The organism is Slackia equolifaciens, assembly GCF_003725995.1.
GTDB lineage: Bacteria > Actinomycetota > Coriobacteriia > Coriobacteriales > Eggerthellaceae > Slackia > Slackia equolifaciens.
In genome coordinates this window covers 1-56937 of sequence record NZ_QIBX01000018.1, presented here as the reverse complement: position 1 = coordinate 56937, position 56937 = coordinate 1, and the positions used below count along the sequence as shown (strand labels likewise).

The 56937-nt window shown below is 61.2% G+C and carries 53 protein-coding genes, 1 tRNA gene and 1 riboswitch (1 of these 55 only partly in view); of the genes, 42 read left to right on the top strand and 12 right to left on the bottom strand.

Annotated features, from left to right (window positions below; genetic code table 11):
- From rplL to DMP06_RS09200, 4 genes are all read left to right on the top strand, one after another.
- Positions 1-253, top strand: the 3' portion of a protein-coding gene (gene rplL, locus DMP06_RS09215; protein WP_123209450.1) for a 50S ribosomal protein L7/L12. Its footprint begins 122 nt before the window's first position; the window shows 253 of its 375 coding nt (coding positions 123-375); the start codon falls outside the window, past its left edge; it ends in the stop codon at positions 251-253.
- Positions 254-369: 116 nt separating this feature from the next.
- Positions 370-1287 (top strand): DUF4013 domain-containing protein, encoded by a 918-nt coding sequence (locus DMP06_RS09210; protein ID WP_123209449.1) that lies wholly within the window; start codon positions 370-372, stop codon positions 1285-1287.
- A gap of 10 nt (positions 1288-1297) precedes the next feature.
- Complete coding sequence (gene ybaK / locus DMP06_RS09205; protein ID WP_338056820.1) at positions 1298-1747, top strand: Cys-tRNA(Pro) deacylase; 450 nt, start codon at positions 1298-1300, stop codon at positions 1745-1747.
- A 194-nt stretch (positions 1748-1941) separates the two neighbouring features.
- A tRNA-Glu gene (locus DMP06_RS09200) sits at positions 1942-2016 on the top strand.
- 269 nt (positions 2017-2285) lie between these two features.
- Here the strand turns inward: DMP06_RS09200 and DMP06_RS09195 are convergent.
- Together DMP06_RS09195 and DMP06_RS09190 are read right to left on the bottom strand one after the other, a co-directional pair.
- Positions 2286-2690, bottom strand: coding sequence for a YolD-like family protein (locus tag DMP06_RS09195; RefSeq protein WP_123209447.1), 405 nt, complete (start codon positions 2688-2690; stop codon positions 2286-2288).
- A 49-nt stretch (positions 2691-2739) separates the two neighbouring features.
- The gene (locus tag DMP06_RS09190) at positions 2740-4038 is read right to left on the bottom strand and encodes a Y-family DNA polymerase (RefSeq protein WP_338056821.1); all 1299 of its coding nucleotides are present in this window, start codon (positions 4036-4038) and stop codon (positions 2740-2742) included.
- 277 nt (positions 4039-4315) lie between these two features.
- Here DMP06_RS09190 and DMP06_RS09185 point away from each other — a divergent pair, with 277 nt between their 5' ends.
- The gene (locus tag DMP06_RS09185; protein ID WP_123209446.1) at positions 4316-4738 is read left to right on the top strand and encodes a peptide deformylase; all 423 of its coding nucleotides are present in this window, start codon (positions 4316-4318) and stop codon (positions 4736-4738) included.
- Between the two features lie 145 nt (positions 4739-4883).
- Entirely contained in the window at positions 4884-6227 is a 1344-nt protein-coding gene (locus tag DMP06_RS09180; RefSeq protein ID WP_181443048.1) for a M18 family aminopeptidase, read from the top strand.
- Positions 6228-6245: 18 nt separating this feature from the next.
- Here the strand turns inward: DMP06_RS09180 and DMP06_RS11450 are convergent, their stop codons facing one another.
- Positions 6246-6836 (bottom strand): 5-formyltetrahydrofolate cyclo-ligase, encoded by a 591-nt coding sequence (locus DMP06_RS11450; RefSeq protein ID WP_161957879.1) that lies wholly within the window; start codon positions 6834-6836, stop codon positions 6246-6248.
- 228 nt (positions 6837-7064) lie between these two features.
- Between DMP06_RS11450 and DMP06_RS09170 the strand changes: the two genes are divergently transcribed.
- The 18 genes from DMP06_RS09170 (at position 7065) to DMP06_RS09085 (ending at position 25117) form a co-directional block, all read left to right on the top strand.
- On the top strand, positions 7065-8060 hold the full coding sequence (locus tag DMP06_RS09170; RefSeq protein WP_148042523.1) for a CorA family divalent cation transporter: 996 nt from the start codon (positions 7065-7067) through the stop codon (positions 8058-8060).
- A 337-nt stretch (positions 8061-8397) separates the two neighbouring features.
- Positions 8398-9555: an inorganic phosphate transporter gene (locus DMP06_RS09165; RefSeq protein WP_123209444.1), complete on the top strand. Its 1158-nt coding sequence runs from the start codon at positions 8398-8400 to the stop codon at positions 9553-9555.
- Between the two features lie 15 nt (positions 9556-9570).
- Positions 9571-9795, top strand: a complete 225-nt coding sequence (locus DMP06_RS09160; protein WP_123209443.1) for a hypothetical protein — start codon at positions 9571-9573, stop codon at positions 9793-9795.
- Between the two features lie 132 nt (positions 9796-9927).
- The gene (locus DMP06_RS09155) at positions 9928-10782 is read left to right on the top strand and encodes a universal stress protein (protein WP_123209442.1); all 855 of its coding nucleotides are present in this window, start codon (positions 9928-9930) and stop codon (positions 10780-10782) included.
- A 382-nt stretch (positions 10783-11164) separates the two neighbouring features.
- Complete coding sequence (rpsL, locus tag DMP06_RS09150; protein ID WP_123209441.1) at positions 11165-11536, top strand: 30S ribosomal protein S12; 372 nt, start codon at positions 11165-11167, stop codon at positions 11534-11536.
- A 147-nt stretch (positions 11537-11683) separates the two neighbouring features.
- The gene (rpsG, locus tag DMP06_RS09145; RefSeq protein ID WP_123209440.1) at positions 11684-12154 is read left to right on the top strand and encodes a 30S ribosomal protein S7; all 471 of its coding nucleotides are present in this window, start codon (positions 11684-11686) and stop codon (positions 12152-12154) included.
- Between the two features lie 18 nt (positions 12155-12172).
- A complete protein-coding gene (gene fusA, locus DMP06_RS09140; RefSeq protein ID WP_123209439.1) occupies positions 12173-14299 on the top strand; it encodes an elongation factor G in 2127 nt (708 codons plus the stop codon).
- A 27-nt stretch (positions 14300-14326) separates the two neighbouring features.
- On the top strand, positions 14327-14641 hold the full coding sequence (gene rpsJ / locus DMP06_RS09135) for a 30S ribosomal protein S10 (protein ID WP_452586248.1): 315 nt from the start codon (positions 14327-14329) through the stop codon (positions 14639-14641).
- Between the two features lie 12 nt (positions 14642-14653).
- Entirely contained in the window at positions 14654-15274 is a 621-nt protein-coding gene (rplC, locus tag DMP06_RS09130) for a 50S ribosomal protein L3 (RefSeq protein ID WP_123209438.1), read from the top strand.
- Between the two features lie 32 nt (positions 15275-15306).
- A complete protein-coding gene (gene rplD, locus DMP06_RS09125) occupies positions 15307-15930 on the top strand; it encodes a 50S ribosomal protein L4 (RefSeq protein ID WP_123209437.1) in 624 nt (207 codons plus the stop codon).
- Complete coding sequence (rplW, locus tag DMP06_RS09120) at positions 15930-16214, top strand: 50S ribosomal protein L23 (RefSeq protein ID WP_123209436.1); 285 nt, start codon at positions 15930-15932, stop codon at positions 16212-16214. Before rplD ends, rplW begins: the two co-directional genes overlap by 1 nt.
- 409 nt (positions 16215-16623) lie before the next feature.
- Complete coding sequence (locus tag DMP06_RS09115) at positions 16624-18216, top strand: ABC transporter substrate-binding protein (RefSeq protein ID WP_123209435.1); 1593 nt, start codon at positions 16624-16626, stop codon at positions 18214-18216.
- 261 nt (positions 18217-18477) lie between these two features.
- Positions 18478-19434 carry an ABC transporter permease gene (locus DMP06_RS09110; RefSeq protein WP_123209434.1) on the top strand — a complete coding sequence of 319 codons (957 nt, stop codon included), beginning with the start codon at positions 18478-18480 and terminating at the stop codon, positions 19432-19434.
- A 1-nt stretch (position 19435) separates the two neighbouring features.
- Positions 19436-21460, top strand: a complete 2025-nt coding sequence (locus tag DMP06_RS09105; RefSeq protein ID WP_123209433.1) for a dipeptide/oligopeptide/nickel ABC transporter permease/ATP-binding protein — start codon at positions 19436-19438, stop codon at positions 21458-21460.
- Complete coding sequence (locus DMP06_RS09100; protein ID WP_123209432.1) at positions 21460-22308, top strand: ABC transporter ATP-binding protein; 849 nt, start codon at positions 21460-21462, stop codon at positions 22306-22308. Before DMP06_RS09105 ends, DMP06_RS09100 begins: the two co-directional genes overlap by 1 nt.
- A gap of 240 nt (positions 22309-22548) precedes the next feature.
- Positions 22549-23469: a dihydrodipicolinate synthase family protein gene (locus DMP06_RS09095; RefSeq protein ID WP_123209431.1), complete on the top strand. Its 921-nt coding sequence runs from the start codon at positions 22549-22551 to the stop codon at positions 23467-23469.
- A 3-nt stretch (positions 23470-23472) separates the two neighbouring features.
- Positions 23473-24447, top strand: a complete 975-nt coding sequence (locus DMP06_RS09090) for an ROK family protein (protein WP_123209430.1) — start codon at positions 23473-23475, stop codon at positions 24445-24447.
- A gap of 1 nt (position 24448) precedes the next feature.
- On the top strand, positions 24449-25117 hold the full coding sequence (locus DMP06_RS09085) for an N-acetylmannosamine-6-phosphate 2-epimerase (protein WP_123209429.1): 669 nt from the start codon (positions 24449-24451) through the stop codon (positions 25115-25117).
- A 196-nt stretch (positions 25118-25313) separates the two neighbouring features.
- Here the strand turns inward: DMP06_RS09085 and DMP06_RS09080 are convergent, their stop codons facing one another.
- Together DMP06_RS09080 and DMP06_RS09075 are read right to left on the bottom strand one after the other, a co-directional pair.
- Complete coding sequence (locus tag DMP06_RS09080) at positions 25314-25637, bottom strand: DMT family transporter (RefSeq protein WP_123209428.1); 324 nt, start codon at positions 25635-25637, stop codon at positions 25314-25316.
- Positions 25638-25745: 108 nt separating this feature from the next.
- A riboswitch (guanidine-III (ykkC-III) riboswitch) is annotated at positions 25746-25808 on the bottom strand.
- A gap of 73 nt (positions 25809-25881) precedes the next feature.
- Positions 25882-26748: a MerR family transcriptional regulator gene (locus tag DMP06_RS09075; RefSeq protein WP_123209427.1), complete on the bottom strand. Its 867-nt coding sequence runs from the start codon at positions 26746-26748 to the stop codon at positions 25882-25884.
- A gap of 394 nt (positions 26749-27142) precedes the next feature.
- Here DMP06_RS09075 and DMP06_RS09070 point away from each other — a divergent pair, with 394 nt between their 5' ends.
- The 7 genes from DMP06_RS09070 (at position 27143) to DMP06_RS09040 (ending at position 38643) form a co-directional block, all read left to right on the top strand.
- Positions 27143-28879: an FAD-dependent oxidoreductase gene (locus DMP06_RS09070; protein WP_123209426.1), complete on the top strand. Its 1737-nt coding sequence runs from the start codon at positions 27143-27145 to the stop codon at positions 28877-28879.
- A gap of 134 nt (positions 28880-29013) precedes the next feature.
- On the top strand, positions 29014-29454 hold the full coding sequence (locus DMP06_RS09065) for a helix-turn-helix domain-containing protein (RefSeq protein WP_123209425.1): 441 nt from the start codon (positions 29014-29016) through the stop codon (positions 29452-29454).
- A 308-nt stretch (positions 29455-29762) separates the two neighbouring features.
- Complete coding sequence (locus DMP06_RS09060) at positions 29763-31634, top strand: serine/threonine protein kinase (RefSeq protein ID WP_123209424.1); 1872 nt, start codon at positions 29763-29765, stop codon at positions 31632-31634.
- Positions 31635-31885: 251 nt separating this feature from the next.
- Positions 31886-33751 carry a hypothetical protein gene (locus tag DMP06_RS09055; protein WP_148042522.1) on the top strand — a complete coding sequence of 622 codons (1866 nt, stop codon included), beginning with the start codon at positions 31886-31888 and terminating at the stop codon, positions 33749-33751.
- A 244-nt stretch (positions 33752-33995) separates the two neighbouring features.
- Positions 33996-35858, top strand: coding sequence for an ABC-ATPase domain-containing protein (locus DMP06_RS09050; RefSeq protein WP_123209422.1), 1863 nt, complete (start codon positions 33996-33998; stop codon positions 35856-35858).
- A gap of 273 nt (positions 35859-36131) precedes the next feature.
- Complete coding sequence (gene ahpC, locus DMP06_RS09045) at positions 36132-36695, top strand: alkyl hydroperoxide reductase subunit C (RefSeq protein WP_123209421.1); 564 nt, start codon at positions 36132-36134, stop codon at positions 36693-36695.
- 211 nt (positions 36696-36906) lie between these two features.
- Positions 36907-38643, top strand: coding sequence for an FAD-dependent oxidoreductase (locus DMP06_RS09040; RefSeq protein ID WP_123209420.1), 1737 nt, complete (start codon positions 36907-36909; stop codon positions 38641-38643).
- A 167-nt stretch (positions 38644-38810) separates the two neighbouring features.
- On the opposite strand, the gene sufU is transcribed toward DMP06_RS09040, so the two are convergent.
- The 5 genes from sufU to sufC are packed head-to-tail and all read right to left on the bottom strand — an operon-like array spanning position 38811 to position 44240.
- Positions 38811-39227, bottom strand: a complete 417-nt coding sequence (gene sufU, locus DMP06_RS09035) for a Fe-S cluster assembly sulfur transfer protein SufU (protein ID WP_123209419.1) — start codon at positions 39225-39227, stop codon at positions 38811-38813.
- A 13-nt stretch (positions 39228-39240) separates the two neighbouring features.
- Positions 39241-40554: a SufS family cysteine desulfurase gene (locus DMP06_RS09030; protein ID WP_245962458.1), complete on the bottom strand. Its 1314-nt coding sequence runs from the start codon at positions 40552-40554 to the stop codon at positions 39241-39243.
- Positions 40551-41870, bottom strand: coding sequence for a SufB/SufD family protein (locus DMP06_RS09025; RefSeq protein ID WP_245962457.1), 1320 nt, complete (start codon positions 41868-41870; stop codon positions 40551-40553). The genes DMP06_RS09030 and DMP06_RS09025 overlap by 4 nt, the downstream gene beginning before the upstream one ends.
- Positions 41870-43282 (bottom strand): Fe-S cluster assembly protein SufB, encoded by a 1413-nt coding sequence (gene sufB, locus DMP06_RS09020; RefSeq protein WP_123209418.1) that lies wholly within the window; start codon positions 43280-43282, stop codon positions 41870-41872. Before sufB ends, DMP06_RS09025 begins: the two co-directional genes overlap by 1 nt.
- A 10-nt stretch (positions 43283-43292) precedes the next feature.
- A complete protein-coding gene (gene sufC, locus DMP06_RS09015; RefSeq protein WP_123209417.1) occupies positions 43293-44240 on the bottom strand; it encodes a Fe-S cluster assembly ATPase SufC in 948 nt (315 codons plus the stop codon).
- Between the two features lie 220 nt (positions 44241-44460).
- Between sufC and DMP06_RS09010 the strand changes: the two genes are divergently transcribed.
- Positions 44461-44916, top strand: coding sequence for an RrF2 family transcriptional regulator (locus DMP06_RS09010; RefSeq protein ID WP_123209416.1), 456 nt, complete (start codon positions 44461-44463; stop codon positions 44914-44916).
- Between the two features lie 47 nt (positions 44917-44963).
- Here the strand turns inward: DMP06_RS09010 and DMP06_RS09005 are convergent, their stop codons facing one another.
- On the bottom strand, positions 44964-45815 hold the full coding sequence (locus DMP06_RS09005; RefSeq protein ID WP_123209415.1) for a LysR family transcriptional regulator: 852 nt from the start codon (positions 45813-45815) through the stop codon (positions 44964-44966).
- Positions 45816-45945: 130 nt separating this feature from the next.
- On the opposite strand from DMP06_RS09005, the gene DMP06_RS09000 reads away from it, so the two are divergent.
- The 10 genes from DMP06_RS09000 to DMP06_RS08955 all read left to right on the top strand — a co-directional run bounded on the left by DMP06_RS09000 (position 45946) and on the right by DMP06_RS08955 (position 55478).
- Complete coding sequence (locus DMP06_RS09000) at positions 45946-46794, top strand: aldo/keto reductase (protein WP_123209414.1); 849 nt, start codon at positions 45946-45948, stop codon at positions 46792-46794.
- A 21-nt stretch (positions 46795-46815) separates the two neighbouring features.
- Positions 46816-47694 carry an aldo/keto reductase gene (locus DMP06_RS08995; protein WP_123209413.1) on the top strand — a complete coding sequence of 293 codons (879 nt, stop codon included), beginning with the start codon at positions 46816-46818 and terminating at the stop codon, positions 47692-47694.
- A 127-nt stretch (positions 47695-47821) separates the two neighbouring features.
- On the top strand, positions 47822-48511 hold the full coding sequence (locus tag DMP06_RS08990) for a hypothetical protein (protein ID WP_123209412.1): 690 nt from the start codon (positions 47822-47824) through the stop codon (positions 48509-48511).
- A gap of 66 nt (positions 48512-48577) precedes the next feature.
- Positions 48578-49498 carry a ketopantoate reductase family protein gene (locus tag DMP06_RS08985; protein WP_123209411.1) on the top strand — a complete coding sequence of 307 codons (921 nt, stop codon included), beginning with the start codon at positions 48578-48580 and terminating at the stop codon, positions 49496-49498.
- Positions 49499-49753: 255 nt separating this feature from the next.
- Positions 49754-50584, top strand: a complete 831-nt coding sequence (locus tag DMP06_RS08980; RefSeq protein ID WP_123209410.1) for a class II fructose-bisphosphate aldolase — start codon at positions 49754-49756, stop codon at positions 50582-50584.
- Between the two features lie 197 nt (positions 50585-50781).
- Positions 50782-51390, top strand: coding sequence for a DAK2 domain-containing protein (locus DMP06_RS08975; RefSeq protein ID WP_123209409.1), 609 nt, complete (start codon positions 50782-50784; stop codon positions 51388-51390).
- 132 nt (positions 51391-51522) lie between these two features.
- Entirely contained in the window at positions 51523-52518 is a 996-nt protein-coding gene (locus DMP06_RS08970; RefSeq protein WP_245962456.1) for a dihydroxyacetone kinase subunit DhaK, read from the top strand.
- Between the two features lie 137 nt (positions 52519-52655).
- Entirely contained in the window at positions 52656-52985 is a 330-nt protein-coding gene (locus DMP06_RS08965) for a hypothetical protein (protein WP_123209408.1), read from the top strand.
- Between the two features lie 311 nt (positions 52986-53296).
- Complete coding sequence (locus DMP06_RS08960; protein WP_123209407.1) at positions 53297-53974, top strand: TetR/AcrR family transcriptional regulator; 678 nt, start codon at positions 53297-53299, stop codon at positions 53972-53974.
- 178 nt (positions 53975-54152) lie between these two features.
- A complete protein-coding gene (locus tag DMP06_RS08955; RefSeq protein WP_245962455.1) occupies positions 54153-55478 on the top strand; it encodes an MFS transporter in 1326 nt (441 codons plus the stop codon).
- Between the two features lie 116 nt (positions 55479-55594).
- On the opposite strand, the gene DMP06_RS08950 is transcribed toward DMP06_RS08955, so the two are convergent.
- Entirely contained in the window at positions 55595-56347 is a 753-nt protein-coding gene (locus DMP06_RS08950) for a nucleotidyltransferase domain-containing protein (protein ID WP_161957877.1), read from the bottom strand.
- Between the last annotated feature and the right edge of the window lie 590 nt (positions 56348-56937).

The window sequence follows — 56937 nt, the reverse complement described above, 5'->3', positions numbered from 1 at the left end:
TGTGGCTGTTGCTGCTGCTCCGGCTGAGGCCGCCGAGGAGAAGACCGAGTTCGACGTCGTGCTCGAGGGCTTCGGCGACAACAAGATCGCCGTCATCAAGGTTGTCCGCGAGATCACCGGCCTGGGCCTGAAGGAGGCCAAGGAGCTGGTCGAGGGCGCTCCCAAGCCCGTCCAGGAGGGCGTTGCCAAGGACAAGGCCGAGGAGATCAAGACCAAGCTGGAAGAGGCCGGTGCTGCTGTTACCCTGAAGTAACACAAACCCAACGTGCTTCTTACCGTTGCGTAACGCAGGAAGGGTCGAGGCGTGTGCCTCGGCCCTTCCTCGCGTATAGTGGCAGAAAGCATGCCCTCTGCTGACAGGTGGTTGATATGGAGCGAGGATATCTGGCGCGCACATGGCGCTGCATAAAGGCAACGAAGAACTGGTTCGGCAAGCTTCTGCTGCTGGGCCTTATCGCGATGATTCCCATATTCGGCATCATCGTGGTGTCGGGCTATCTGTATGGCTGGGCGCGCGATGCGGCGTGGCGCATGGATAACCCGCTTCCTTCGCGCGTCTTGGGCAACGAAGACGGCATGCTGTACAAGCGCGGCTTGTTCGCCGTGATCATATCGGTCGGGCTTACCCTGGTGGTCTCGGTGGCCTCGATTGCGTTCTTCTGGGCGTTCGGGCTCGCGTCAGTAGGGGTTTCTTCGGTATTTGCGCAGATTCTGCCCGATCAGGCGGTGTCGGTTCTTGCGTCGCTGGCGATTCCCTCCCTCGTGGGCACATTCGGGCTGCTTCTTGCGTGCATGGCCTTGATATTCGGCGTGCAGTTTTTTATCTGGGTCGGCACGATGCGCATGAGCATCTACGGCACGCTTTCCTCGGGGTTCCAGTTTTCTCGCTCATGGGCGATGATCCGAAAGAATCTCTCCGGTCTTTTCAAGATTTTTCTCGGCCAACTCATTGCTTCGGCCGTTGTCGGATTCATCGTCGCCATTGTCTGGTGCGTTGTTTTGTTCGTGGGCGTTTTCGTATCCATGCTCGTAATGGGCGCGATTGATTATTCGGGGTCGTACGGGTCTGCTTTTGGGGGCGTAACTGCGATTGGCAGCATCGCGGCGGTTTTCTTGGCCCTCTGCGTTGTGTACCTGACGTTTTTCTCGTCGGTGCTCATCCAGATGTTCGTGTGCAGATCGCTAGGCTATTGGGTTGCTGATTTCGACGTTGCGCAATGGGGCTCTCAGGACGATCCGCTGCCCTGCGAGAAGATGAGCGGGGGCGCAGTCGATGCGGGAAGATAAGACGAACGCCATGCGTATTCTCGACGCTCACGGAGTGGCGTATGCATGTCGATTCTACGACGACAATCTGGCTCTTTCGGGTGTCGAGGTGGCTCGTACTTTGGGGCAAGATCCCGATCGGGTGTTCAAGACGCTTGTCACTGTGGGCAAGAGCGGGGAGCATTACGTGTTCGTGATCCCTGTTGTTTTTGAGCTCGACTTGAAGAAGGCGGCCTCGGCCGTGGGCGAGAAGAGCGTTGCCATGGTGAAGTCGAAGGAGCTTTTGCCGCTTACGGGGTATGTGCACGGCGGTTGCAGCCCCATTGGAATGAAAAAGAGATTTGTGACCGTGATTGACGAGACGGCGACGCTGTTCGATTCGATTATGTGCTCGGGCGGCAGAATAGGATGCCAGCTCGAGCTTTCCGTGGACGATTTGAGGCGGGCGGCTGATGCGCGCATCGCCGATGTGACGGTGTAGAGGCTACGTGCACCGGGTGGGTTCGAGCAGCGATTCGTTTGGTGCACCCAACAAGAATCATCGAACTTTCCGCCGCTCCAACTCTTCCGTTCGACTTCGATTGGCTTGCCGGGTTCGGTCGAGGATGAGAAATAAGAAAAAACTTCTTGCAATGTTAGCCGTGCTTTGCCATAATATCCAGGCTGCTTTTATACGTCCCCATAGTCTAGAGGTCAGGACGCGGCCCTTTCAAGGCTGAGACACGGGTTCGATTCCCGTTGGGGGCACCACAAATTTTCTACGAGCCTTTCCGGCTCGTTTTTTTATTTTCAGCTTGATATGGGCCAAAATCAGGGGTCGAGCGATCGGCGCCGGTTTCGCGGTTTCGAGATTCGGCCAAAAGCATGAGCTATAGCCCAAGTGCGCCTCCCTGTTGGTTGCCCGCTGCCCACGACTTGCGGGAGCGCGGGCCAAGACTCCTCGAGAGAAGCCCTGGGGCCGTGCATGTGCCGCAATTTACGGGAATGAGGATCGAGGGGCTTCCGTCATGCGGGTCGGTTCATGAGCTCGTGGGCTCGATATCGAGGATGCTGGCGAGAGGAATGCGTTTTACCCCTATAGACACCGAATGCGCTACCTCGTCCACTTTGGAAAGCGGCCCTCTCAGCGTGATGCGCTGTCCTCCTTCGTAGAACGAAACGCGAACGTCATCCCCTGGGTTGAGCGATTGCAGGGCCTCCGATAATTCTGCCAGGCGCTCTTCTGGAAGTTCGGGCCGAGGGATGCGCGTCGCCTCTTGGCTATGGGCGAGCTCGTGGTAGCCCTTGAGGGCGGCGAACGGCATGAACTGACGTGCCCGATCGGCATGGGGGCGTGCGACATGCCGACCATATTTGGCTACGCTTCTCTTGATGTCGCGCATCACCGCTTCTCTATAGGCGCGTTCTTGCGGGTCAATGCGCATACCGATTGCGCTCCTTCCTCTGCGTCAAGGGCTTTAAGCTTGGGTCTTGTTATGCCCGATGCCCGCCTATCTGGTTATTGCGCTCGCGGGCGGTTGCCTTTTCATGCAGGCTGGTGCCCTTCAGCATGGCGTTCTTGCCGAATTTGCCGCGAATGTTAACTACCGCCTCCTGCAGGTGGCGTTCGCGCGCCGCATCCTCCGCGTTGTCGAAGAGCGTGAGGGGCATCGATGCCTCGGGCGCAAGCCCCGCGATGCCTATGTTGATGCGTCGGATGGGGGTATCGCGGTGTGTGGTTTCGTCGAAAAGCGCGAGGAAATTTGTGGCCATGATGCGCTGTGAGTTGCTTTTTTGCCCCAGCGAGCGCATGCCGCCGGTATGCGCGCCGCCCCAGCCGTGCGCGGGCCGTGCGCCGTGGCCCCCTTCGAACATGTCTTCATCGCGGGACGCGTTCTTGTCGCGCGCGTATCCAACGTAGAGCGAGATGCGGTCCGCCACCTGCCGCGATTCTACGAGTTCGAGCACGCTGGCATCTATCATCTCGCGCAGCACCATGCGGGCTTCGTCGAACGAGTAATCGCTCGGAAGCACCTGGCCGTTGGTCATCGATCGGCCCTCGGGCACGTATGCTTGGATTTCTGCGATGGTGCACGGCTCCTGACCCCAGGCGTGGTCTATCAGAAACTCCGCGTTTACACCGAATTCGCGGTAGAGCGTTTCTTCGCGCATGGCGGCCACGCTGGCCAAATCGCGTGCGCCATATTTCTCCAGGCGGCGGGCGATGCCTGGGCCGATGCCCCAGATGTCGGTAATGGGACGATGGAACCAGATGTCGCGCTTGAAGCTCTCTTCGTCGAGCTGACCGATACCGTCGGGCGCATGCTTGGCGCATACGTCGAGCGCGACCTTGGCGAGAAAGAGATTGGTCCCGATGCCCGCCGTTGCGGGAATGCCCGTCTCGCGGCGTACATCGCTCATGAGCGTGCGGGCGAACGAGCGCGCGTCGGTGCGATAGAGGCGCAGATAGGGAGTGGCATCGATGAAGCATTCGTCGATGGAATACACGTGCACGTCTTGGGCGCTCACGCGCTTGAGATAGAGCGCGTAGATGGCCGCTGAAACCTCCATGTAGCGGCGCATGCGGGGGCGCGCCATTTCGTACTCTATTCCTTCGGGGATTTCGAACACGCGGCAGCGGTTTTTCACGCCGAGCGCCTTGAGGGCGGGCGACACCGCCAGGCAGATGGTGGTGCGAGAGCGCTCAGGGTCGGCCACGACGAGGCGGGCGCTCATGGGATCGAGCCCTCGATCAACGCATTCGACGCTTGCGTAGAACGATTTGAAATCGATGCATATGTAGGACCTCGCGCTCGTAAAATCTCCTTAATCTCGAACAGATGTTCTTATAATAGCATGAAAGTCGCGCGATGGATTGAATTCGCATGATGAACGGGGGAGAAGATATGCGGAAAACCGGTCGGCATTTCGCAGCGCTGCACCAAGGCCCCTTCGTGGTATGATGAATTGTCTAGTTCGAGCGCAGAGCGCGCATCAGGCGAGGCCCGCATTCATCGGGCGGGGCGCATGCGAACAACGTCGAAGCCACATGCGAGAAACGAGAGGCGCCATGATCAAGGAAATCGTCAAAGACCGCGAATTTTTGAGCCAGCCCGCAGAGCCCGCCACTGCAGCTGACGCGCAGGTAGCGCAGGACCTCAAGGACACGATGGAGTCGATGGGCGGAGACTGCGCATGTCTGGCCGCCAACCAAATCGGCTCGCGCAAGGCCATCATCGCCTACGAGGACGAGAAGGGTCGCATCAATGTGCTGTTCAATCCGCGCTTGGTGGCCTTCATGAAGCCCTACGATGCGGCCGAAGGGTGCCTGAGCCTGGAGGAGGCCAGCCAGGTCAAGCGCTTCGAGATCTGCACGGTGGCCTATGACGTGCTTGCGGGCGACACGCTGATTTCCCGCAGCAAGAAGCTCACCGGCTGGACGGCCGAGATCGTGCAGCATGGCATTGACCACTGCGCGGGCAAGCTGGTGTAGCGCCCGGTTGGCCGTCGGATGGTTTTGGGCAGTCGTTCTCGAGGAACGGCTGCCTTTTTTCATCCGCGGTGTTAAGCTGTGCGAAAACGAAGACATCCGTCGCGTCGGCTCCTGCGGGCGTTGACGCGCGAGAAAGCGAGCAGCCATGCAACTGATCACCCAAGAAGAGCGTCTGTGCGCCCAGGAACTGGTGGACTTCATCGCGGAATGCCCCAGCATGTTTCATACCGTTTATGCCGCCTGCACCCGCCTCGATGAGGCGGGATTTACCTATGTGCCCGAATCGCATGCCTGGGAAGTGGTGCCCGGCGGGCGCTATTACACCACGCGCAACGGTTCGAGCGTCATCGCGTTCGCGGTGGGGGAGCATGCGCTCGATGATCGTGACGCATTTCATTTCCAGCTGGCGGCCGCGCATGCCGATTCGCCGGCGTTCAAAATCAAATCCGCTCCCGAACTGGAGGGGCCTGAGGGATATTTGCGCCTTAACGCAGAGGCATACGGCGGCATGATCGACTACACCTGGTTCGATCGACCTCTCTCGCTGGCGGGCCGCGTGCTGGTTCGCAACGGCGCCAAAGTCGAGAGCCGCCTGGTGGCGCTTGACGAGGATGTGGCGCTCATCCCCAGCTTGGCCGTTCATCTGGATCGCGCCGTGAACGATGGCTTTGCGCCCAACCGCGCAATCGATCTGTGCCCGCTGTTCTCGGCGGGCGAGCTCGATGCGGGCGCGTTCGATCGGATGCTCGCGCAAAAACTGGGAGTCGAGTCAAAACAGATTCTCGCACGCGATTTGTTCCTCTATAGCCGCCAGAAGGGATGCGTGTGGGGCGCGGCGGGCGAGTTCGTTTCGTCGCCCAAGCTAGACGACCTCATGTGCGCATTCGCTTCGCTCAAAGCGTTCCTCGCATCGGGCAACGATGCCTGCGTGAGGGTGTGGTGCTGCTTCGATAACGAAGAGGTGGGGTCCAATACCAAGCAGGGGGCCATGTCTACCATCTTGCGCGATGTGCTCGAGCGTGCCTGTGAGGGTCTGGGCCTCGCGCGCGAGGATTATCATCGCGCCGTGGCGCGGTCCATGATGGTGAGCTGCGACAATGCCCATGCTGTTCATCCCAATCGCACCGAGAAATACGACGCGGGAAATCGTTGCCGTCTCAACGGCGGTATCGTCATCAAAGAGGCCGCCAACCAGCATTACTGCACCGATGCGTTCAGCCGCGCGGTGTTCGCGGCCGTATGCGACGACGCGGGCGTGCCATATCAGACGTTTGCCAACAAAAGCGACCAGGCGGGTGGCTCCACCTTGGGCAACCTGTCGAACACCCAGGTGAGCATGCATGGCGTTGACGTGGGATGCCCGCAGCTGGCCATGCATTCGTCCTATGAGACCTCCGGCGTGCGCGACGTGAGCCTGGCCATCGCGGCACTTACGGCGTTCTATGGGGCGGACATCCGCATCGATGGGGCGTCCGGCGCAACCGTCTAGAGCGATGTCGAGATCGCGTTATGCGGGTTCGATCGTGCGCGTGGGCGTGACCACGACGCTCATGCGTCGATCGTGAATGTCGGCGGGAATCTGCTCGCATAGCTGCTCGTCAAACGCGATGCCTGCCACAAGGCAGCCTTTGCGCACCTGCGGGAGGAAGGCGTCGTAGCATCCGGCTCCGAGCCCGAGCCTCATGCCGCTTTCGTCAAACGCCGCACCGGGCACCACGATAGCGTCGAGCGCTTCGGGGTCGACGGCGGTCAGGCCTGGAAAGTCCTGGTCGGGGAAAAAACGTCCCGGACGGGCGAGGAAGTCGATCGCTGCCGCGCGCCAAGTGGCCTCGTTCACCTCCATGAATTCCATTCGGAGCGGCCCTCGTGTGCAAGGGAAGGCCACATGCGCGCCGCGGGCATAGAGGCGCTCGATCAGATGGGTTGTGTCGAGCTCGTTTTTCATGGCGCAATAGGTCGCAACGAGGGGAGCCCGCTCGCCGCTGAAATCGAGGTGCGCATCGAGCAGATCGAGCGTCCGCGCGCATGCTGCCCGCGAGAGGGAGGCACGCGCGTCGTTGGGCAGCGTGCGTCGCGTCTTCAGGACGTGTTCTCGCATGATGGCTTTTTGGGTTGCGATATCCATGGCTCCTCGATTCGCGTCTCGATTGGCGGAGGCTTCGGCGGCCTGTCGAATGCGTGGCCGCCGGCTCGATTTTCGCATGATACGCGAGCCGTCTTCGCTCTCTTTTGGGCTTCCAAGGTGCGCGCCGTTGTCTTCCGCGAGCGGGCATGGCTTTACCTCGATTTTGCGTTCCTGCGCGCTTCTGCGATTTTCCAATCTGCTATGGTTGAAAGACAGCGCGTTCGCGCCTTCGCTGCAAAGCCGTGCGAGAGGGGACCGATGATTGAGTATTTCCGCGCCACCGGGGACACGCGTTCCCTCGTGAAGCTCGATGCCGAAGAGCATGGCTGTTGGATTGCATTGTTCGAGCCCACGTTCGAGGAGCTTCGCGCAGTTTCCGAGCGATTCTCAATCGACCAGGACGACCTGATGGCGCCGCTGGATCCCGAAGAGGTGTCCCGCGTAGAGCGCAACGAGAACTACACCATGTTCATCGTGGACACGCCCGTACGCGATGAGACGCCGGGTGCTTACGGCTACAAGACCATCCCCATCGGCGTGTTCGAAACGCCGCACCACGTCATCTCGGTATGCTCGATGTACCGCATTCCCATCATCGCTTTGCTCAAGCGACAGCGAAACCTGCACGATACGGCCGAGGTGCGCAAGTTCACGAGCGACATGCTGCTGGCGTCATCCTCGGCGTACTTCACATCGCTGCAGGTGCTCAACAGGCGGCGTATGCGCCTTGAGCAGGATATGGAACACCCTACGCGCAAGGATCTCGAAGAGCTGTTCGACCTGGACGAATCGTTCGTGTACCTCACCACGTCGCTTGCCACCAACGACATGATGCTCGAGCGCTATCGGCGCTACGTGCTGCTTTCGGCCGACGAGGAGGTGCGCGAGCTGTTCGACGATGTGATCATCGAGAACCGTCAGGCGCTCGAAACCACGCGCATCTATTCCCAGATTCTCGACTCCACCATCCAGCATTTCAGTATGACTATCGACCAGGATCTGAATCGCACGATGCAGCTGGTGGCTACCATCACGCTCGTGCTGTGCGTGCCCACCATCGTGGGCGGTTTTTTCGGCATGAACCTGGAGGGCATCCCCCTCGCCGACTCGCCTTACGGTTTCGCCATTGTGACGGGCGTGACCGCCGTGCTGCTGGTGGCCTTGCTCGCGCTGCTCAAGAAGTTGAAATGGTTCTAGGGGCCGCGTTGCTTCGCGCACGGAGGCGGTTCGATGCCGCATTGGCCTCGGGCGGTCGCCAGATAATCGTTTGTTGTGCACGATGTGCCCCGCGCATCGCCGTCCTGCCGGCAAGATGCCGCTTTGTGGGCTTTGGGCGAATCCGCGAGAATGCCGTTCGCCGATTGATGGTTGCAATGCCTGCCGTTCGCCGCAAGAGACTTTACACAGATTTGAACTTTATCTGACGCGCGGTTTTACGTTGCCCCGCTACACTATGAAAGGTTGCGCAAATGCTGTTGCATTGCGTGCTTGTCCTGCCCAAGCCACAGTCCAAAGAAGGGAACCGGAACAAGAAATGGAGCTAGGAACTCTCATAGTCGTCGGGCTCGTCATCATCGTCGCGCTCATCTTCGACTTTACGAACGGCTTTCACGATACGGCCAACGCCATGGCAACGTCTATCGCCACCGGCGCGCTGAAGCCTAGGACTGCCGTTCTCGCCGCCGGCACGCTCAACCTGATCGGCGCATTTCTGTCTGTCGAGGTGGCAAAGACCATCTCGGGCGGCCTCATCAACGAGGACGCCGTGACAATAGCGCCGGAGTTTATTCTTGCCGGCCTGATCGGTGCCATTCTGTGGAATCTGCTTACGTGGCTTGTGGGCCTGCCGTCCAGCTCCTCCCATGCCCTGTTCGGCGGCCTGGTTGGCGCCGTTATTGTGGGCGCGGGTGCCGCCGGTGTGAACTTTGGCGCGGTGCTTACCAAGATTCTTCTCCCGTCCATTCTTGCCGTCATCGTGGCCGGCCTGGCTTCGTTCACGGCGACAAAGATAATAACGGCGATTACCAAGCGCATGAACCAGGATAAGGTCGAATCTGGTTTCCGCCATGGCCAGACGGTCACCGCCTGCCTGGTGGCGCTCTCGCACGGCACCAATGACGCCCAGAAGACCATGGGCATCATCACGCTGACGCTTGTTGCGGTGGGCGCCCAGGCCCCCGACACCAATCCCCAGATGTGGGTTGTGGCCGTGTGCGGCCTCGCCATCGCCTTGGGCACCTACATGGGTGGCTGGCGCGTCATCCGTACGCTGGGCAAGGGTCTGACCGAAATCAACACGCCGCAGGGCTTTGCCGCCGAGGCGAGCTCCGCCACCGTCATTCTCACGTCCTCCCACCTGGGCTTCGCCCTTTCCACCACGCAGGTGTGCTCCGGTTCCATTATCGGCACCGGCCTTGGCACCAAGGGTAACGAGGTCAACTGGGGCGTTGCCGGCCGCATGGTCATCGCCTGGTTGGTTACGTTCCCGGCCGCTGGCCTGATCGGCGCCTTCACTTGCCTGTTTACCAAATTCGGTACCGCGGGCACCGTCTTCATCGTGCTGGCCGCCCTGGTCGCCGGCTTCGTTATCTTCCGTCTGTCGCGTCGCAACCCCGTTAACGCCATGAACGTCAACGACCGTTCCGACGTCAAGCTGAACGCCGATTCCGACACTACCGCCCAGGCTGCCTAAAGGAGGGGAGCATCAATGCAGGAACTCATCATGCAGGAAGTCACCGGCTTCGCCACGGTGCTCATCACCGCCGTAGTTGTTGCGGCCGCCATCGCGACGCTGTATTCTTGTGGACTCCGTTTGTGGGAAAAGGGCGCCGAAGGTGCCGTTGTGGCGCGTGCCATTTCCATCGTATGCTTCGCCGCATGCGTCGTGATCGTGCTGTTCGCCCTGTGGCTGATCGTGCCCATCTTCCACTAAGCGTTTCGTTTTCGTCGAGCGATTCGTCTTGTCGGCCAATCGGTCTCAAGGCGCCCGCGCACGCTGCGCGGCGCAGGGGGTACGGCGTGGTTTTGACAGACGTTTCGCATGGCTATAGAGAGGTTATGACCTATGACTAAGATTCTTGTAGGCGTTGACGGCACCGCTCGCGGCGATCGCGCCGTGGAGTGGGCCGCCCGCCGCGCTCACCGCACCTCGTCTCAGCTCACTCTGATCACGGCGGTTGGCCTGGATTCCGCCAAGGCTTTCGGCGCCGACACCGATGCGGTGCGCGATACCGTGGAGGCCGCTCTGAAGGGCCTTGCCGAGAAGATCGTGCAGGAGTGCGAAGGTGTTCAGGTTGATTGGCTGATTCACGACGAGGGCATTCTCGAGGCTCTGGCAGATGCATCCGAGGGCTATGACATGGTGGTTCTGGGCTCGCATCATAACGCCAAGATCGGCGAGATGCTGGGCGGCACCAAGGGCTTGAGGCTTTCCATCACGGCATCCGTTCCCACGGTGGTCGTGCCCGAGAGCTGGAGCTTCGACGACCAGGGCAGGGGCATCGTTGTGGGCGTGGGTCCCGACGACTTTGACGAGGGCGCCATTTCCTTCGGCGTGCGCGAGGCCATCGCCACCGGTGAAACCCTGGAGCTCGTTTCCGCGTGGGGTCTGCCCGCCGGCTTGTCGCGTCCCGCTGAGGCCATGGGCGGCGGCCTGGGTCCTGTAGGCGATCAGTTCCAGGCGAAGATCGACGCGCATATCGAGCGCATCAAGGCCGAGCACCCCGATCTTGAGGTATCCGGGCGCACCATCGAGGGTTCCTCGCCGTCTAAGGTGCTGATCGCGCACGGCGGCAAGCGCCGTCTGCTGGTCATGGGCACGCATGCCCGCTCCGCGTTCGGCCGCGCCATCTTCGGCTCGGTCACGCACGACGTGCTGCTGAGCCCCAACATCCCTACCGTGGTGGTTCCCAAGCCGTAAGCGTCTGAGCACGTATTTGTTTCATGGCGTCGTCCGAAAGGGCGGCGCTTTTTTGCGTTGCCGCACAAATTGACGGGCATTTCAAGAAATTTCTTCACATTCGGTGCAAAAATGCGTTAAAGAATGGCGAAAAGTACTAACTGAACTGGGATAATAATAAATACACGCAATGGATACGCCCGGACGCGTGGCGTTTGACAGCCCATGTCAGCGGTGTTAAAGTACCGCCTTGCGTCTGATGCAGGCGTTTGTTTTCGTGCCTCGTATGCTGCGTGACAGAAAACAAGGATAACCCAAGCGGGCGGCCCCAGGGTTGAGAAATGGGCCAAGCGCAAGGCGCATCCAATCTGTAGGAAATAGGCGAATTAAGAGGAGAACTACTTTGCCTACCATCAACCAGCTGGTCCGCAAGGGCCGCGCCAAGCAGGTCGACAAGAAGAAGACCCCGGCGCTCAAGGGTAACCCCCAGAAGCGTGGCGTGTGCACCCGCGTGTACACCACCACCCCCAAGAAGCCGAACTCGGCTCTGCGTAAGGTCGCTCGTGTCCGTCTCGTGAACGGCACGGAAGTGACCGCGTACATTCCTGGCATTGGCCACAACCTGCAGGAGCACTCCATGGTGCTCATCCGCGGCGGCCGTGTTAGGGACCTCCCCGGCGTGCGCTACAAGATCATCCGCGCCGCCCTTGACTGCGCTGCTGTGAACAACCGCATGCAGGCCCGCAGCCGCTACGGCGCCAAGCGCCCCAAATAAGTAGGAGTAAGACGCGCGGGCTTTGAGGAACAAGGCCTAATGGGCGAAGCGCCCGGAGCCCGACCCGGGAGGGGAGGGCGGCCCGAATAGATAGGGCAAATATGGGAAACGCCCCGAAGCGCGCACAGAACATGAAGGAGCATTACTATGCCGCGTCGTGCAGCAGCCGTCCGTCGTGAAACTCAGCCGGACGCAGTGTACAACAACCGTTTGGTCACGCAGCTGATCAACAAGGTTCTTCTTGACGGCAAGAAGTCCCTCGCCGAGCGTATCGTCTACGGCGCATTCGACATCGTTGCCGCCAAGTCCGGGCAGGATCCCCTGTCTGTGTTCAAGAAGGCTATGGACAACGTTCGCCCCACGCTCGAGGTCAAGCCGAAGCGTGTTGGCGGCGCAACCTATCAGGTCCCGATGGAAGTCAACCCCCGTCGTGCCACCACGCTCGCCATCCGTTGGATCGTGGACTTCTCCCGCAAGCGCAAGGAGCACACCATGGCTCAGCGTCTTGCCGCCGAGATCCTGGATGCGTCCGAGAACACCGGCGCTTCGGTGAAGAAGCGCGAGGACCTGTACAAGATGGCCGAGTCCAACCGTGCGTTCTCGCACTACCGCTGGTAAGAGAAGGGCAAGCAATCAATGGCTACTCCTAAGATTTCTCTTCAGGATACCCGCAACATCGGCATCATGGCCCACATCGATGCGGGCAAGACGACGACTACCGAGCGTATCCTTTACTACACCGGCAAGACCCACAAGATCGGTGAGGTTCACGAGGGCGCTGCCACCATGGACTGGATGGTCCAGGAGCAGGAGCGCGGCGTAACCATCACCTCCGCCGCTACCACCTGCTACTGGAAGTACCCCGGTGGCGCTGAGGACGGCAAGTCCTATCGCTTCCAGATCATCGACACCCCCGGCCACGTGGACTTCACGGCCGAGGTCGAGCGCTCGCTGCGCGTCCTCGACGGCGCCGTGGCCGTGTTCGACGCGGTTGCCGGCGTGCAGCCTCAGTCTGAGACCGTGTGGCGTCAGGCCGAGCGCTACGGCGTTCCTCGTATCGCGTTCATCAACAAGTACGACCGCGTGGGCGCTGACTTCTTCCATGCCATCCAGACCATGCGCGATCGCCTGGGCGCAAATGCCGTGGCAGCGCAGATTCCGATGGGCGCCGAGGACAACTTCTGGGGCGTCATCGACCTGGCTACCATGACCGCATGGGACTTCAAGGCCGACGACAAGGGCATGACCTACCCCGAGGCCATGGATGAGATTCCGGCCGAGTTCGCCGAGCTCGCCGCCGAGAAGCGCCAGGAGCTCGTGGATGCCGCCGCAGACTGCGACGACAACCTGATGGAGAAGGTCCTCATGGACGAGGAATTCACCGTTGAGGAGCTCAAGGCCGCGCTTCGCAAGGGTGTCATCGAGTGCAAGGTCAACCCCGTGTTCGTGGGCTCCGCCTACAAGAACAAGGGTGTGCAGGAGCTGCTCGACGCCGTGGTTGACTACATGCCTTCCCCGGTAGACGTTCCCGCCATCAAGGGCACGAACCCCGATTCGGGCGAAGAGGACGAGCGTCCGAGCGACCCCAAAGCTCCGTTCGCCGCTCTGGCCTTCAAGATCATGACCGACCCCTTCGTGGGCAAGCTCACCTATCTGCGCGTGTACTCCGGTTCCCTTGACGCCGGTTCCTACGTGGTCAACGCCACCAAGGATAAGAAGGAGCGCATCGGCCGCCTGCTGCAGATGCACGCCAACCAGCGCGTCGACGTGGATAAGTGCTCTGCTGGCGACATCGTTGCCGTCGTGGGCCTGAAGGACACCACCACCGGCGACTCCCTGTGCGATGAGGGCCACCCCATCATCCTGGAGTCTATGGGATTCGCCGATCCGGTTATCGACATCGCCGTCGAGCCCAAGACCAAGGCCGAGCAGGATAAGATGATGATCGCCCTGCAGAAGCTGGCCGAGGAGGATCCGACCTTCCGCGTGTCCACCAACCACGAGACCGGCCAGACCATCATCGCCGGCATGGGCGAGCTCCATCTGGAGATCATCATCGACCGTCTGCTGCGTGAGTTCAAGGTCGAGGCCAACGTTGGTAAACCGCAGGTTGCCTACCGCGAGCGTCCGGGCCACGAGGTTCTTTCCGCCGAGGGCAAGTTCGTTCGCCAGTCTGGTGGTCGCGGTCAGTACGGCCATGCGATCATCAACATGTACCCGCAGGAGGCCGGTGCCGGCTACGAGTTCGAGAACAAGATCGTGGGCGGCGTGGTTCCCAAGGAGTACATCCCCGCTATCGACAAGGGCATCCAGGAGGCGCTGAACTCCGGCGTTCTGGCCGGCTACCCCGTCGAGGATGTGCGCGTCGAGCTGATCGACGGCTCCTATCACGAGGTCGACTCCTCCGAGGCGGCGTTCAAGGTCGCAGGCTCCATGGCTATCAAGGACGCTCTGCGCAAGTCCGATCCGGTCATCCTCGAGCCTATGATGGCCGTCGAGGTTGAGACCCCCGAGGAGTACATGGGCTTCGTCATGGGTGACATCCCCAGCCGCCGTGGCCTAATCCAGGGCCAGGAGAAGCGCGGCAACGCGGCTGTCATCAGCGCGAAGGTTCCGCTGAGCCAGATGTTCGGCTACGCTACCGACCTTCGTTCCGGTACCCAGGGACGTGCGAGCTACACCATGCAGTTCGACTCCTACGAGCCGGTTCCCAAGAACGTGGCCGAAGAGATTATCAGCAAGGCTGGCGGAAAGAACGCCTAACGGCACCGCCCGCGCTATTTGGAGGAAATGAAAGTGGCTAATCAGAAGATTCGCATTCGCCTGAAGGGCTACGATCATGAGATCGTGGATCAGTCCACCAAGCTCATCGTCGACACCGCCCAGAAGACCGGTGCCAAGGTCTGCGGACCTATTCCCCTGCCCACCGAGCGCAACCTGTACTGCGTCGTTCGCGGTCCCCATGTCAACAAGGACTCCCGTGAACAGTTTGAGATGCGTACCCATAAGCGCCTGATCGACATCTTGGAGCCGACCCCCTCGACGGTCGATTCGCTCATGCGTCTCGACCTCCCCGCGGGCGTCGACATCGAGATCAAGCTGTAAGGAGTGTATGAGATGATCAACGCTATCTACGGCAAGAAGATCGGCATGACCCAGATCTTCGACGAGAACGACCGCGTGGTGCCCGTCACCGTCATCGTGGCCGAGCCCAACAAGGTCTGCCAGGTCAAGACCACCGAGACCGACGGCTACGAGGCCGTGCAGCTTGGCTTCGGCTCCATCAAGGAGAAGAAGGTCAACAAGCCCATGGCGGGTCACTTCGCCAAGCAGGGCATCGCTCCCACTCGTTACCTGCGCGAGGTTCGCGTGGAGAACGCGTCGGAGTACAAGGCCGGCGACGAGCAGACCGTGGCTGCTTTTGCCGAGGTGAAGAAGGTCGACGTGACCGGCACCTCTAAGGGTAAGGGCTTCCAGGGCGTTATCAAGCGCCATGGCTTCGGCGGCGGCCGTGCCTCCCACGGCTCGCACTTCCATCGCATCCCCGGTTCCATCGGCCAGTGCGCCACGCCTTCCCGCGTGTTCAAGGGCGTACGCCTGCCGGGCCACATGGGCTGCGACACCGTGACCGTCAAGAACCTCGAGGTCGTTCGCGTTGACGCCGACCAGAACCTCATCCTGGTCAAGGGCTCCGTGCCGGGCGGCAAGAACGGCATCGTGCGCGTTCGCATGGCTTAAGCGACCTTACCTTATAAGAGGAGTACACCATAATGGCAAACATTGAGATCAAAGATGCCAGCGGCAACAAGGTCAAAGAGGCCGAGCTTTCCGCCGCTGTGTTCGGCATCGAGCCGAACGTGCATGTGATGCACACGGTCGTGCGCTCCATTCGCGCCGGCCTGCGTCAGGGCACGCACGACACCAAGACCCGCGGCGAGGTCCGTGGCGGCGGTAAGAAGCCGTGGCGCCAGAAGGGCACCGGCCGTGCCCGTCAGGGCTCCATCCGTTCTCCCCAGTGGACGGGCGGCGGCACTGTGTTCGGTCCGCATCCCCGCAGCTACGCCTTCCGCGTGAACCGCAAAGAGGTCAAGCTGGCTATGCGTTCCGCCCTGTCCGCCAAGTTCGCTGACGGCGAGCTGATCGTGGTTGACGGCTTCAATTTCGAGAAGCCCTGCACCAAAGACGCCGTGGCTGCGCTCAAGGCCCTGGGCTGCGACCGCCGCACCACGCTCGTGATCGCTGATGACGACGTGAACACGTTCCTGTCGTTCCGCAACATCCCGACCGTGACCATCGTCCCCGTTTCCGAGGCTACCACCCTGGAACTCGTCGACAACAAGAAGCTGGTGCTCACCGGTGCCGCTCTGGAGCGCTTCGAGGAGGTGCTTGCATAATGAAGGATCCCCGCGAGGTCATCATCCGCCCGGTCATCACCGAGCACAGCTACGACATGATGGAGAAGAACACCTACACCTTCGAGGTGGCCAAGGACTCCAACAAGGTCGAGATTCGTCAGGCCGTCGAGGCAATCTTCAACGTGAAGGTCGTTCGCGTGAACACCATCAACGTGAAGTCCAAGCCCAAGCGCGTTCGCTACCAGCTGGGTCGCACCCGCACTTGGAAGAAGGCCATGGTCACGCTGGCTGCCGGCGATACCATCGAGCTCTTCAACGCCTAAGCTGCGAGTACGCTAGCCTTATAGGTTGAGCTGATCCCGGTTCCGTTTGGAACCGGGATTTTTTTGTTTCAAGCGGAAATAAGACGTCCTCTGATGCGGGCGTGACCGGCGTTTCCGTATCGTCCGTGATGTAGGCTGCCCTTTGATGTGGGGAGGGGTGATCAAGCGGAGCGGGGCGCGCAGCTCTCCCTCGGATCGTCCATCCAATGCGGGAGGGTGCTTTACGTTGTTTTCGAAATGTAAAATCCGCATGAAAAATTACCTTCTTTCCTGTTAAAACAGCCGTTTACCGCCGACGAGCGGTTTGCGTGGCGATTGCTGGGGGAGTTTTAAGTAAACTTTTCCGACGTATCTTTTTAGCAAGGGGCATTGTGCCCTGTGCTCGGCTGATTAGTCGAAAGGGAGGATCATGGAAAATAAAGCTCTTATGAATCGCCGCACCTTCGTTGCGGGCAGCGCCGTGGCGGCGGCCACGGTCGGCCTCGGTCTGTATGGCTGCGGCGGTGGCGGAGACGACGCTTCCAGCGGCGGCGAGGGCGGCGGCAGCACCGTTCTGACGGGCGCTTGCGCTTATACGTCCACCAACGTCAACCCCGTAGGCCTCAACGGCGGCTCCGCTCTGATGCTTGCTGCTACCTATCATGTGTTCGAGGGCCTGTACGATCTCGATCTGCACACCTACGACACCTACAACGCGCTGGCTGCCGATGAGCCGGTGAAGGTGTCCGACACCGAGTACGAGGTGACGCTGCGCGAGGGCGCCAAGTTCTCCGACGGCTCCGATGTGACCGCCGCCGACGTGGTGAATGCGTTCGAGAAGAACATGGCCGACGCAACCTGCGGCGCGTTCCTCACGTTCATCGATTCCGTCGCCGCCAAGGACGACACCACCGTCACCATCACCTTGAAGTACCCCTTCGAGAGCCTGCTCAAGAGCCGTCTGAGCGTGGTCAAGGTGTTCCCCGCCTCCATGACCGACGACGAGCTGGCCACTATGCCTATCGGTACCGGCCCGTGGATGTATGAGTCCGTGGACGGCAACGACGGCGGCACCATCACCTTTGTTCCCAACCCGAACTACAACGGCTCTCTGCCCGCAGGCGCCGATCAGATGACCTGGAACATCCTGCTGGACAACACCTCCCGCACCACCGCGCTGCAGGAGGCCTCCGTTCAGGTTATGGAGAACGTGCCCGACGCCAACGCCGAGCAGCTGCAGGGCGCGGGCGCCACGGTTGAGTACCTGCAGGGCTTCAACCAGCCGTTCTTCATGTTCAACACCAAGAAGGCTCCTTTTGACGACGTGCGCGTGCGCCAGGCCTTCTTCTATGCCATCAATGTGGATCAGCTGATTTCCAACCAGATGGCCGGCCATGCTGCCAAGGTTACCGGCTTCCTGCCTCAGAACCATCCCAACTATCATCAGGCGTCCACGGTGTACGAGTACGACCCGGAGAAGGCAAAGAGCCTGCTCGCCGAGGCCGGCGTGGAGAACCTCGAGTTCACCATGGTCACCAACAACAACTGGGTAAGCGACCTTGCCGCGCAGATCCAGAACGACCTGGCCGCCGTTGGCATTACCATGACCAACGCCGAGCAGACCATCAACTGGGCCGAGTATGCGGCTCCCGAGGATGGCGGCGTGCTCGACTACGACGTCATGCTCACCCCGGGCGACCCCACCTGCTTCGGCAACGATCCCGACCTGCTGATGAACTGGTGGTACGGTGACAACATCTGGACCCAGGGCCGCACCTGCTGGAAGGGCTCCGAGGAGTGGCAGCAGCTGCAGGACCTCATGCAGGAAGCCCGCGAGGCGACCGATGAGGCCACCCAGCAGGAGCTGTGGAACCAGTGCTTCGACATCCTGGCCGAGCAGGTGCCGCTGTACCCGCTGTTCCACCGCGAGCTGGCCACCGGCTACCAGCCCACGATGATCGAGGGCTTTGAGCCCATCGCCACCACCGGCCTGATCTTCCTGGGTGCCAAGCCCGTCGCGTAAAGCCTGCGACGTTCGCACAGCGCTTCGAAGGCCCGTCTCTTTTGGCGGGCCTTTTCCCTGTCCAGCACCCCGCTCGCCACCCGACGTCGTCGGACGGCAGGCGGGGGAGGGAATCCGCCGGTCCGAGGTCATACAAACGGCTTCGTTCATGTCCTCGGACGAGCGAGTTTCATATACAATTAACAAATATGTGTAAAAGGCGACGACGTGCAGGGTGCGGCGTCGCTGAATTGTCCGTTCGACAAGTGAAAGGGGGTCGAGGTGAGCAATCTCCTTCGTCTGATTGGCCGGCGTCTTATCGCACTGCCCATCATGATCATCGGCGTTACCCTCCTCGTATTCTTCCTCATGGCCCTCTCGCCGATCGACCAGGCGTATTCCGTCCTGGGCGAGAATGCGACCGTGGAGCAGGCCGAACAGTATCGAGAGGAACACGGCCTTAACGATCCCATCCTGGTTCAGTATGGCAACTATATGGTGGGCCTGGTTCAGGGCGATTTGGGCACCTACGGCGCGAACAGCGCTTCTGTTGCCGACCGTATCGCAGATGCGCTTCCCATCACGTTGCAGCTGACGTTCATGGGTCTCATCATCGCAGTGGTGATTGCGGTTATTCTGGGCGTGATTTCGGCGCTGTATCGCGACCGATGGCCCGACCAGATCATTCGCGTGTTCTCCATCGCCTGCATCGCGACGCCTTCCTTCTGGCTGGCGGTTCTGTTGATTCTGCTGTTCTCGTCCATGCTGCACCTGCTGCCTGCTTCCGGTCCCCTGCCGTCGCTTGCCGATGATCCGGGTGCATGGATGGAGCGTATGGCAATGCCCGCGTTCGCTCTGGGCGTGCCTGTGGCGGGACAGCTGACGCGCGTCATCCGCACGTCTATGGTGGAGGAGCTTGACAAGGATTACGTGCGCACCGCCATGGGATTCGGCATTCCCAAGGGCGTGGTCATCGCGCGCAACGTGCTCCGCAACGCGCTCATCACCCCCGTCACCGTGCTTGGCCTGCGTATCGGCTACTTGATCGGCGGCGCCGTGGTTATCGAGGTCATCTTCAATCTGCCCGGCATGGGCATGGCTATCGTTTCCGGCATCCAGTCCAATTACACGCTGCTCGTGCAGGGCGTGGTGCTGGTTGTTGCCATTACGTTCATTATTATCAACATCATCGTGGATATGCTTTATATCCTGATCGATCCGCGAATCAGGACGGTGTAGCATGGTCAAACTTAGAGAAAACCTCACGCAAAAGATGGAGGCGAACCCGGGCAAGGTGCGCTTCCGCCGCTGGAAGGCCATGACCATCGGTTCGCGCATCTCGCTTGTCGTGCTGGTGCTCATCATCCTGATCGCTGCCACCGCGCAGTGGATCGCGCCGCATGATCCCTACGAGATTTTCACTGCCCGTATGGCGCCCGATTCTCAGTTCCTTTTCGGAACCGACGACAAGGGCCGCGACGTTCTGTCGCGCATGATGTACGGTGCGCGCTACTCGCTGGTCATCGGTCTGGGCGCTACGGCGTTCGCCTTGGTCCTTGGATCTATAATCGGCGCTCTGGCCGCCGTTACGCGCAAGTGGATCTCCGAGGTCATCATGCGCGTTCTCGATGTGGTCATGTCGTTCCCCGGCATCGCCCTGGCCGCAACGTTCGTTATCGTGTTCGGCAATTCGGTGCCTTCGTTGATTCTCGCCATCGGCATCCTGTATGTGCCGCAGATCGCCCGCATCGTGCGCGCTAACGTGATGAGCGAGTACAACCAAGATTACGTGCGCGCCGTGGTGGTAAGCGGCGCCCGTGCTCCGTGGATTCTCATGAAGCACGTGGTGCGCAACTGCATCGCTCCCGTTTTGGTGTTCACCATCGTGCTCGTGGCCGACGCCATCGTGTTCGAGGCCTCGCTGGCCTTCATCAGCGCCGGCATCCCCGAGCCCACTCCTACGTGGGGCAACATTTTGGCTGACGCTCGCAACGGCGTTCTGGCCGGCCGCTGGTGGCAGGCGCTGTTCCCGGGCCTTGCCATCATGATCACGGTGCTGTGCCTGAACATTCTGTCCGAGGGCATGACCGACGCTTTGGCCGCAGCCCCCAAGGCAGCCGTCAAGGCGAGCGATTCCGATCTCAACTCCGACCGCGAAGCCGACCGCCTGGTGTCCGACCCCAAGCTGGCTTATGCCACTCAGGCCGAGTCTCTCAAAGCCCGACTGGCGCAGCTCAAAGAGGTGGAAAACACGCGTACCGATCGCTTTGCCTCTGACACCTCGCATGAGCCGATCCTCGAGGTCAAGAACCTTTGCATCAAGTTCCCGCGCCACGGCGATGTGAACGTGGTGGACAACATCAGCTTCAAGGTGCGCCCGCATCAGACCATGGGCCTGGTGGGCGAGTCCGGCTGCGGCAAGTCCATCACCTCGCTCGCCATCATGGGCCTGCTCGATCCCAAGGCGCAGATCTCCGGCGAGATTCTGTACAACGGCCAGAACCTGCTGAAGATGAGCCAGAAGGAGCTCAACACCCTGCGCGGCCGCGAGATCGCCATGGTGTACCAAGACGCTCTGTCGTCTTTGAACCCGTCCATGCTCATCCGTTCCCAGATGAAGCAGCTCACCAAGCGCGGCGGCACCCGCAGCGCCGAGGAGCTGCTGGAGCTGGTGGGCCTCGATCCCAAGCGCACGCTGGATTCGTATCCGCATGAGCTTTCCGGCGGCCAGCGTCAGCGCGTGCTCATCGCCATGGCCCTTACGCGTGACCCCAAGGTCATCATCGCCGACGAGCCCACTACCGCGCTCGACGTAACCGTGCAGAAGCAGGTAATCGACCTGCTGAACAAGCTGCAGGCCCAGCTGGGATTCGCCATGGTGTTCGTGAGCCACGACCTGGCGTTGGTGGCCGAGGTGGCCAACTCCATCACGGTCATGTACGCCGGTCAGGTGGTCGAGCAGGGGTCGGTGCACGACCTGCTCACCAACCCCATCCACGAGTACACGCGCGGCCTTCTGGGCTCGGTGCTTTCCATCGAGGCCGGCAGCGGGCGTCTGCACCAGGTTCCCGGCTCGGTGCCCAGCCCCAAGGATTTCCCGAAGGGTGACCGCTTCGCGCCGCGTTCGAGCCATCCCGACCTGCATTCCGATGTGCGTCCTATTCTCAAGAAGTGGCAGGATACGAACCATTGGTATGCCGAGCTGCCTGATGACGAGATGAAGCGTCTGGGACTCACCCCCGTCGCCGAAGGAGGTGTGCAGTAATGATCGATTCCATGCAAGAGTTCACGGCTCCTGCCGTCGATCCCACGGTTCCCATCATCAAGCTCGAGGATATCCATGTGATCTTCAAGACGCGCACGGGCTCGCTGCTGCACCCCAACAAGGTGCACGCCATCAACGGCCTTTCGCTCGAGCTCATGCCCGGTGAGACCATCGGCATTGTGGGCGAGTCTGGCTGCGGCAAGTCCACTACGGCAAATGTCATGATCGGCCTTCAGCAGCCCACTTCGGGACATGTGTATTTCAAGGGCGTTGACGTGACCAAGCGTACCGCCAAGCAGCGTAAGACCATCGGACGTGTGATCTCGGTCGTGTTCCAGGACCCGGCTACCGCCCTGAACGCCCGCATGAGCATCCATGATCAGCTCATGGATCCCATGAACGTTCACAAGGTGGGCACCAAGGCGGAGCGCGAGAAGCGCGTGAAGAAGCTCATTGAGCTCGTCGGCCTGCCCTCCTCGGTGCTCGAGGCCCTTCCGGGGCAGCTCTCCGGCGGCCAGCGTCAGCGCGTGGCCATCGCGCGCGCCCTGTCCCTTCGTCCCGATGCCATCATCGCCGACGAGCCCACCAGCGCTTTGGACGTGTCGGTGCGTGCGCAGATCCTTAACCTGCTGACCGACCTCAAGCGTGATTTGGGCCTGTCGATGGTGTTCATCAGCCACGACATTCAAACCGTGCGTTATATCTCCGACCGCATCATGGTCATGAACAAGGGCCAGGCGGTGGAGAAGGGAACGGCGAAGGAAGTGTTCGAGAACCCCAAGGATGACTACACCAAGCTCCTCCTTGGAGCCGCGCCTTCGCTGCTTCATCCCGACCTCGGAAAATAATCCATTGCGCCGGCGTAACAGCCGGCGCTTTTTTATATGACGCGCATGTCGTTGTGCGGGGATCGGGCGATCCATCTGGCTCCTTGCGCAAAGCTCGGAATGCGCGGAGCACGGTTTGCATGCGGCGGGCTTTTGCGCCGTTGGTTTTTACTACGCATGCTTCAAGTTGCTCCTTGCGCATTGAGCCATGCTTCAATATAGTTTGACTGTTTGCAAAACCTTTACGATTAAGGGGACATCATGTCTGAATCCCAATTCCGCGGCGTCATTCCTCCCGTGGTCATCCCTCTGGATGAAAACCGCAAGCTTGATCTGGAGGCGCTGGAGCGCTCCATCAATCGTATGATTGACGCGGGCGTGGACGGCCTGTTCTTCCTGGGCTCCTCCGGCGAGGTTGCGTTTTTGACCGACGCGCAGCGCTACCACGTGCTGCAGGAGGCCGTGGCCATGGTGAACAATCGCGTGCCCGTGCTGGCCGGCATCATCGACATGGAGACGATGCGCGTTGTGGACCAGGCCAAGCGTGCGAAGGGCTACGGCGTGGACGCTCTGGTGGCAACCGCCCCGTTTTATGCCCTGGGAGGCCCCAAGGAGGTGGAGCGCCACTTCCGCGCCATTCGCGAGCACACCGATCTGCCTCTGTTCGCCTACGATTTGCCGGTGTGCGTACACACCAAGCTCGATCCCACGATGCTCGTACGCCTGGGCACCGACGGCGTGATTCAGGGCGTGAAGGATTCTTCGGGCGATGACGTGCTGTTCCGCTGGCTGTGCATCGAGAACGAGCAGGCGGGGCATCCCCTGCAGGTGCTGACCGGCCATGAGGTGTGCGTCGACGGCGCCTATATGGCGGGCGCTGACGGCAGCGTGCCCGGTCTTGCCAACATCGACCCTGTGAGCTACGTCGAGCAATGGCGCGCCTATCAGTCGGGCGACTGGGAGCGCGTTCGCGAGCTGCAGGACCACCTCGCTCGCCTCATGTTCGTCACCCGCGTAGTCAAGGCCACCGTGGGCTTCGGCGCGGGCGTCGGCGCATTCAAGACCGCGCTGTGGCAGATGGGTGTGTTCAACACTAACCAGATGCGTGAGCCCGTCCAGGCTTTGGAGGGCGAGGATGTTCAGGCCATCGTCGAGGTTCTCAAGCGCGAAGGCATGATGTAGACCATGGGCGCGGATACCCGTGCCGACATCGAGACTCAGGAAACCACCGCAAGCTGGCCGCTTACGGTGGTTTCCGTCGATGTGGGCGGCACTAAGATCGCTGTTGCTACGGTGCTCTACAAGCATGAAGGGGGAGCACCGAGCATCCCCTGGAAGATTGAGGTTCCCACGAAGGCCCAACGCGGCGGCGATGCGGTTCTTGAGACTATCGTCGAGGCGGTTCGAGAGGGCATGGGCCATGCGACCACGCCCGTGGCCGGCATCGGCGTGGGCACTGCGGGACGCGTGCGCGTAGACGATGGCTCGATCGCGTACGCCGTGGAAAGCATTATGCCCGGCTGGGCAGGGCAACCCGTAAAAGCGCGGCTCTTGCAGGAGTTCGGTATTCCGTTAGCCGTGATGGGCGATGTGCAGGCTCATGCGCTGGGCGAGGCCCGCTGGGGAGCGGCCCAAGGCGCCGATACCTGCATCGTGCTCGCTCCGGGAACCGGTATGGGCGGCGGGTTTATTTGCCACGGACGCATTGTGCTGGGCGCCCACGGATTCGCCGGAGAGGTAGGGGCCACGCTCAACCCGCTCGATGGCGGCGGCGCCGTGCTCGAGTCGGTGGCCTCGGGAAGCGGCATTGAGGCGCGTTACGAGGACCTTACCGGCGAGCATGTGTCGGGCGCCGAGATTTCCCATCGCGCCTACGAAGGCGATGAGGCGGCGCGCAAGGTGATCGAGGATGCCGGGCGCGCGCTCGGCATTGCGCTTGCGGGCTGGGTGAACGTGTTCGACCCCGACGTTGCCGTGGTTTCCGGGTCAGTGACCAAGGCGGGCGTGCTGTGGCACGATGCGCTCCATAAGGCATACGAAGCGCATGTGCCCGCGGTTTTGGCCGACCTCTCCATCGTGGAGGCGGGCCTGGGGTCCGATGCGCCGCTCATCGGCGCCTCGCAGTATCTGTTGGATTCTCTCGGAATGGGTGGAAGATAGCATGAACGAGCTGATCGCGAATCTGAAAGGCAAGCTCATCGTGAGCTGCCAGGCGTATATGGGCGAGCCGTTGCGCCATCCTGAGACGATGGCGCAGATGGCACGCGCGGCCGAGCTGGGCGGCGCAGCAGCCATTCGCTGCCAGGGTCTTTCCGACATCGCCGCCATTAAGGGCCGCGTGGAGATTCCGGTGCTGGGCCTGTGGAAAGAGGGGCATGAAGGGGTATACATCACCCCTACGCTTCGCCATGCGCGTGCCTGCATCGCCGCCGGTGCCGACGTGGTGGCGCTCGATGCTACCGGCCGTCCTCGCCCAGACGGGCGTACGTTCGAGGAGACGGTGGCGGCTCTTAAGGGCGAGACGCTGGTCATGGCCGATTGCGCCTGCATGGACGATGTGCGTCGCGCCGTTGCGGCGGGGGTGGATATCATCTCCACCACGCTTGCGGGCTATACCGAGGATCGTCCCAAGACCGATGGTCCCGATTTGGATTTCGTGCGCGAGGCCGTGGCAGAGGCGGGGGATATTCCCGTGTTCTGCGAAGGGCGCATCCATACGCCCGCTCAGGCGCGCGAGGCCATGGAGGCCGGAGCGTTCGCCGTGGTGGTGGGCACCGCCATCACGCATCCCACCAGCATCACCGGCTGGTTCTGCGACGCGCTGAAGTAGCAGTTCCGCTGTTCTGCCGAACAGCGGAACGGCTTGATGAGGCGCTACGAAGGCGCTTGCGCCGTTACGCGGCCGCCCGATGCCCCATCTAGCCCCCTGCTCCTCTCGTCGCGTGCGAAGCGCGCTCGGGGTCGCGGCGGGGCTATTTGGGGGCATCGGGCGGCCGTTCGCTGTTTGTGCGGCTTCCTGCAAGTTTTTAGTGGGTCTCGCTTACGAGCTTGAGGCCGATGATGCAGCCGATAAGGCCAATGATGAGCAGCACCTTTGCTGTCGATATGGGTTCTGAACCCGTGAGCATGCCGTAGATGACGGTGATCGATGCGCCGATGCCCACCCAGACCGCATACGCGGTGCCGGTGGGAAGCGATTTCACGGCATAGGCAAGGCCGGCCATGCTGGCGATCATTCCAAGAATAAATACCACGGTGGGGACGAGTTTTGTGAATCCGTCCGATTTGCCGAGGGCGATTGCCCAGACGGCTTCCATGCATCCCGAAAGAACAAGAACGATCCAATTCATACGAATCCCTTCTCGACGGTGCGCGTCCTCGCGCGGCGTGCAGATGGTGCGTCGGGCCGCGTCGTTTGCTGCGCCAAGCAGCGAAGGGGCGAGGCGTGCCGAACGCGATATGCGCCGTCTTTTCCAACCTGGTACGGCTGCCCTCGTCAGGGATTCGCACTGCGAATCGGGATGAGTGTATCAAGCGGGGTGGCGACGCGCAAGGCGATGCGGGCCGCCACCCCGCTGATGGACCTCAAGGGCGTTAGAGGGGCTCTTCGCTGGCTTCGTCGTCAAGAACGTCCGGTAGGTGCTTCTCGACGCATGCGACGTATTCGTCCACCGACTCACGCAGTCGCTCCATGAGCGCGCCGTTGCCCACCCTATCCTGCATGCGGCCGAACGGGATGAATTCGCTCAGAAGATGCTTCTCGCCCTCTTCGATGCAGAGCGTACGGTAGCGACCGACGACCTCCAATGCCCACGGATCATCGCACGCTACGCCCGATGCCAGAAGTCCGATTGTCTCCGCCGCTATTTCATGCCACGGAGTGAGCGCGGGGCGGGAATGCTCGGGCGCCTCGGCATCGCTATCCTCGTCCAGTCCGTCGTAGCGCAGGGAGGCTTTTCCTGCAGAGCGCTGGCGGGCATTACGAGGGCCCGGTCTCTTGCCGTGCCCTGCGGACTCGCTCTTCTCCTCCATGCGCAACACGAAATCGTCAACGCCTTCGTTGTCGATCGCATCGGCGATCTTGCCCCAATCGACCTCTTCGCCCTGCACGATTTGCTCTTTGAGCTCGCGCAAGGCAACCGCCCTGTGCATGAGGCGCGTGAGCTCGCGCCCGAGCAGAAGGGCCTGCTTGTCGATGAGGCCTTCGAGGCCGTTGACGTCCACGGTGCCGGTTTCCGCCTCGAGGATGGACCGAATGTCTGCCAGCGTGCTTCCCAGGAACTTGAGCACAAGGATGCGCTGCAGTTCGAGTTCGTTCTCCTTGGAATAGAGGCGCCTGTTTTGAGGCCCCTTCGCCGAAGGGGCCAGCAGGTGCTTTTGGTCGTAGTATTGGACGGTGCGCACGGTTACGCCCGAGCGCCGAGCGAATTCTCCGACGGTCCAGTATTGCGTAGATTCCATCGCATGCTTCCTTTCCTAGCGATGTCGCCGCATGCTTTGCGGCCTTGCGGCGTGCGCTCTTTCTGCCAAATCGGCGTTCCGCTTCGGTCGTCGCAGGCGAGTCGCACGGCACGTCGTGCCACCCTACGTGACGACGCAGCGTCGCTGTCAATACGGTGAAGGGCGCCTGTCTGTGTTCGGGTGCAGAATGGTCGATATCAGGTCGGAAAGAAAGGGAAAAAGATAAATGTTACTGTTATGGCAACAAATATTCACAGACGAAAATAGAGGATAATAGGCGCAACGATACGAGACGTTCTGCGACGTCGGGCGGTTGGCGTGATGCTGGCGGGCCGTGCGGGGAGATGCGGTTGAGGTGGGCTGCGCGAACCGGTCGCTAGAGAGGTAGGTGCGTATGAAGGTCCTCATTATCGGCGGTGTTGCCGGAGGTGCGACGGCGGCGGCTCGACTGCGTCGCCTGGACGAGACGGCTGAAATCGTGGTGATCGAGCGCACGGGGTACGTGAGCTACGCGAACTGCGGCCTGCCGTACTACGTGGGCGGCGCCATCAAAGACCGCGCCAAACTCACCCTGCAGACGCCCGAGAGCTTTCGGAGCCGCTTCAATGTAGATGTGCGCGTGCGGCAGGAGGCCGTAGCGATCGACCGCGCAGCGAAAACGGTTGCGATCCGTAGGCTGGAGGATGGGTCGGAGTATGCGGAATCGTACGACAAGCTGATTCTTTCGCCCGGCGCCAAGGCGACGGTGCCCGATCTGCCCGGTATGGACGCGAAGCGCCTGTTCACGCTTCGTACGGTGGAAGATACGTTCGCCATCGCCGATTTCATCGAGCGCGAGCATCCGCGAACGGCGACCGTGGTGGGTGCAGGATTCATCGGCCTCGAGATGGCGGAGAACCTGACCGAGCGTGGCATCAAGGTGACGGTGCTGCAGCGCGGCGGGCACGCGATGCCCACGCTGGATGGCGATATGGCGGCGCTAGTGCATAATGCGCTGCGCGAGCATGGCGTGACGCTTATGCTGGGTGCGGGCGTGACCGGATTCGAGGAGCGTGAAGATGGAGGGATGCGTACGCTGCTCAAAAGCGCCGCTCCGGTCGATTCCGACATGGTGTTGCTTTCGGTGGGCGTGACGCCCGAGAGCGACCTTGCGCGTGATGCGGGACTTGACCTGGGCTTGCGCGGAGCCATCAAGGTTGACGAGCATATGCGCACGAGCGATCCGGACATCTATGCGGTGGGCGATGCGGTGCAGGTGAAGAACTTCGCTACGGGCGATGCGGCGCTTATCGCGCTTGCCGGTCCCGCCAATAAGCAAGGACGCATCGCGGCGGACAACATCTGCGGCATTCCCCGTGCGTTTAAGGGGTCGCAAGGTTCTTCGGTCATGAAGCTCTTCGACGGGACCGTCGCATCGACGGGGCTCACGTGCAAGGCGGCGGAAGCGGCCGGCCTTGGCTTCGACTACGTGCTGCTTGCGCCTGCCAACCACGCCACGTACTATCCCGGATCTTCGTCCATGACGCTCAAAGTGGTGTTCGAACGGTCGAGCGGGCGCATTCTGGGCGCCCAAGCCGTGGGCCGCGAGGGCGTGGAGAAGCGCATCGACGTGATTGCCACGGCGATGCGGGCGCGCATGACGGCGAGCGACTTAACCGAGCTCGATTTGTGCTATGCGCCGCCGTATTCCTCCGCGAAAGATCCCGTAAACATGGCGGGCTACATCATCGAGAACGTTCTTGAAGGTCGCGTACGCCAGGTGACGTGGGACGATGTTGCTGCCGTCGCGGAAAAGGGGATTCGCGATGCGGATGAGGCGGAAAGCCCCAGGCCGCCCCTTGTGCTGCTCGACTGCCGCACCGACGGCGAATTCGCGCGCTCCCATATAGAAGGCGCGCTCCATATTCCTCTGGACGATTTGCGCGACCGTCTGGACCTGCTCTCACCCGATTGGGAGATTTGGGTGTACTGCCAAAGCGGCCTGCGCAGCTACGTCGCCTGCCGCATCCTTGAGCAGCATGGGTTCAGCTGCGCAAACATCGCGGGCGGCTACGGGTTCTACGAGCAAACCGCGCTTGACCGCTCGGTGCGCACCGACGGCGTGGGCCCGTGCGGGATGGCTGCGGAATAGGATGCGGGATGCGGCGTCGGCGCGCACGAGGTGGCCGGAAGGCATTGCGCGCTGCCCGCAAAAGCTATACTGGACGAGACGAGAGAGGCCCGGGCGCCGAGCCCGGGCACGTTTGGTGCGGCGAAGGAACATGCATGCAAGATGAGATTCTGACCGAAGATTTGTTGGCGCGTCTGCTGTCGGCGGAAAAGCCCGAAGCCTATCTGGAAGAGGGAACGACGCTTGAGCGGACGCTGCCTGACTATCTGTTCGAGCTGCTTGCCGATCGCGGCATGCGGCGCTCCGAGGTTGTGCGCGCATCGGGCCTTAATCCTACCGTGGTCTACGATACCTTTACCGGCAAAATGGTGCCAGGGCGCGATAACGCCATCATGCTGGCGTTTGGGTTGCGCTGCGACGTGCGTGAGACGCAGCGGCTCTTGAGGCTGGCCGGATCCGCCGAGCTGTGGCCCAAGGTGCGTCGCGATGCCATCATCATCTGGTGCATCAAAGAAGGCAAGACCCGCAGCCAATGCGACGACGAGCTGTGGAAGTTCGGCGAAAAGACGCTGTTCGGCACCGATCGCCTCCACTAATAGGGTCGTCGCTTTCCCTGGAGGGTGAAGAAGCGGTGCGCACGGCGGCGGGGCATGCGGTTGGCATGATTCAGCGCGCCGCCTGCCCGCCTCTCCGCTCTTGCCCAGCCCGTTCACCGTGACGTTCTTGCGGTGTCCTCTCGGTTGAGATTTTCAGCTGATAACTGATAATTCAGCTGATAACTGAAGAATTGGGCTATGCACTTGATTACAATTCTTGTTCGTCTGTGCGATAAGGCATGATTGCGTGCTCACGCTCGACCCCATTGCCCCTCTAGTGTTTACGTTCGGAGACGATTCGACTCACCATGCCCAACAGAAGCGACAAGCCCCTGAACAGCGAGCAGCTGATGCACGCCATGAGCGTTGACGACGGCTATCGTGTGGAGCGGGTGCTTGCTCGTGGCGCGGGAGGCGTGACCGAGCTTGTGACCATTGATGGATCGGGGCCGTTCGTCCGTAAGAAAATACCCCGTGAACAGGCGAGACGTACGGTATGGGCGGTGCTTGCGGAATGCGAGAGCCGTTACCTGCCAAAGATTTGGGCGACATACGAGATGCCCGAGCGCTTCGTGGTAGTGTTGGACTTCGTTGCCGGCGAGACGCTCGAGAGCTATGTGAAAGGCCGTGGCGCGCTGCCCGAGGGTGAGGCGTGCCGCCTGATTGCGAATATCTGCGAGGCGGCGGACGACCTGCATGAGCATGGGGTCATTCATCGCGATATTTCGCCTGCGAACATCATCGTTTCATCCAGCGGTGCGCACCTTATCGATTTGGGAATATCCCGCATGGGCGGGACGGGCGCCGCGCACGATACGCTCCCGTTCGGCACGCCCGGCTTCGCGGCTCCCGAGCAGTACGGCTTCACCGAGACCGATAAGCGTTCCGATGTGTATTCCATCGGCCGCGTTCTGGGGTACATGCTCACGGGTGTTAATCCGAAAGATGAGGGTTTTGAAGCGCGGATTGCAAACGATGATGCCTTCTCGACATCTCTGCGCGATATCGTGTGGAGGGCGTGCGAGTTCGACCGCAGCGCACGATTCCAAAGCGCGCATGAGATGGCGCAGACGATCGCTGCGTCGGGCGTTTGCGTAGCCGGCGGCGCTTTGGACTGGCTTGGCTCAAACGGATCCGCTTCGCATGGCACCGAGATTAACGATCCTGGCGCATCCGCGCCCATCCTTGCCGGCTCTGGTTGTGCGACCGCCCCGGAAAATGGCTCTTCGTCTTCCACGGTTCCGGCAAGCGTCCCCGTCGTTTTGACCGACGCGTCCGGCGCGGCAGGAGATTCGGTGGCAGCATCGGCAAAGCAGCCGCTGAGCAAGGTGCGCATTGCGTTGATGGTGCTGTTCGCCTCTCTTGCCGCGATTGCATCGCTTGCGGGTATCGCGTTGATTCTTAACGAGGCGGGCATGCTCCCATCGAGCGGCTCAACGCAGCGCGATGCGGTGGATTCTCAGTTGGACGATGGCGGCATGTCCGCTTCGAGCGGGCGCGATGGCCAGGCGGGCCAAAATGCCGCCTCGGGCGAATCGCCTGCCGCGGGGCCTGCGGCGGCAGAAGCGGGGCGGGGTGCGAACGAGTCTGGCGATGCGATGTTTGAGGTGGTGGAATCGGGGTGGACTATTTCATCGCAGGAATCGGGCAACTATGTGCACTACGCCCTTGCTTTGCGCAGCCTGAGCGATGAAGAGGCGGTCAGATACCCCAAGGTGAGAATCACGGGGCGTGACGAAAACGGCGATCTGCTCTTTTCTGACGAACAGACCCTGAACGTGCTTTACCCCGGTCAGACCGTCTATTTCGCGTCTCTTGCCGGGGGCAATGTCGTGCCCGATACGGTGGAGTTCACGCCATGCGCCTCCGAGGACTATAACGTGACGCCTTTTGAGGGGAAGGCGTCACGATTCACCGTCGAGGGCGTTTCGGCCGTGCCCGATGGATTGAGCGGGGTCAATTTTGTGGGCGAAGTGAAAACCGATATTGCCCCGGAATCGAGCGTGGTGATGAGCGGTCTTGCCGTGACGGTGGTTTTGCGCGACGAAAACGGAGACATCATCAGCGGTGCGACGAGTTTTGTGGACCTTCCTGCGCAGGGTGAGTCCGTTCCTTTCGAGGTCAATTATTACGACTCGCCAGAATACGCTACCGTGGAAGCCTACGCTCAGGTGTGGTGACGCCTGTTTTCTGTTGCAAGAATTGATGCTTTAGACCGCTGCCGCCAGGTACTGATCGCCGCTTGCGGGTCGTCGTGCTCTATGCGCCCGTTCCTGCGATTCGCCCGTTCGTGGGCCCGATGCCAAAATTCAGTTGGCAACTGATGAAATGTGCAACGCCTTTTTCCACAATGACACCAAGTAAGAGTTTGGCACGTCGCAGCATTCGACGAACTTCTGTTATTGATCTAGCCCATCCTTAGGAGGTCGCAATGGGGTTATTTAATGATGCGAAGAAGAATTTAGAGGATGCCAAGAGGCGCCTTGCCTCCGTAAGCGGCTTGGACAGCAAAGAAGCAAGGGAGGGTATCACTCAGATAAAGAATGGCATTTCCAAAATTGGGCATCAATTGAAAGATGTCGACAAATCCTCGGTGCAATCGGTTCAAGCCAGCATTGATTCGGGGGTGGATAAAGCATCTCGATCGAAAGTTTTGCAATCCGCCGCTGATTCTGATCCGGGACGCTCCTCCGGTAGGGCATCATCCATTCTGGATCATACGAATGAGCCTATAGCAGGCCCTGCTTCAAGCGGCAAGAAAGATGGAATTCGGAACCTGCTTGCACATGCTCCTTTTCGCGGCAGGTCGGCGGGGGTTGCGTTTGCAGCAAAGGCCGGCTCGCGCCCAATGCTCATTGCGGGATTTGCCGCTATAGCACTTCTTTTGGTGATAGGGATTACAATCGGTAGCTGCAGCGGTAAAGACGACGCTGAAAGTCAAGTCGCCACTAGTGAAAATCTGCCTTTGTATTCGGTGGGCATTCATCTTGTGTGCGAAGAAAACGTTATTTTCAGCAAGTACAACATGGCTGTCTATGTCGACGACACACAGGTTGGGACGCTCGAACACGGGAAAAATGGACAATACAGCGTTCGGTTGGAGCAGGGAAATCATACTCTCAGATTGAAAAGTGAAAGCGATGAAAGCATCGAAGGAACCGCCGTCCTTGAAATCTCTCAGGACGAAGATCTGCACTACAGGGTACATTGCTCAAGTGGGAGTATAGAAATTGAGCGAATGACGGCGGATGAGGCAAATGAGCAATTTGCCGAGGAGCTTCGTGCCATTGTCGATCATCCGGGAGAAAAGGCTGCTGTTGTTATCGGTCAGCTCGAAGCAAAAGATTATAAGGGCAACGGATATTCGCTTGCGTGCCTGGAGGGGGGCAAAGCTCTAGAAAACTTCAATGCGGACGAGTACGGCATTGAGTCAGGGGAAGTGGATGCGGAGTCTCGCTCGATTACCCTTCGACTGAAATCGACCAAAGCGATTGAACCTAGTTATGAAAAAGAGCTTGCAATGCGTGTGGTCGTCGTTGCCATGACCAATTGCTGGGCGTCGGACGTCTACGGCGATGACGGCAACTATGACGTAACGAAGTTTCATTCGTATGCTGATATTACTGGGTACTATTTGACAGTGATTGAAGAGGGGTCTTGGAGTGGTGCAAGCGAGGACACCTGGCACGTGGACAATATGAGGCTTCAAGCTTCTGAGGGGCTCTGCCTGGAGTTGTCGGCGGATGTTTCGTTCGACGGCGAAAACTATGTCGTGTCTTCCGCAACGGTAACGTATGGCAATTCTTTTGAGGACATTGAGTCGGGAAATGAATGGTCGGTTAGTACGGAGAATTACGATCCGTCAGACTCCTCTCCTTTCCTCACGGTTGCTCCTTCGCTCGTCGAAGCGGCGCGTGATGAGGCGGCTGCAAGTGCCCAGGAGAGCGAACGTGCGGCAGAAAAAGCTGAGCAGATTGAATACACCAACTGGGTGGATAGTCAATTTAGCTGGTGGGATGGAAAGAACGATGCTTTTGTCGATCTGGTGAAAAGCAACCTGAATGATGAGAGGTCGTTTGATCATATAGAAACTCGGTATATAGCCATTCAAGATGAGTCGATGCTGGCGGATGTGAACGCTGCAATTGGGGACACACTGGAGCCAGCCAACATTAACGATGTGTATATCGTTATGGACTTTAGCGCCAAGAATGGGTTTAATGCCACTATTAAAAAGCAGGCTGCGGGAATCATTCGTTATCCATCCGGTAATGTCGAATTGCTCGCAATTTATTAGAAGGCACGATGCTAATCGGGGGCTAGTTCGGCCTTATGGTTCTCGCGCAGTATATAGCTTGATCCCAGCCCCCGATGTCGTGCGGCTCCGAGCATGGGCCCCATGCGGTTGTTCTCGGGCTCTTTCGTTTTGCGCCTTAGTTTTGTATGCGTGAGGTTCTTCCGGTTTCGGGCGGGGCGGGACGAGGTGTTGCGTGCTTGCATTACGATAGGGGTAAACCGTATCGAATATGCAGGGGGAGCGCATGAAAACGTACCGCGATCTGGAAAAGGCTTTGGCATCGATGGACCGCAGGGGGTACCCGGCGTATAAATCGCTGCGCGGCGCATACGATTTCGGCGATTTCGTGCTTCGCATCGATCGCGTGCAGGGCGACCCCTTTGCCTCTCCCTCCAAGATGAGCGCTCGGGTTCCGGCGAGAACCGCGGGTTTTGCGCCTGAGCTTTTCGACGCCCCTTTCCGCCGCGTTGCGTTGGAGGATTACCTGGTGCGGCGGTTGGCGGCCGAATGCGCGCGTGCGAGCTTCAAGGTGGGCGGCTCGGGCAAGAGCGGGCTTATCGCGACCAGCAGGCCCGGGCCTGAGGTTTTGTCGCGCTCGGCGTGCGAAATCTCCGACGACGGCTCCGTCACGTTGCGCTTCGAGGCGGGTCTTCCCGCGCATGGCCGCACAATCGATGCGCACGCCGCGTCGCGGATGCTGCTCGATCTGATTCCTCGATGCGTGCGCGCCGCGCTACCCTCCGACCCGGCGGCGAAGGCGTCTGCGCAGGCCGTTGTCGACCTTGCCGACGACCAGCAGGCTGTGCGGGAGTCGTTGGGGCGCATGGGGCTCGTCGCCTTCGTGGCCGACGGCTCGGTGCTTCCGCGTGAAAGCGGCGTGTCGTCGCGACCCCTTAAGGGTGCGCGTCCCTTCGCCTCGCCCGAGAGCATGCGCGTTGAGATCGACCTTCCGCACAGGGGGCGCATATCCGGCATGGGCATACGCCGCGGGGTGACGCTGGTGGTGGGCGGAGGCTACCATGGCAAGTCGACCTTGCTCAAGGCGCTTCAGGAAGGCGTATACAACCACGCGGCGGGCGATGGGCGCGAGCTGGCGATTTCCGACGCTACGGCGGTCAAGCTGCGTGCCGAAGACGGACGCGCGGTGCGTCGCGTGGACATCTCTCCCTTCATAGACAATCTGCCCGACGGGCGGGACACGCATACGTTCTCCACGCTTGACGCAAGCGGGTCAACCTCGCAGGCGGCCTCGACCATGGAGGCGCTTGAGGCGGGCGCACGCGTGCTGCTTATCGACGAGGACACCTCCGCCACCAACTTCATGGTGCGCGACGCTCTCATGGAGGCTGTGGTCGCGGCCGAACACGAGCCTATCACTCCGTTTGTGGAGCGCGTGCGCGAGCTGTGGGTGAAACATGGCGTGAACTCAGTTATCGTGGTGGGTAGCTCCGGCGCTTTCTTCTCCGAGGCAGATGCCGTGGTGCAGATGGACCGCTATGAGGCACTGGATATAACGGAGCGCGTCCGCGAGGTGTGCCGTCAATGGCCGGGTCTCCTCCACCAGGAATCGTCGTCGATCGCCGAAGAAAGACGGGCGGGAGCGGGCACGGTGGCGCAGGTCGAAGATTCGTTTGAGGCCGCCAGCACTGGCGCCGCACGGCGGTTGGAGCTTTCCGTCGCGGGGAACCCCGGACGCGGTAGAAGCGGGGGCGAGGATTCTTGTGCCGGGCGCGGCGGCAAGGGCCTCGGCGGGTATAACGGGCGCGATGCACGCAGCGGACGCGACGGTCTCAAGGTGCGCGTGCGCGGGCTGGAAGGCTTTGAAGTGGGCAAGGGCACGGTGGATGCGCGGCAGGTAGAACAGCTGGTGGACGCCGAGCAGTCCGCCGCCCTTGGGCAGATGGTGCGGCTGGTAATCGAGCGGGGCATGCTCGATGGGGAGCATTCGCTCGCCGATGCGGTGGGCCGGGCGTTCGGCGCCCTCGAACGAGGCGGCTGGGAGGCACTTTCCCCCTATGGCGATGCGGCGTGCGGGCTTGCCATGCCGCGCAAAGAGGAACTCTTCGCCTGCCTCAACCGGTGGCGCGAGGGCGCGCGGCAGGGTTAGCGTGCGTTTTGGAATACGGGTATCGGGGCATTCGCGCGGAGCGTGCGAATGCCCCGTTTTTTACGTAGGGGGTCTAGCAATCGGGTCATATCATCTCGAACGCTTCCGACGAATCGATTCGGCATGAAGAAAATGTGTCTCATGGCAAACTTTAAGTAATCCAATGGAAACTTTTATCAATATATGATATAAAAACAGTATCAATTAAGGGTGACGTTAAGCCACCCAGGACTATCGGCCATGAGGCCGACTCACCAAGATTGGAGTTTCATCATGTCGCTTATCAATAAAGAAATCGCTGATTTTTCCGTCCAGGCCTACCAGAACGGCGACTTTAAAACCGTGTCCCGTGCCGACGTGCTAGGCAAATGGGGCCTGTTCTTCTTCTACCCGGCAGACTTCACCTTTGTTTGCCCCACAGAGCTTGAAGACCTTGCCAACCTCTACGACAAGTTCCAGGAGGCGGGCTGCGAGGTGTATTCCGTTTCCACCGACACGCATTTCACACACAGGGCGTGGCATGAGACTTCTGAGCGCATTGGCAAGGTGCGCTACCCGATGCTCGCCGACCCGACCCATGCGCTCTCGCGCGACTTCGAGGTGCTGATCGAGGCGGACGGCCTTGCCGAGCGCGGCGCCTTCATCGTCGATCCCGACGGGCGCATTCAGGTGTACCAGGTGAACGCGGGCGGCATCGGCCGAAATGCCGAAGAGCTGCTGCGCCTTTTGCAGGCCGCGCAGTTCGTTCGCGAGCACGGCGATCAGGTGTGCCCGGCGAAATGGCAGCCCGGCGCCGAAACGCTGATACCTTCGCTCGACCTGGTTGGTCAGCTGTAAGGCTTTGCGTGCGGGTTTCAGGGCGATGCCCGGTGGGGTGGCTTGCCGCTTGAGCCCGCGTAAGAGTGCCGCCGTCTCAATGGAGGCGACCGCGTGATTCGCTCGTTTGCTTTGGGCCCAAGCGGCCCACACCCGCTTATTAAGCGCATATGTATTCTGCTTGGGCCGCGCCTTTTGGAGCGGCCCATTTTGTTTGAAAGAAGGACGAACGATGATTCCCGAAGAAAAAGACAATCTATACGATGCCGTCGTGGTGGGTGGAGGCCCGGCCGGACTTACCGCGGCGCTCTACCTTGCTCGCGCTCGCTACCGCGTAGTCGTGGTCGAGAAAGAACGGTTTGGAGGGCAGATCGCCATCACCGACGAAGTGGTCAACTATCCGGGCGTGATGCGTGCGAGCGGGGCCGAGCTCACCGATACCATGCGTCGGCAGGCGGAAAGCTTCGGCGCCGAGTTCATGCTCGCCGAGGTCACGTCGCTCGAGCTTGTAGGCGACGTAAAGCTCGTTAAGACCTCCAAGGGCGACCTGGCGTGCCTTTCGGTGCTGCTTGCCACCGGCGCCAGCCCTCGGCGGCTGGGGTTTCCCGGCGAGGAGGAATTCCGCGGCCGCGGCGTAGCGTACTGCGCCACCTGCGACGGAGAATTCTTCGAGGGCAAAGAGGTGTTTGTGGTCGGCGGAGGGTTCGCCGCCGCTGAGGAGAGCGTGTTCCTCACGCGCTATGCCAAGCATGTGACGGTGCTGGTGCGCGGCGACGACTTCTCGTGCGCGCCGGCTGCCGCCGAAGAGGCCAAGGCCAATCCCAAGATCGATGTGCTGTACAACACCCAGGTGGTGGAGGCGGGCGGCGATTCTGCGCTGCGATACCTGCGCTACCGCAACTCCAAGACAGGGGAGGAGCGCGAGTACCGCGCCACCGCGGGAGAGACCTTCGGCGTATTCGTGTTCGCGGGGTATGTTCCCGCAACCGAGCTTGCCCGGGGTATGGCGAGCATGGATGAGCGCGGCTACATTCTCACCGACGACAGCAAGATGACAAGCGCGAATGGGCTGTTTGCGGCGGGAGACGTTTGCGCGAAAGGCCTGCGGCAGGTGGCAACTGCGGTGGGGGAGGCAGCGCAGGCCGCTACCGATATGGAGCGGTATATCAAAGACGCCCAGGAACGCACGGGGCTTGTTCCCAAGGCACCCTTGGCGCGGCCTCAGGCGGCTGTCGCATCGTTGGCAAGTGATGCCGAAGGCGGCAAAGGAGCGCGTGTCGCGCAAAATGCCGGGGCTCCGTCGTCGAACGACGGGGATGCCGAAGGCGCCTTTGCGGATGCTTTGTTCACGTCCGACATGATCGCTCAGCTCGAAGCGGTGTTCGCTCGCATGGAGCGCCCCATGGTGCTTCAGCTGGCGCTTGACGATCGGCCGGTTTCCGCCGAGCTCAAGAGGTATGCGGATGAGCTGGCCGGCTTGACTGACAAGCTTTCCGTGGAGGCTGTCGAGGGCTCCCAGCTTGAGGGGTTGGCGCCAGACGAGCTCCCGTGCGTGCGCGTGTGCGACGCCCGGGGCGAATGGTCGGGCTTGGCGTTCCACGGCGTGCCGGGAGGCCATGAGTTCACCAGTTTCGTTTTGGGCCTGTACAACGCCTCGGGTCCCGGGCAGCCTATCGACGAAGCGGATCGCGCTGCCGCACGGGGCGTATCGGAGGATATCGACATCAAGGTGCTCGTGTCGCTTTCCTGCACCATGTGCCCCGACACGGTGCTTGCCGCCCAGCGCATCGCATCGCTCAATGGACGCGTGACGGCGCAGGCTTACGATGTCGCCCATTTCCCGCAGCTCAAGGATGCGTACGGCGCCATGAGCGTTCCCTGCACGGTGATTCGTCACGCGGACGGGCGTGAACGCGTGTCGTTTGGCCGCAAGAACATCTCCCAAATGCTCGGGGAACTTGGGAAATAGGATATTGGCGAGATGGCTCGGTATCTGCGAGCGACGGGATTGCCGTCGCTCGCTTTTTGGGTTGGGCTCAAGTGATCCGCGAGGAGACTCTCAGGCGTGAAGCGGTGATTGCCCCCGCATGTGTGTTGCTCGATACAGAAGGGCGGGCGGCGGCATCCTGCACTTGCTTATATCATCGTGTCGAGCGTGCGCCAGGCGAGCTGGGCGCATTTCACGCGCGCGGGCATGTGCGCGATGTCTTTGAGCTGCGCCGCTTCGCCCAGGTCGGCGATCGCTGCCTCATCCAGCGCCTCGCCACGCACCATGGACATGAACAGTTCTGCAAGCCGTTTCGCCTCGTCCGTTGTTTTTCCCGTGATGAGGTCGGCCATGATGTCGGCCGAGGCCTGCGATATGGCGCAGCCGTGCCCGGTGAACGCCGCCTCCTCGATCACTCCGTCGCGTACGCGCAGCTGCAGCTTCAGCTCGTCGCCGCAGCTGGGGTTCACGCCTTCGTGCTCGTGCGTGGCGTCGTCCAGCTCGTACTTGCAGTCGGGATGAAGCCCATGCTCCATGAACGTTGCGGAGCGGTACAGGTCTGCCATCTTTGTCTCCTTGTCACTCGCCGCGGCCGAACAGCTGTTTGACGTATTCCAGCCCGTCTATCAGGGCATCTATGTCGGCCTTATCGTTGTAGAAAGCAATGCTCGCCCGGCAGCAGGCAAGGTTCTCGGCGCCCATCCAGGCGAGCAGCGGCTGCGCGCAGTGGTGGCCGGCGCGGATGCATACGTCGCGCGCATCGAGGATGCTGGCGACGTCGTGCGGGTGCACGCCGCGCACGTTGAAGGCGATGGCTCCGTGGCGAGCGCGGTGGTCGTGCGGCCCTAGAATATCTATCCCGGGCAGGGCGAGCAGCCGCTCCATTGCATAGGCCATGAGAGCCGCCTCGCGAGCGGCGGCCGTCTGTATCCCTACGGTTTCGTTCAGATACTCAAGCGCTGCTCCTGTGGCAAAAATCCCCGCCGCATCCTGCGTGCCTGCCTCGAATTTCTCGGGCGCCGGAGCCCATACGGCGTCCTGTTGGGTCACCGAATCTATCATCTCGCCGCCGGTGAGCAGGGGAGGCATGCGTTCAAGCAACTCGCCGCGGCCCCACAACACCCCTATTCCCAAGGGCCCGAATGCCTTATGCGCCGAAAAGACGAAAAAGTCGGCGCCTAACTCGCGCACGTCCACCGCCATGTGGGGCACTGACTGGGCACCGTCCACAACCAGGTACCCGCCGTTTGCGTGCACGGCGCGCGCTAGCTTACGCACGGGGTTTTCAACGCCCAGCACGTTGGACACATGACCCACGGCGACGATTCTGGTGCGCGGGCCCACCTTGGCCCGAATCTCATCATCTGAGATTCTCCATGCCCCGTCGGTATGGTCGGGGTGCAGATACACCAGCTTGGCGCCCGCCTGGGCGCATGCTTGCTGCCAAGGGATGAGGTTTGAATGGTGCTCCATGATGGTTATGGCAACCTCGTCGCCGGGCTTGAGCGCGCAGGGGGCGAAGCATTTGGCGACAAGGTTGAGCGATTCGCTGGCGTTGCGCGTGAACACCACTTCGTCGGCGTGCGGCGCCCCGGCTTCGTCCACCGCGCCAATGCGGCGGGCGATGCTTGTGCGCACGTCGGCTATGGCCTTAGTAGCTTCCACCGAGAGGGAATACAGGCCACGAAGGGGATTGGCGTTCATCGTCTCGTAGAATCGGCGTTGCGCATCGAGCACGCTTTTCGGGCGCTGCGCGGTGGCGGCGCTGTCCAAAAAGGCGAGATTGGGATTTGCGGCCAACAGGGGGAAGTCTTTTTTGAAGGGGCTTGCTGCAATGTCAAGCGCATCGGCTGCCATGCGCTCAATGGTTGCCTCGGACATCGGGCGGGTCATGCTATCTCCTCTCCGAGCGATTCTTCGAAGTCGTCGAACATGCGCTTTCCCAGGCGCACTATGCCGGCGCGCGCGGCGCGGCTGGGCGCCGCGATGGCTGCGTCTTCCAGCTTGGCGCGAATGAACAGCTCCTCGGCCGCATCTTCGGAAATGCCGCGGCAGGTAAGGTAGAGCAGCTGGTCGGCGCGTATGTGGCCAATGGTGGCCCCGTGGTTGCCGGCCACTTCGTCCTCGTCGCAGAGGATCACCGGAACCGATTTGTTGCGCACGCGCTCGTCGGCCAGAAGCACCGTTTCGTGCTCGGTTCCCTGGCTGCCTTTGCACCCGTGCGTCAGGTCGATGGTGCCGCGGAGGCACTTCTTGCTTTCGCCCGCGAGCACGCCGTTGGCGGAGATGTTGCTTTCGGTGTTGCGGCCTCGGTGCGTGATTTCGTAGTTGAAGTCGCGCGTTTGGCTGCGTGCTCCCAGGTAGTTTACGTTCACGGTTGCGCGCGACTCGTCTCCGCGCAGGTCGGCGGAAAGTCCCGTGAAGGACGCGCCTGCCCCAAGGACGTCGTGGCGTACGCTTGCCTGGGCGCCTTCGGCCAAAAACATCCCTGTGTCGTCGAGCGCCGTATAGCCGTCTGCAAGCGTCTGAATGCAGGCGATACTCACGCGTGCGCCCTTTCCTGCGAGCACCCTTACCGCAGATCCCACGATGCCTTCGCCCTCGTCTGGCGAATCGAGAGCGATCGTGATGCTCACGTTGGACCCCTCGGAGGCCACCACGTCAACGGCGCCGACCGCCGCAGCGCCGGGCGCGCCGCATACGTGCAGCGTGGCGCAGACGGAGGCGTGCGCGGGCGCGGCTATCAGATGCGGGCCGCGGGATACTTCGCTTAAGTAGCCAAAACCCTCATGCCCCATGCCGGTTTTGAAGGCGCGGGCGGGTGTATACGTGCGCTCCAGGTCAAGCGCCCCGCTCTGGTAGGACGAAAGCGCCGTTGCGTCCAGCTCCTTTTCGGGGGTCGCGCTTTGCCGCGAGGGCTGCTGCGCCGCATCGCCGGCGCCCAGCCTTTGCGCAAGGGCATAACGTCCGGCAGCTGAATCCAGGGCGCGCTCGAACGCGTCAGCGTCGCGTGTGGGGTTGACGGTCTTCCCGTTTACCTCAACCTCCAGGCGTGCGGCGTTGGGGGCGGAGGCGAGATGCGCGGGCACGGCGGCCTCCGCATCGTTCATCTTGAGCCATCCCCAGGTGGCTGCGGGCATGGCGTTCACCGTAATCGCTTTCGGGGCCTCCTGCGCGGTGGCGCCGGCTGCAAAGCTGTTCTGCATCATTATCCGATCGCCCCTTCCATCTCGAGCTTGATCAGGTTGTTCATTTCCACGGCGTATTCCAACGGAAGCTCTTTGGATACCGGCTCCGCAAACCCGTTCACGATCATAGTGCGCGCCTCTTCCTCCGAGACCCCCCGGCTCATCAGATAGAACACCTTGTCATCTCCGATGCGTCCAATGGTGGCCTCGTGGCCTATGTCAACGTTTTTGGCGCGTATGTCCATGGCGGGGATGGTGTCCGAACGGCTGATGTCGTCAAGCATGAGCGACTGACAGCTCACGCTCACCGTCGAATCCCGTGCCGCGGGCGTGGCCACCACCGAGCTGCGGAAGGTTTGCACGCCGCCGCCCTTGGATATGCCTTTGGTCTCCACGGTTGCGCTCGTTTCGGGCGCCGCAAGCACCACCTTGCATCCCGTGTCAAGGTTCTGCCCTGCGCCGGCGAACGTGATGCCTGTGAAGCTCGAACGGCTGCGGCGCCCGGCGAGTACGCTCATGGGGTAGAGGTAGCCCACATGGCTTCCAAACGAGCCACTGATCCATTCGATCTCGCCTTCGGCGTCCACGCGGGCGCGCTTGGTGTTGAGGTTGTACATGTTCTTCGACCAGTTCTCTATGGTCGAGTAGCGCAGGTGCGCGCGCTTGCCCACAAAGAGCTCCACGGCGCCCGCGTGCAGGTTGGCGACGTTGTACTTGGGCGCGGAGCAGCCCTCGATGAAGTGCAGGTCGGCGTCGTCCTCTACGATGATCAGCGTGTGCTCGAACTGCCCGGCGCCGCGCGCGTTCAGGCGAAAGTAGCTCTGAAGCGGGAAGTCTAGTTTCACGCCGGCGGGCACGTAGACAAACGAGCCTCCGCTCCACACCGCGCCGTGGAGCGCGGCGAACTTGTGGTCGGCGGGCGGGATGAGCGTCATGAACTTGCTCCGGATGAGCTCCTCCCATCGGGGTTCGCGCAGAGCCTCCTCTATGCCCGAATAGACGATGCCCATCTTGGCGGCGGTGTCCTGCATGTTGTGGTAGACGAGCTCGGAGTCGTATTGGGCGCCCACGCCTGCCAGATAGCTGCGTTCGGCCTCAGGGATGCCCAGACGCTCGAATGTGCTCTTGATGTCGTCGGGCACCGATTCCCAGTCCGATTGCTGGCTGGTGTTGGGCTTGACGTAGGTGACGATGTTGTCCATATCAAGCCCGTCAAGCGCGGGCCCCCAGGAGGGGGTGGGCATACTCTGGTATATTTCGAGCGATTTCAGGCGAAAATCGAGCATCCACTGCGGTTCGTCCTTGCGCTTTGATATCTCGCGCACGATCTGGGGCGTTAGGCCGGCGCTGAGCCGCTCCGCTTCTTGCTCGCTGTTGCGGATGTCGTAGAGGCTGCGATCGATGTCGTTTACCTGAGAGCGTTTCTTTGGCATGGCGCACCTCCTAGCGCGTTTCGGCGGGGAGGGAGCTGGCGGAAGCCGAGGGAGTTCGTGCGGGGCACGCGTTGATGTCGTCACCCGCTTGACAGCAGGGGTCGCTTAAGGAGGCGTTCTCAAAGCTTTCGAAGCCGTTGCGATCAATCCAAGGTATGAGCGATGCATCGCCCTCGGCGGCGATGCGGCCGTCCACCATCACGTGCACGCGATCGACCTTCAGATGCTCAAGGATGCGCGTGTTGTGGGTGATGATGAGAAGCGACCCGTCGCAGGATTCGCGGTAGGCGTCTATACCGCGGCTCACCACGCCCAGCGCATCCACGTCAAGACCCGAGTCGGTCTCGTCGAGGATGGCAAGCTTGGGCGCAAGCAGGAGCAGCTGCAGCATCTCAAGCTTCTTCTTCTCGCCGCCGGAAAAGCCCACGCCCAGCTCGCGGTCGAGATATGCCGGATCCATGTCGAGCTCGTCGCACAGCTCTTCGATTCTCGCTCTCAGCTTCCTGCCGCGCAGCCCCTGGCCAAAACGGCCCGACGCCGCTGCGCGCAAGAAGCTCAAAAGCGGCACGCCGGGAATTTCCACGGGCGCCTGGAAGGAAAGGAACAGTCCGGCTCGCGAGCGCTTGTCGGGGGAGAGCTCCGATATGTCGGAGCCGTCGAAGAGGATGGATCCGGCGGTTTGCTCGTATGAGGGGTCGCCCATGATCAAACGTCCCAGGGTCGACTTGCCTGCGCCGTTGGGTCCCATGAGAACGTGCGTCTCGCCTTTGCCTATAGACAGGCTCACGCCGTGCAGGATTTGCATGTCGTCCGCCGATGCGGCCAGGTTGCGCACGTCGAGCAGCGCGGTATTCTGGGCGCCGGGGCTGGCGAGGGAGGTGTATGCCTGCGCAGCGCCGGGGGTTTCGATGGGCTTTGCGGCGATTGCTGCGGTGCCCGGAGTTTCAATGGAATGCATGGCCCCTGCCTTTCTTGCTGCGGCGCCATCGGCTATCCGCCGCAGCGTTTTTAAATCATAGTAAGAAACTAGGAATAAAATTGCAGAGTTTGATTGAAAGGTCAAGACTAAATCCTAGTAAATCACTATACTTTAGATAATTCGGTAGAATTGTTCTGGATGAAGGCGTCAGCGATGCGCGGCGTGGCGGGACGGAAGACGATGAAGGGCCAGGTGGAACATGCTGGTTTCGACGAAGGGGCGATATGCGCTGCGCCTTGTGACGCGCATCGCGGGCAGCGGGGGACAGGGACCCGTGTCATTGCGCACGGTGGCGACTGATGAGGAGATTTCGCTCAAATATCTCGAGCAGCTGGCGCGGCCCCTTGCGCGGGCCGGAATTCTGAAAAGCCTGCGCGGGAAGGGCGGCGGCTACGAGCTGGCGGTTCCTGCAGAAAGAATCAGCGCGGGCGATGTGCTGCGTGCCGTCGAGGGGTCGACTTCGGCCGTGAGCTGCATGGCTCTTGAGGAAGGCGGATTCTGCCCGCGCGAGGGGCACTGCACTACGGTGGGCTTCTGGGCGGGTCTCAATCGCGCCGTGGAGCGCTACGTCGACGGGGTGACCGTGGCCGATCTGGCCAAAGAGTTCAACGCGGAACAACCCGCCGATCGCCCTCTTTCGCGCGAATTGCCGTAGCGCGCTGCGGTTTGCGGCGACCGTCGCATCGATGCCCGATGCTTGCGTCATTGCCTCGTTTGGGCTTGGACCCAATCGAATATTTCGGCGGCCTGCCGGGATCCAGATGCGCTGGCAAGCAGGTAGAAGTGTGCGCAGGCGTCCGGCTCGTCGAGCGGCACCGTCACGCGGTTGGGCATGTCGGCGGCAAGGTAGGCGGCGTCGGTTATGAAGGTGAGCGCAGGGGAGGTGTGGACGAGCTGCTGGAACACCGCGTAATCCTCCTGCACGATGAAAGTGGCGTGCGGCAGGTGCTCGTCTGTCAGGCCGCGCCAGAATCCTATGTTGTTGTACAGCAGGAACGTCTCGTTCTGAAGGTCGGCGAAGGTGAGCTTCGCGCGTTCGGCGAGGGGGTGGCCGCAGGGCAGCGAAACTGAGAGGCGCTCATCCATGAGGTGGCAGCATCGCACGGCGGGATAGGTGAGCGGCTTGAACGATATTCCCAGGTCGATTTCATGATCCATAACTTCGCGCTCCACGTCCTGCTGCGCCATGGTGCGCGAGGAGAGCAGCCTGTCGGGGAATCGCTCCGCGATGAGCGCAGTCAACCGCCACAGCGGAGCGGGCGCCACCGTGCCCACCACGAGCGTGCTCGCGCGGTGCACCGCCTCGTCGACGGCCATGCGCATCAGCCGCTCCTCGTGCAGTATGGCACGCGCATATTCGAGCGCCGCCTCGCCCGCCGCGCTCATGGCCACGCTCTTGCCCCTGCGGTCGAGCAGCTGCGCCCCAAGCTCCGACTCGAGGCGTGCGAGGGAACGGCTGAGCGCGGGCTGGGATATGCGCAGCCTGGTGGCCGCCGCGCTTATGGTGCCAAGGCGCGCCACGGCGTCAAGCTGGCGAAGCTGCTCGAAATTCATACGCGTCCTTCCGTGAGTGTGTGAATCTCTTATGCACGATACGCATAAGCAAAATACCAAAGAGCATTGTACTTCTTTCTCTTGAAATGCAACAATCGTCTTGTAAGAAAGCAAAGAGAAAGAAGGAGTTATGCAAAACTTTACAATGAACAACGGCCTTGAGATTCCCTCGGTGGGCTACGGCGTGTTCATGATGACCTCCAAGGAGGTTCGCGAGCATCTGCCGCAGGCGTTTGAGGCGGGGTATCGTCACATCGATACGGCAAACGCCTATTTCAACGAGGTAGCCGTGGGCGAAGCCGTGCGCGAGAGCGGCATCCCGCGCGAGGAGCTGTTCATCACCAGCAAGCTGTTCCCGCAGAGCTACCCCTATGAGCAGTGCGGGCCCGACATCGACGCCACGCTCGAGCGCCTTGGCCTTGACTACCTTGACCTTCTGCTGTTCCACCAGCCCTACGGCGACTACGTGAGCGGCTGGAAGGCCATGGAGGAGGCGGTGGCCGCCGGCAAGGTGAAGTCGATCGGCCTGTCCAACTTCCCCATGCACAAAATTCAGCAGATTCTTGATGTCGCCACCATCAAGCCTGCCGTGCTGCAGGTTGAAATCAACCCCTACTGGAACCAGCATGAGCTGAAGAGGCAGCTCGCTGACCAGGACATCGTGTTTGAGGGCTGGTACCCGCTGGGGCATGGCGACAAAGCGCTGCTCTCCGAGCCGGTGTTTGCCAAGTTGGCCGAGAAGTACGGCAAAACCGCCGCACAGATCATTTTACGTTGGCACTTGCAGGAGCAAAACGTGGTGTTCCCCAAGACGCTCAACCCCGCTCATATGGCCGACAACCTGGACGTCTTCGACTTTGAGCTGACCGACGACGAAATGGCTCAGATCAACCGCCTGCCGCAAAAGGCCTATTACACCGTGTCCGAGGAGCCGCCCGCGTTCGTGCTTGCGCACAACGATTACTCCAAGCAGGCGTAAGGACTATCGAAAGGAACCATCATGGAATACATCACTTTGAACAACGGCGTGGAAATGCCCATGCTCGGGTACGGCGTGTTCCAAACGCCGCCCGACGAAACCGAGCGTTGCGTGAGCGAGGCGCTTGAGGTCGGGTACCGCCTGATCGACACAGCGCAGGCGTACGGAAACGAAGAGGGCGTGGGCGCGGCCGTGGCGAAAAGCGGCATCCCGCGCGACGAGATTTTCATCACCAGCAAGATCTGGGTTTCGAATATGAACTACGAGCGCGCGGCGGCGTCGATCGACGAGAGCCTGGAGAAACTGGGCACCGACCACATCGACCTCATGCTGCTCCACCAAGCCATGGGCGACTACCCTGGCGCATACCGCGCGATGGAGGATGCGTACAAGGCGGGCAAGCTGCGCGCGATCGGTCTGTCCAACTTCTACCCGGAGCGCCTCGTGGACGTGTGCAACCTGGCAGAAGTGGTACCCGCGGTGAACCAGATTGAGACGCATCCGTTCCGTCAGCAGGACGAGGCGCATGCCGTGATGCAGCAGTTCGGCGTGGCGCATGAGGCGTGGGGGCCGTTCGCCGAGGGGCAAAACGGCATCTTCACCAACGAGGTGCTTGCCGGCATCGGGCAGAAGTACGGCAAGACGCCCGCGCAGGTGGCGCTGCGTGCGCTCATGCAGAAGGGCGTGGTGGTCATTCCCAAATCCACGCATCGCGACCGCATGGGGCAGAACTTCGATGTGTTCGACTTCGCTCTCGCCGATGAGGACATGGAGCAGTTCGCCACGCTGGAAGATCCGGCGTTCCCGCGCATCTTCGACCACTTCGATTCCAACGTGGTGGGATGGATGCTGGGCGAGTTGGTGAAAAAGCAGCAGCTCGGCGGCGGCACGCTGTACTAGGCGTCGCGATGCGCCTTTGCGGGGTGCTACGGCGACGCTTGCGCCACAAGTCCGTCGAATATATGGTGGGCAGCCGGCGGTTTTGGTACGGTGGAATGCATCGGTACTGATGAAGCGGGAGGCCACCATGAGCGATACGCTGCAGCACCCCAATCCAATTGCTCAAGAAAATGCGGGCGCATCCGGTCGAGCCGTCCGGGCGACCTCCGCCGTTCAGGATGAGGCCCCTATCGCGCAAAACGATAATCCTGCCGCGCGGGAAAGCGCGGTGACTGGCCGGGTGTCGATGTCGGCGGATCCGTCGTTGGCGCAGCGCGATGATCCCGTGGCGAACGCGACGGGTGAGAAGGACCAGGAACGCGGCGGGGTTTCGGCTTCCGACCGCGCTAAAGGAGCCGCTCAGATGGCGGGCGGCGCGGCACTTGCCGCGGCGGGTGTTCCCATGCTGGTGTTGCCGGGGCCGGGCGCCGTCGCCATCGTGGGAGGGGTCGCCATGGCGAGCAAAGGCCATCGCACGATGACCGGACGCGAGGCAACCGCCGCCGAAGCAAAGCTGGATGCCGCCGCCGATAAGATGGCGGAAGTGACCAAGGAGCAGGCCGCGAAGGCCGTGGACAAGGCGATTATGGAGGGGCCCGACCTCGCAGAGCGCGCAGCGCAGGCTGCTCCCATGGTAGCGGGCAAAGCGGCGGTTGTCGCCACGAAGGGCGTCGGCATCGCCGCAAAGGGCATCGCCGCCGCAGCGCGGGGCGCTTCCGCGGCGGGAAAGGTGGGCGCGAAGTTCGCCGCAAAGCGCCGCGGTGCGAAAAGGCGGTAGGGAGGCATCCTGCAGGTGCGCTGCGGCGCATCGCTTTGAGGTCTGTTCGTTGCGAGGAGTGTTTCGATGTCCATCAAGAAGGTGGCGATTATCGGCAAGGGTGCCGTGGGGCTTTTATATGGCAGCATCATCGAGCGCAGCATGGGGCCGGATGCGGTGGAATTCGTCATGGACGATGCGCGGTACGAGCGCCGTAAGGGCGATGCGGTGACGGTCAACGGTAGCCCCTGCGGCATCGCGACGTTGCCTGCGAGCAAAGCGGAGCCCGTTGACCTGGTGATTCTTGCGGTGAAGGCAACAGGTCTCGACGGGGCCATTGCGACTATGGAGCGCCTGGCGGGGCCTAAGACCCGTATCATATCGCTGCTCAACGGAGTGACCAGCGAAGAGCGGATCGCCGCACGATTCGGCTGGGAGAACACCGTGCTTTCCGTTGCTCAGGGTATGGATGCCGTGTTCATAGGCGGGGCGCTCACGTTCACGCACGCCGGGGAGATTCGTTTTGGCGCGGCGCAAGGCACAACGCCGGGGGTCGTGGAAGACATAGAGGCCTTCCTTTCGCGGGCGGGCATCGCACATACGGTTGAGCAGGACATTCGCCATCGCATGTGGACCAAGCTCATGCTCAACGTGGGCATCAACCAGACGTGCATGGCCTACGGCGGAACCTACGGAACGGCGAGCGAGCAGGGGAGCGAGCAGAATCGCTGCTTCGTGGCGGCGATGCGCGAGGCGCTTGCCGTGGCGCACGCCGAGGGCGTGAATGTGACCGAAGCCGACCTTGCGCAAATGGCGGCGCTTATTGCCTCGCTCGATCCGCAAGGCATGCCTTCCATGGCTCAGGATCGCATCAATCGTAAACCCACCGAGGTTGAGGAGTTCTCGGGCACCATCATCCGCCTGGCCGATGCGCACGGGATCCTTGTGCCGCAGAACCGCTGGCTTTACAAGCGCATCCGTGAAATCGAAGCAGGCTACGCCGGGTAGACCGAACGTCACGAGTGCTGAGCGGTGCCGCGGCTCTCGATGGCGATCGGCGTTTCGCCTTAAAGCTCGTCCCGACCCGCCCTCATCTCGCCGCCCGCCTACGCGTACCGTTTTTCGCCCGATGCGGCCCGCGGGCATTGGACTGCCGTCTTGAGCGGACTATAATGCTGCACATCGAAGTATTCCGAGCGCCGCAAGGCGCATGCGACGAAGGGCGCGCATGCCCGACGCCGCTCGAAGGGACGGGGGCTGCTCATGCTCGTGACTACGAAGGATATGCTCGATAGGGCGTTCGCTGAGGGATACGCCATCCCCTCGCCCGACTACGTGGACTCGAATTCAGTGCGCGCATACGCCCAGGTGGCCGGTGAGTTCCATGCCCCGCTTATCCTGAGCTTCGCCGAGGTGCACCTCGAGCAGCTGAGCATCGAAGAAGCTGCGCTTTTGGGCACGTTCTATGCCGAGCGTACCGATGCGCCTATCGCGCTTCATCTTGACCACGGCGTGCATATGGAAGTCATCGAGGAGGCGATCGCGCGCGGGTTCACCTCCGTCATGATTGACGCCTCCAGCGAAGACCTCTCCGAGAACATTCGTCTCACGAAGGCCGTGGTTGATTTGGCGCATGCGCATGGCGTGACGGTAGAGGCCGAGATAGGCCATGTGGGTACCGAGGAAGAGGGCAACCCGCACGCGCTTTCCGAAAATGTATACACCGAGGTGGCTGCGGCAAAAGAGCTGGTTGACGCCACGGGCGTGGACAGCCTTGCCGTATCCATCGGCACCAAGCACGGTGCGTACAAGGGCGAGCCGCACATCAACTCCGAGCGTCTGGCAGAGCTCAAGGCGGCGCTCGACATCCCCCTGGTGCTGCACGGCGGCTCCGGTTCGGGCGACGATAATCTGGCACGCTGCGCACAAGGCGGCGTGGCCAAAGTCAATCTCTACACCGATTTCATCGTGGCGGCACGTGATGCAGTGTACGAGCAGCATCCGGATAACTGGGTCAAACTGCTTAATGTGGGCGATGAGGCCATGAAGCGCGTGCTGCGCCACTACTATCGCGTGCTGCGTTGCGTGGGCTGATTTTTCGCGTCGAACGAGGGGCGCGGATTGCCCGGACGCTCGTTGCTCGGGCGCGATTCCCGTCGTTTCGGTACGCACTTGCTCAAATAAGGGGGCTTCGATGCTGAAGTGACAGGACGTCCCAGACGGCATTCATTGCACACCCGCCTTGCACGCCTTCCGCGAGGGCGGGCTTCCTACCCGAAAGGAGAGCCAACGTGATTACAAAGGACGAATTGGCCGTACGCCTGAAGAACGCGTGTGCGGAGGTGCGCGCGGCGGAGGACGAGCTGACTGAAATCGACTCGCATTTTGGCGATGCCGACCATGGGCTCACTATGTGCAAAATAGCCAATGCCATCGAAGGCGCGGTTGATGCGTCTGAGGGCGGCATTCAAGAGATGCTCGACGATGTTGCCATGGAGGTCATGGTTCTCAACGGCGGAAGCGCGGTACCCCTGTGGAACACCTGGCTCGACGGCCTGCAGGAGGAGGCACCCGAGGGCGATTCTGTGGATGCTGCCCAGATCAAGGCCATGTTCGCCAATGCGCTCGAGGAGCTTTCCGATATGAGCGGCGCTGTCGTGGGCGACAAAACGATGATGGACGCCTTCATTCCCGCATGCGAGGCCATCGCCGCATGCGAGGGCGATGAAGCGGCGTTGTTCGATTCCGCCGCCGCTGCTGCCGAAGAGGGCGCCGAGAACTCCAAGAATTTCCCCTCCAAGTTCGGCCGCGCGAAAAGCTACGGCGACAAGACCATAGGCACGCCCGATGCGGGTGCGGTGTCGATGGCGCGGTTCTTCCGGGGGCTTGCAAAGGCGTAGCGGGCGACGCTTCGTGCTGCCGCAGCATATTCGAGGCGCCGGTTGGCACGGGGCGCCCATTTGCATTGGTACGGTCGGGCCTTTGCGTCGAGGCGTGGAGGCCTGTGGGACAACGGCGAGAAGGAGCCAAGCATGATGAAGAAGTTCATCAACAGCCAGGAGACCATCACCGACGAGGAACTCGAGGGCTTCGGCCTGGCGTATGGCGACATCCTAGACGTGGATGGCCATACCGTGGTGAGCAAAGCGCTTGCCGGAGCCGATCGCGTGGGTATCGTTACCTACGGCGGCAGCGGCCATGAGCCTGCGCAAAAGGGATTCGTAGGTGCGGGCATGCTCGATATCCAGGTGGACGGTGACATCTTCGCTGCGCCTAACGGCGCCGCTGTGTTCGAGGCGATGAAGCTGGCCGACAAGGGGCACGGCGTGCTGCTGCTCACGCTCAACTATGCGGGCGACCAGCTGGCGGGCAAGCAGGCTATGAAGCTGGCCAAGAAGGCCGGCATGAATGTGCGTCAGGTGGTCACGGGCGAGGAGATCAAGTACGACCCCGAAGGCGAGGACAACCAGCGCGGTCTGGCTGGCTGTGTGCCCCTGTATCATATCGCAGCCGCAGCGGCAGCCGAGGGCAAGTCCCTCGACGAGGTGGCCGACATCGCACAGCGCTACGCCGATAGCATGGCTTCTATCACGGTGAAATCCACCGACGCCACCCATCCGCAGAACGGCATGAGCTTCGGCGATTTGGGCGAAACCGATCAGATGGAAATCGGTGCCGGTCAGCACGGCGAGGGCGGCGGCGTGCGCGTGCCCATGGCTTCGTCGAAGGAGACCGTGGAGCTCATTGCGCCTAAGCTGGTCGAAGCTGTGGGCCTGAAGGAGGGCGACAAGGCGTTCGTCATGATCAACGGCTGCGGTGCCACCACCATGATGGAGATGCTCATCCTGTACAAAGACGCCGTGCGCTATCTTGAGAGCCTGGGCGTCAAAGTGGTCGCCAATATGGTGGGGGAGATCCTCACCGTGCAGGAGGCCGGCGGCTTCCAGATGAACATCGCCAAATGGGACGACGAGTTCGAGCGTCTGTGGAACACCCCGGCGCACACGCCCGTATTCTTCAAGGAGTAGCAGCAGGCGCCCGAGTGCGTTCGGGCGATTTTTGAGCGCGACGGCGGGCTGCGACGCGGGACTCATTCCGCACCCCGCCGTCTCGAAACGCTCGCCAGTTCTGATGGTGCGTCATACGCGTGGAAAGAGAGGCAGCCATGTCCGCTGAATACATGCATGTGGGAATTCCCGTACTCAACAAGAAGCCTAATATGGTCTACAACGAGTGGGGCGGCTTCTGGGTGAACGAGAGCGTTGACGAGTACGATTACAAAATCGAGTACCTCAAGTTCGAAGAGGGCACGCGATTCCCCGAGATTTTGTCCAAACAGCCGCATGTGGCCTACAAGGTGGATGATATGGATCCCTATATCGAGGATGCCGACCGCACGATATTCGGGCCCGAGGATTTAGGCGGCGGCGTGCGCATCGCCTTCGTGGTGAAAGACGATGCCATCATCGAGCTTTACGAGGAGAAGGAGGCATAAGCCGCTTCGGTCATGCCCCGCAAGCTTTGTGATTGCGCACGAGAATCTGCTGAAGGACGTCAGCTAGCGCTGGCGTCCTTTTTTGTCTTACGCCTTGGCGGGCGCGCCTATGCTTCGAGTTGTTTTGGGTGGTTCTTTCGCTCGGACGCCTCTGCAACGCTTGAATATGATAACATACCAAACGTATGTAAGTGAACATGATGCAGATTGATCGATGGGGCGGGGCTGCGCTGGGCTTTTCGGCGGGTCCTTGGACCGAAGGCCCCTTTCCGTTTGACGGCGGGCTGCATGCGTGATGGGGGGGCGGTATCGTGTCGCGCAACAAATATCCTGAGGAAACGGTGGCGCGCATCCTGGACGTTTCCATGCACTTATTCATGGAGAAGGGCTACGAGCGCACCACCATACAAGATATCGTCGATGGCCTCGAGGGCCTTACCAAAGGCGCGATTTATCACCACTTCAAATCGAAGGAAGAGATTCTAGACGCAGCTCTTGAGCGGGTGGACGCCGCATCGCTTGCCCGCTATCGCGAGATCAGGGACAACGGGCGTATGAGCGGCCTGGAAAAGCTACAGGCGATGTTCGAAGCTTCGGCGCAAAGCGCGCAGATGGAGTTCACGCCCGCGCTTGGCATCGAGCGCGACCCGGTGAAAAACGGACGTCTGCTCGGCCTTATGTACAGCTCGGTGTTCGAGGAGGTGGTGCCGCGCTACGTTGAGCCCATCATACGGCAGGGCATGGAGGACGGCACCATCAAAACGCGGCATCCGCGCGAGATGGCCGAGGTCATGGTGCTTCTGGCCAACCTGTGGGTTGCTCCGCTGTTCAGCCCCCTATCCGCGGAGCGCATGGCAGCTCGCATGGAGTACTACGTGGATCTCATGCGAAGCATGGGTGCCGACCTTTCGACTAAAGGGGTGGTTCAACGGCTGGAACAATTCCGCGATACCTACGAGCGCAAGGAGGCGGAAGGCGGCAAAGGCTGATCGCGCTGCATGGTCGGCATACGGCGGCGGCCTGGCGGTCCGTTTGTCGGATGGGGTCATTGGACGCGGTCGCGTCGTTTGCGCAGGAAAAGGGCGTGCGTCCTTTTCTTTTTACCTCAGATACATACCAAACGAAGGTATGTAAATAGAAGCGGAATGGAAGAGAAAGGTGAGAAAGGTGAACGATGGGAAGAGACGGGAAAGCAAGGCGAGGCGCGATGCGGGGCATGACGCTTGCGAGAGGATTGGCAGAAGATATCGCCAAGATTCTGGCATGGGTTTGGGCAAGAGGTTTTTTGCGTTGGTGGCGGCCCAGGTGATATCGCTTTTCGGCAACGCGGTGCTGCGATTCGCTTTGCCCTTGTACGTGCTTAACCTCACGGGGTCGTCGGCGGCGATGGGAGCGGTGATGGCGTGCGCCTGGTTTCCATACGTGGTGCTTACGCCCATAGGGGGAGTTGTGGCCGATCGCGTGCGCAAGCAGCGCATCATGGCGGTGTTGGATGGCGTGATGGCGTTGGTGTGTGCGGCGTATCTGGCGATGTATGCCTCGGTGGATGTGGAGGGGCTCTCTATTGCCGCGCTCATGGCGCTTTATGCGGTGCAGAGCGTGTATCAGCCCACTGTGCAGTCGGCGGTGCCGTCGCTGGTGGGGCGCGAGCATGTCCAGCGGGCGACGGCCGTCATCAGCCAGGTGAGCATGCTTTCGGGGCTTGTGGGCCCCGTGCTTGGCGGGCTGGTGTTCGGGGTATTCGGAATCGAGCCGGTGGTGGCGGTTTCGGGCGCTCTGTTCGTTTTGTCCGCGCTGCTCATTGCGTGCGCGGTGCGCATTCCCCACGAGCCGGCTTCGCGAGCGGGCGGCGTTCTGCAAACGGTGAAGAACGATCTGCGCGACGCCGCATCCTTCTTGCGGCAAGGCCAGCCTCTCATTCTTCGGATGATCGCTTTGGCGACCGTATTCAACCTGGTCATGAGCGCGTTCATCGTCATCGCCGCTCCGGTGGTTATCACGCAGGTTTTGGGGCTTTCGAACCAACTCATGGGGGTCGCAGAGGGCGCTCTGGCATTAGGCGGCCTCGTTGGCGGCGTGCTCGCCGGCGCGTTGGCGAACCGGCTCGACTTGCGTCGCGCTCCGGCGGCGCTTGCGTTGGGTGCCGCGGCACTGGCACTGATGGCGGCTGCCGTCGCACTTCCCGTGCCGACCATGGCGGCATATGTGCTGGTTGTTGTCGCTCTGTTTGCCACCATGGCGTGCTGCACTCTGTTCAGCGTGCAGGCGGTATCGTATGTGCAGCAGGCAACGCCGCATACGCTTATCGGCAAGGTGATGGGTCTTACGGTGGGGCTTGCGAACTGCGCCGCGCCTGTGGGGCAGCTTGCCTATGGGTGGCTGCTCGATGCGTTTCGTGCGCAGGTTCCCGCGGTGACGCTTGGCGTGGTTGCCGTGTCGCTTGCGTTATCCCTCGTCATGGCGCGTATGGTGCGCAGGTATTTAGGCGCATAGGGGCGACCGGCGTCATTGCATGGGGCGATGGAGCTGTCGTCTTCCGCAGGGCGACAGCGCCTCGGTTCGGTCTTTCCTCGCAACGTCGTGGGCATGACCGCCGTAGAGCTGCTGTGCTATATGGCGGTCACGATGCCGCCCGCCCATGCGAGCAGCAGGTCGGTGAGCTCTTGGCGCTCAAGGTTGGTTGCGGGTCGGTGCGCCTCCCAATCGCGTCCGATTGCGAGGATGCGTGCGTCGGCCGCGAGTTCTCTTCGTGTGGGGCGTGCTGCAGAATTGGTATCGGGGGCCGTCTCTTCGGAGCGGCCTGTGGCATCGGTCTCAGATTCCTGCTTAAGAATCCGTGCGAGCTCTGCCTTGCTGCGGGGGTATACGCCCGTGCGTGCGAAATGGATCGCTTGCATCGTGAAGAACGCGCCCTTGAAAAGCGAGCGGAGCATTTCATCCGCGTCGTCGTCGAATATTGCTGCATGGCATGCAGCGTGGTAGATGCCCGATGCGCCAATGCGGGCGGCGCGGAGCGCGTCGTCACGCGTAAAGGCCCCCACGATGGGGGCGAGGTCACCCAGAATCGCATGCGTGTCGTATGCAAACTGGAAAAGTTCGTGGCGCGGCCAAGAGGCAAGAACGTCGGTTGCGCCCACGAACCCGCAGGCGAGCTCTGCGTGAGGCATGCTCTGGATGATGGCTCGGTATCGAGCCAGGTCGGAAGCGTCCAGGCGGTCAAAAAGCGCTACGAGGTCGATATCGCTTTCTTCGTTCGCCTCGCCTCGCGCGCGGCTGCCTTGAAGTCCGACGAACACAAGGCGATCGCCGAACTCTTCCTTCAGTTTTGCGGCGGCGTCGTTTGCCCAGGCGAATGCGTCCACGAGCGATGCCCCTTTCTGCGACGTTTGCTGTTTGCGCGATAGAAGACAGTGTACAGCGTCGATGGGGCGGGACCGGCAAAAGTCCAGCGTGGGAGTCGACGGTTGGTCGGACTGGGGGGGGGATTGCGCTGCCGCTGGATAGGTAGGAATGCTGGCGATTGGATTTTCGCCGGTGGATGGTTGGTGTGCGGCTATTGATCTGGTCATTTGGTTCATGTCTCTCAGGTATGCAGCTACCTAGGTTGGGGCATGGCGATTGGTTTGCTCCTTTTTCGCCGGGCTGGAGGATTAGATTTGCCGTTGTCGTTGAGCGGGGTGGGGTGTTGGCTGCCGGAGTGTTGTTGACGATTCGGCCCTCCAGGTCGCGAGTGTGCGTTCGCGACAGTTTTCTCAAGTATGTAACCCAAATGGGCGCGTAAAAAAGCGGATTCTGCCAGTTTTCTTAAGTATGTAATCCGTCGAGTGATCGCGTGCCGAAAGTTGGTGTCACGGGCCGCTTTGAAGGAGAAGCGGCCATTGCCTAGAATCGATCGTTGCGAAGGTAACCGATTCGAGAGAAAGGCAACGGCCACCATGGACACTCTACAGGA

What these genes read in the sequence shown, in the direction of transcription:
- sufB (WP_123209418.1), bottom strand. Translation starts at nt 43,282, where the DNA reads ATGCCAAAGAAACGCTCTCAGGTAAACGACATCGATCGCAGCCTCTAC.
- DMP06_RS09105 (WP_123209433.1), top strand. Translation starts at nt 19,436, where the DNA reads ATGGTCAAACTTAGAGAAAACCTCACGCAAAAGATGGAGGCGAACCCG.
- DMP06_RS09185 (WP_123209446.1), top strand. Translation starts at nt 4,316, where the DNA reads ATGATCAAGGAAATCGTCAAAGACCGCGAATTTTTGAGCCAGCCCGCA.
- rplD (WP_123209437.1), top strand. Translation starts at nt 15,307, where the DNA reads ATGGCAAACATTGAGATCAAAGATGCCAGCGGCAACAAGGTCAAAGAG.
- DMP06_RS09005 (WP_123209415.1), bottom strand. Translation starts at nt 45,815, where the DNA reads ATGAATTTCGAGCAGCTTCGCCAGCTTGACGCCGTGGCGCGCCTTGGC.
- DMP06_RS09010 (WP_123209416.1), top strand. Translation starts at nt 44,461, where the DNA reads ATGCTGGTTTCGACGAAGGGGCGATATGCGCTGCGCCTTGTGACGCGC.
- DMP06_RS08990 (WP_123209412.1), top strand. Translation starts at nt 47,822, where the DNA reads ATGAGCGATACGCTGCAGCACCCCAATCCAATTGCTCAAGAAAATGCG.
- DMP06_RS09030 (WP_245962458.1), bottom strand. Translation starts at nt 40,554, where the DNA reads ATGACCCGCCCGATGTCCGAGGCAACCATTGAGCGCATGGCAGCCGAT.
- DMP06_RS09180 (WP_181443048.1), top strand. Translation starts at nt 4,884, where the DNA reads ATGCAACTGATCACCCAAGAAGAGCGTCTGTGCGCCCAGGAACTGGTG.
- DMP06_RS09075 (WP_123209427.1), bottom strand. Translation starts at nt 26,748, where the DNA reads ATGGAATCTACGCAATACTGGACCGTCGGAGAATTCGCTCGGCGCTCG.
- DMP06_RS09100 (WP_123209432.1), top strand. Translation starts at nt 21,460, where the DNA reads ATGATCGATTCCATGCAAGAGTTCACGGCTCCTGCCGTCGATCCCACG.
- DMP06_RS09060 (WP_123209424.1), top strand. Translation starts at nt 29,763, where the DNA reads ATGCCCAACAGAAGCGACAAGCCCCTGAACAGCGAGCAGCTGATGCAC.
- DMP06_RS11450 (WP_161957879.1), bottom strand. Translation starts at nt 6,836, where the DNA reads ATGCGAGAACACGTCCTGAAGACGCGACGCACGCTGCCCAACGACGCG.
- sufU (WP_123209419.1), bottom strand. Translation starts at nt 39,227, where the DNA reads ATGGCAGACCTGTACCGCTCCGCAACGTTCATGGAGCATGGGCTTCAT.
- DMP06_RS08995 (WP_123209413.1), top strand. Translation starts at nt 46,816, where the DNA reads ATGGAATACATCACTTTGAACAACGGCGTGGAAATGCCCATGCTCGGG.
- ybaK (WP_338056820.1), top strand. Translation starts at nt 1,298, where the DNA reads ATGCGTATTCTCGACGCTCACGGAGTGGCGTATGCATGTCGATTCTAC.
- DMP06_RS09170 (WP_148042523.1), top strand. Translation starts at nt 7,065, where the DNA reads ATGGTTGAAAGACAGCGCGTTCGCGCCTTCGCTGCAAAGCCGTGCGAG.
- DMP06_RS08965 (WP_123209408.1), top strand. Translation starts at nt 52,656, where the DNA reads ATGTCCGCTGAATACATGCATGTGGGAATTCCCGTACTCAACAAGAAG.
- DMP06_RS09155 (WP_123209442.1), top strand. Translation starts at nt 9,928, where the DNA reads ATGACTAAGATTCTTGTAGGCGTTGACGGCACCGCTCGCGGCGATCGC.
- DMP06_RS08970 (WP_245962456.1), top strand. Translation starts at nt 51,523, where the DNA reads ATGATGAAGAAGTTCATCAACAGCCAGGAGACCATCACCGACGAGGAA.
- DMP06_RS09115 (WP_123209435.1), top strand. Translation starts at nt 16,624, where the DNA reads ATGGAAAATAAAGCTCTTATGAATCGCCGCACCTTCGTTGCGGGCAGC.
- DMP06_RS09095 (WP_123209431.1), top strand. Translation starts at nt 22,549, where the DNA reads ATGTCTGAATCCCAATTCCGCGGCGTCATTCCTCCCGTGGTCATCCCT.
- fusA (WP_123209439.1), top strand. Translation starts at nt 12,173, where the DNA reads ATGGCTACTCCTAAGATTTCTCTTCAGGATACCCGCAACATCGGCATC.
- rplW (WP_123209436.1), top strand. Translation starts at nt 15,930, where the DNA reads ATGAAGGATCCCCGCGAGGTCATCATCCGCCCGGTCATCACCGAGCAC.
- DMP06_RS09050 (WP_123209422.1), top strand. Translation starts at nt 33,996, where the DNA reads ATGAAAACGTACCGCGATCTGGAAAAGGCTTTGGCATCGATGGACCGC.
- DMP06_RS09195 (WP_123209447.1), bottom strand. Translation starts at nt 2,690, where the DNA reads ATGCGCATTGACCCGCAAGAACGCGCCTATAGAGAAGCGGTGATGCGC.
- DMP06_RS09085 (WP_123209429.1), top strand. Translation starts at nt 24,449, where the DNA reads ATGAACGAGCTGATCGCGAATCTGAAAGGCAAGCTCATCGTGAGCTGC.
- DMP06_RS08985 (WP_123209411.1), top strand. Translation starts at nt 48,578, where the DNA reads ATGTCCATCAAGAAGGTGGCGATTATCGGCAAGGGTGCCGTGGGGCTT.
- DMP06_RS09165 (WP_123209444.1), top strand. Translation starts at nt 8,398, where the DNA reads ATGGAGCTAGGAACTCTCATAGTCGTCGGGCTCGTCATCATCGTCGCG.
- DMP06_RS09025 (WP_245962457.1), bottom strand. Translation starts at nt 41,870, where the DNA reads ATGATGCAGAACAGCTTTGCAGCCGGCGCCACCGCGCAGGAGGCCCCG.
- DMP06_RS09160 (WP_123209443.1), top strand. Translation starts at nt 9,571, where the DNA reads ATGCAGGAACTCATCATGCAGGAAGTCACCGGCTTCGCCACGGTGCTC.
- DMP06_RS09000 (WP_123209414.1), top strand. Translation starts at nt 45,946, where the DNA reads ATGCAAAACTTTACAATGAACAACGGCCTTGAGATTCCCTCGGTGGGC.
- DMP06_RS09040 (WP_123209420.1), top strand. Translation starts at nt 36,907, where the DNA reads ATGATTCCCGAAGAAAAAGACAATCTATACGATGCCGTCGTGGTGGGT.
- DMP06_RS09090 (WP_123209430.1), top strand. Translation starts at nt 23,473, where the DNA reads ATGGGCGCGGATACCCGTGCCGACATCGAGACTCAGGAAACCACCGCA.
- rpsG (WP_123209440.1), top strand. Translation starts at nt 11,684, where the DNA reads ATGCCGCGTCGTGCAGCAGCCGTCCGTCGTGAAACTCAGCCGGACGCA.
- DMP06_RS08980 (WP_123209410.1), top strand. Translation starts at nt 49,754, where the DNA reads ATGCTCGTGACTACGAAGGATATGCTCGATAGGGCGTTCGCTGAGGGA.
- DMP06_RS09065 (WP_123209425.1), top strand. Translation starts at nt 29,014, where the DNA reads ATGCAAGATGAGATTCTGACCGAAGATTTGTTGGCGCGTCTGCTGTCG.
- DMP06_RS09080 (WP_123209428.1), bottom strand. Translation starts at nt 25,637, where the DNA reads ATGAATTGGATCGTTCTTGTTCTTTCGGGATGCATGGAAGCCGTCTGG.
- DMP06_RS09055 (WP_148042522.1), top strand. Translation starts at nt 31,886, where the DNA reads ATGGGGTTATTTAATGATGCGAAGAAGAATTTAGAGGATGCCAAGAGG.
- DMP06_RS09070 (WP_123209426.1), top strand. Translation starts at nt 27,143, where the DNA reads ATGAAGGTCCTCATTATCGGCGGTGTTGCCGGAGGTGCGACGGCGGCG.
- rplC (WP_123209438.1), top strand. Translation starts at nt 14,654, where the DNA reads ATGATCAACGCTATCTACGGCAAGAAGATCGGCATGACCCAGATCTTC.
- rpsJ (WP_452586248.1), top strand. Translation starts at nt 14,327, where the DNA reads ATGAAAGTGGCTAATCAGAAGATTCGCATTCGCCTGAAGGGCTACGAT.
- sufC (WP_123209417.1), bottom strand. Translation starts at nt 44,240, where the DNA reads ATGCATTCCATTGAAACTCCGGGCACCGCAGCAATCGCCGCAAAGCCC.
- DMP06_RS09210 (WP_123209449.1), top strand. Translation starts at nt 370, where the DNA reads ATGGAGCGAGGATATCTGGCGCGCACATGGCGCTGCATAAAGGCAACG.
- ahpC (WP_123209421.1), top strand. Translation starts at nt 36,132, where the DNA reads ATGTCGCTTATCAATAAAGAAATCGCTGATTTTTCCGTCCAGGCCTAC.